47 protein-coding genes, 2 tRNA genes and 1 riboswitch (1 of these 50 running past the window's edge) are annotated in these 57671 nt (G+C 66.4%); of the genes, 29 read left to right on the top strand and 20 right to left on the bottom strand.

Annotated elements, in window-relative coordinates; genetic code table 11:
- From V6M49_RS07735 to V6M49_RS07725, 3 genes are all read right to left on the bottom strand, one after another.
- Positions 1–611: the 5' portion of a carbohydrate ABC transporter permease gene (locus tag V6M49_RS07735; RefSeq protein ID WP_252598294.1), read on the bottom strand. It extends 376 nt beyond the left edge of the window; the window shows 611 of its 987 coding nt (coding positions 1–611); its start codon is at positions 609–611; its stop codon lies off the left edge, out of view.
- 33 nt (positions 612–644) lie between these two features.
- Complete coding sequence (locus V6M49_RS07730) at positions 645–2009, bottom strand: ABC transporter substrate-binding protein (RefSeq protein ID WP_332760762.1); 1365 nt, start codon at positions 2007–2009, stop codon at positions 645–647.
- A gap of 204 nt (positions 2010–2213) precedes the next feature.
- Positions 2214–3812 carry an aminopeptidase P family protein gene (locus tag V6M49_RS07725; RefSeq protein ID WP_332760754.1) on the bottom strand — a complete coding sequence of 533 codons (1599 nt, stop codon included), beginning with the start codon at positions 3810–3812 and terminating at the stop codon, positions 2214–2216.
- A 71-nt stretch (positions 3813–3883) separates the two neighbouring features.
- Here V6M49_RS07725 and V6M49_RS07720 point away from each other — a divergent pair, with 71 nt between their 5' ends.
- Positions 3884–4738, top strand: a complete 855-nt coding sequence (locus V6M49_RS07720; protein WP_332760753.1) for a PHP domain-containing protein — start codon at positions 3884–3886, stop codon at positions 4736–4738.
- 123 nt (positions 4739–4861) lie between these two features.
- On the top strand, positions 4862–5239 hold the full coding sequence (locus V6M49_RS07715) for a hypothetical protein (protein WP_332760752.1): 378 nt from the start codon (positions 4862–4864) through the stop codon (positions 5237–5239).
- A 61-nt stretch (positions 5240–5300) separates the two neighbouring features.
- Here V6M49_RS07715 and V6M49_RS07710 read toward each other — a convergent pair whose 3' ends face one another.
- From V6M49_RS07710 to thiE, 4 genes are all read right to left on the bottom strand, one after another.
- Positions 5301–6167 (bottom strand): DNA-methyltransferase, encoded by an 867-nt coding sequence (locus V6M49_RS07710; RefSeq protein ID WP_332760751.1) that lies wholly within the window; start codon positions 6165–6167, stop codon positions 5301–5303.
- A gap of 8 nt (positions 6168–6175) precedes the next feature.
- A complete protein-coding gene (locus V6M49_RS07705; protein ID WP_332760750.1) occupies positions 6176–7870 on the bottom strand; it encodes a DEAD/DEAH box helicase in 1695 nt (564 codons plus the stop codon).
- A 292-nt stretch (positions 7871–8162) separates the two neighbouring features.
- Complete coding sequence (locus tag V6M49_RS07700; RefSeq protein ID WP_332760749.1) at positions 8163–9662, bottom strand: RNB domain-containing ribonuclease; 1500 nt, start codon at positions 9660–9662, stop codon at positions 8163–8165.
- A 64-nt stretch (positions 9663–9726) separates the two neighbouring features.
- Positions 9727–10503: a thiamine phosphate synthase gene (gene thiE, locus V6M49_RS07695; protein WP_141141082.1), complete on the bottom strand. Its 777-nt coding sequence runs from the start codon at positions 10501–10503 to the stop codon at positions 9727–9729.
- Positions 10504–10530: 27 nt separating this feature from the next.
- A riboswitch (TPP riboswitch) is annotated at positions 10531–10651 on the top strand.
- Between thiE and thiO the strand changes: the two genes are divergently transcribed.
- The 4 genes from thiO (at position 10642) to V6M49_RS07675 (ending at position 13440) form a co-directional block, all read left to right on the top strand.
- Positions 10642–11988, top strand: coding sequence for a glycine oxidase ThiO (gene thiO / locus V6M49_RS07690; RefSeq protein WP_332760748.1), 1347 nt, complete (start codon positions 10642–10644; stop codon positions 11986–11988). It overlaps the preceding riboswitch by 10 nt.
- On the top strand, positions 11985–12221 hold the full coding sequence (thiS, locus tag V6M49_RS07685; RefSeq protein WP_104062152.1) for a sulfur carrier protein ThiS: 237 nt from the start codon (positions 11985–11987) through the stop codon (positions 12219–12221). Before thiO ends, thiS begins: the two co-directional genes overlap by 4 nt.
- Positions 12222–12225: 4 nt before the next feature.
- Positions 12226–13041: a thiazole synthase gene (locus V6M49_RS07680; RefSeq protein ID WP_141141080.1), complete on the top strand. Its 816-nt coding sequence runs from the start codon at positions 12226–12228 to the stop codon at positions 13039–13041.
- A gap of 72 nt (positions 13042–13113) precedes the next feature.
- Positions 13114–13440: a 4a-hydroxytetrahydrobiopterin dehydratase gene (locus tag V6M49_RS07675; RefSeq protein ID WP_141141079.1), complete on the top strand. Its 327-nt coding sequence runs from the start codon at positions 13114–13116 to the stop codon at positions 13438–13440.
- A gap of 76 nt (positions 13441–13516) precedes the next feature.
- Here the strand turns inward: V6M49_RS07675 and V6M49_RS07670 are convergent, their stop codons facing one another.
- Genes V6M49_RS07670 through V6M49_RS07660 form a run of 3 tightly spaced genes read right to left on the bottom strand, consistent with a single transcriptional unit; the run spans position 13517 to position 14815 of the window.
- Positions 13517–13819, bottom strand: coding sequence for a hypothetical protein (locus tag V6M49_RS07670; RefSeq protein ID WP_104062155.1), 303 nt, complete (start codon positions 13817–13819; stop codon positions 13517–13519).
- A 55-nt stretch (positions 13820–13874) separates the two neighbouring features.
- Positions 13875–14099: a DUF3107 domain-containing protein gene (locus V6M49_RS07665; RefSeq protein ID WP_056343932.1), complete on the bottom strand. Its 225-nt coding sequence runs from the start codon at positions 14097–14099 to the stop codon at positions 13875–13877.
- 50 nt (positions 14100–14149) lie between these two features.
- Positions 14150–14815 (bottom strand): TetR/AcrR family transcriptional regulator, encoded by a 666-nt coding sequence (locus tag V6M49_RS07660; RefSeq protein WP_056343929.1) that lies wholly within the window; start codon positions 14813–14815, stop codon positions 14150–14152.
- Between the two features lie 84 nt (positions 14816–14899).
- Between V6M49_RS07660 and moeB the strand changes: the two genes are divergently transcribed.
- Complete coding sequence (gene moeB, locus V6M49_RS07655) at positions 14900–16099, top strand: molybdopterin-synthase adenylyltransferase MoeB (RefSeq protein WP_332760747.1); 1200 nt, start codon at positions 14900–14902, stop codon at positions 16097–16099.
- Positions 16100–16172: 73 nt separating this feature from the next.
- On the opposite strand, the gene V6M49_RS07650 is transcribed toward moeB, so the two are convergent.
- Complete coding sequence (locus tag V6M49_RS07650; protein ID WP_141141076.1) at positions 16173–17486, bottom strand: glutamyl-tRNA reductase; 1314 nt, start codon at positions 17484–17486, stop codon at positions 16173–16175.
- Positions 17487–17644: 158 nt separating this feature from the next.
- Between V6M49_RS07650 and hemE the strand changes: the two genes are divergently transcribed.
- The 10 genes from hemE (at position 17645) to hemL (ending at position 28573) form a co-directional block, all read left to right on the top strand.
- Entirely contained in the window at positions 17645–18763 is a 1119-nt protein-coding gene (gene hemE / locus V6M49_RS07645; protein ID WP_332760746.1) for a uroporphyrinogen decarboxylase, read from the top strand.
- A 4-nt stretch (positions 18764–18767) separates the two neighbouring features.
- Positions 18768–20210: a protoporphyrinogen oxidase gene (gene hemG, locus V6M49_RS07640; protein WP_332760745.1), complete on the top strand. Its 1443-nt coding sequence runs from the start codon at positions 18768–18770 to the stop codon at positions 20208–20210.
- Between the two features lie 101 nt (positions 20211–20311).
- On the top strand, positions 20312–21094 hold the full coding sequence (locus tag V6M49_RS07635) for a hypothetical protein (protein WP_168223563.1): 783 nt from the start codon (positions 20312–20314) through the stop codon (positions 21092–21094).
- Positions 21095–21214: 120 nt separating this feature from the next.
- Positions 21215–21916 (top strand): hydrogen peroxide-dependent heme synthase, encoded by a 702-nt coding sequence (gene hemQ, locus V6M49_RS07630; protein WP_141141072.1) that lies wholly within the window; start codon positions 21215–21217, stop codon positions 21914–21916.
- Complete coding sequence (locus V6M49_RS07625; protein ID WP_332760744.1) at positions 21913–23178, top strand: ferrochelatase; 1266 nt, start codon at positions 21913–21915, stop codon at positions 23176–23178. The genes hemQ and V6M49_RS07625 overlap by 4 nt, the downstream gene beginning before the upstream one ends.
- Positions 23175–24158 (top strand): hydroxymethylbilane synthase, encoded by a 984-nt coding sequence (hemC, locus tag V6M49_RS07620; RefSeq protein WP_332760743.1) that lies wholly within the window; start codon positions 23175–23177, stop codon positions 24156–24158. Before V6M49_RS07625 ends, hemC begins: the two co-directional genes overlap by 4 nt.
- A complete protein-coding gene (locus tag V6M49_RS07615; RefSeq protein ID WP_332760742.1) occupies positions 24145–25020 on the top strand; it encodes a uroporphyrinogen-III synthase in 876 nt (291 codons plus the stop codon). The genes hemC and V6M49_RS07615 overlap by 14 nt, the downstream gene beginning before the upstream one ends.
- The gene (hemB, locus tag V6M49_RS07610; RefSeq protein ID WP_141141068.1) at positions 25017–25997 is read left to right on the top strand and encodes a porphobilinogen synthase; all 981 of its coding nucleotides are present in this window, start codon (positions 25017–25019) and stop codon (positions 25995–25997) included. The genes V6M49_RS07615 and hemB overlap by 4 nt, the downstream gene beginning before the upstream one ends.
- A gap of 43 nt (positions 25998–26040) precedes the next feature.
- Entirely contained in the window at positions 26041–27159 is a 1119-nt protein-coding gene (locus V6M49_RS07605) for an LLM class flavin-dependent oxidoreductase (protein WP_141141067.1), read from the top strand.
- A gap of 94 nt (positions 27160–27253) precedes the next feature.
- The gene (gene hemL, locus V6M49_RS07600; protein WP_332760741.1) at positions 27254–28573 is read left to right on the top strand and encodes a glutamate-1-semialdehyde 2,1-aminomutase; all 1320 of its coding nucleotides are present in this window, start codon (positions 27254–27256) and stop codon (positions 28571–28573) included.
- Positions 28574–28697: 124 nt separating this feature from the next.
- On the opposite strand, the gene V6M49_RS07595 is transcribed toward hemL, so the two are convergent.
- The 4 genes from V6M49_RS07595 to V6M49_RS07580 all read right to left on the bottom strand — a co-directional run bounded on the left by V6M49_RS07595 (position 28698) and on the right by V6M49_RS07580 (position 32163).
- A complete protein-coding gene (locus V6M49_RS07595; RefSeq protein ID WP_332760740.1) occupies positions 28698–29435 on the bottom strand; it encodes an amino acid ABC transporter ATP-binding protein in 738 nt (245 codons plus the stop codon).
- Complete coding sequence (locus V6M49_RS07590) at positions 29432–30196, bottom strand: amino acid ABC transporter permease (RefSeq protein ID WP_141141064.1); 765 nt, start codon at positions 30194–30196, stop codon at positions 29432–29434. Before V6M49_RS07590 ends, V6M49_RS07595 begins: the two co-directional genes overlap by 4 nt.
- A gap of 17 nt (positions 30197–30213) precedes the next feature.
- Positions 30214–31149, bottom strand: coding sequence for an ABC transporter substrate-binding protein (locus V6M49_RS07585; RefSeq protein ID WP_141141063.1), 936 nt, complete (start codon positions 31147–31149; stop codon positions 30214–30216).
- Positions 31150–31455: 306 nt separating this feature from the next.
- Complete coding sequence (locus tag V6M49_RS07580) at positions 31456–32163, bottom strand: 3'-5' exonuclease (RefSeq protein ID WP_056343881.1); 708 nt, start codon at positions 32161–32163, stop codon at positions 31456–31458.
- Between the two features lie 63 nt (positions 32164–32226).
- Between V6M49_RS07580 and V6M49_RS07575 the strand changes: the two genes are divergently transcribed.
- From V6M49_RS07575 to V6M49_RS07565, 3 genes are all read left to right on the top strand, one after another.
- Positions 32227–32643, top strand: coding sequence for an MGMT family protein (locus V6M49_RS07575; RefSeq protein ID WP_104062168.1), 417 nt, complete (start codon positions 32227–32229; stop codon positions 32641–32643).
- A gap of 89 nt (positions 32644–32732) precedes the next feature.
- Positions 32733–36110, top strand: coding sequence for an ATP-dependent helicase (locus V6M49_RS07570; protein ID WP_332760761.1), 3378 nt, complete (start codon positions 32733–32735; stop codon positions 36108–36110).
- Positions 36107–39679, top strand: coding sequence for an ATP-dependent helicase (locus V6M49_RS07565; protein ID WP_332760739.1), 3573 nt, complete (start codon positions 36107–36109; stop codon positions 39677–39679). The genes V6M49_RS07570 and V6M49_RS07565 overlap by 4 nt, the downstream gene beginning before the upstream one ends.
- A 38-nt stretch (positions 39680–39717) precedes the next feature.
- Here the strand turns inward: V6M49_RS07565 and V6M49_RS07560 are convergent, their stop codons facing one another.
- Entirely contained in the window at positions 39718–40962 is a 1245-nt protein-coding gene (locus V6M49_RS07560) for a macrolide 2'-phosphotransferase (RefSeq protein WP_332760738.1), read from the bottom strand.
- Between the two features lie 168 nt (positions 40963–41130).
- Between V6M49_RS07560 and nudC the strand changes: the two genes are divergently transcribed.
- The 4 genes from nudC (at position 41131) to V6M49_RS07540 (ending at position 45721) form a co-directional block, all read left to right on the top strand.
- Positions 41131–42153 carry an NAD(+) diphosphatase gene (gene nudC, locus V6M49_RS07555; RefSeq protein ID WP_141141061.1) on the top strand — a complete coding sequence of 341 codons (1023 nt, stop codon included), beginning with the start codon at positions 41131–41133 and terminating at the stop codon, positions 42151–42153.
- A gap of 68 nt (positions 42154–42221) precedes the next feature.
- Positions 42222–44357: an ATP-dependent DNA helicase UvrD2 gene (locus V6M49_RS07550; RefSeq protein WP_332760737.1), complete on the top strand. Its 2136-nt coding sequence runs from the start codon at positions 42222–42224 to the stop codon at positions 44355–44357.
- The gene (locus V6M49_RS07545) at positions 44354–44965 is read left to right on the top strand and encodes a M48 family metallopeptidase (RefSeq protein ID WP_332760736.1); all 612 of its coding nucleotides are present in this window, start codon (positions 44354–44356) and stop codon (positions 44963–44965) included. Before V6M49_RS07550 ends, V6M49_RS07545 begins: the two co-directional genes overlap by 4 nt.
- 132 nt (positions 44966–45097) lie before the next feature.
- A complete protein-coding gene (locus tag V6M49_RS07540; RefSeq protein ID WP_141141058.1) occupies positions 45098–45721 on the top strand; it encodes a dihydrofolate reductase family protein in 624 nt (207 codons plus the stop codon).
- A gap of 39 nt (positions 45722–45760) precedes the next feature.
- On the opposite strand, the gene V6M49_RS07535 is transcribed toward V6M49_RS07540, so the two are convergent.
- On the bottom strand, positions 45761–47182 hold the full coding sequence (locus V6M49_RS07535; protein ID WP_332760735.1) for a zinc-dependent metalloprotease: 1422 nt from the start codon (positions 47180–47182) through the stop codon (positions 45761–45763).
- Positions 47183–47313: 131 nt separating this feature from the next.
- Here V6M49_RS07535 and V6M49_RS07530 point away from each other — a divergent pair, with 131 nt between their 5' ends.
- The 5 genes from V6M49_RS07530 (at position 47314) to V6M49_RS07510 (ending at position 53093) form a co-directional block, all read left to right on the top strand.
- Positions 47314–48507, top strand: a complete 1194-nt coding sequence (locus V6M49_RS07530) for a YlbL family protein (RefSeq protein ID WP_442959704.1) — start codon at positions 47314–47316, stop codon at positions 48505–48507.
- Between the two features lie 157 nt (positions 48508–48664).
- Positions 48665–51652, top strand: a complete 2988-nt coding sequence (locus V6M49_RS07525) for a UPF0182 family membrane protein (RefSeq protein WP_442959705.1) — start codon at positions 48665–48667, stop codon at positions 51650–51652.
- An 80-nt stretch (positions 51653–51732) separates the two neighbouring features.
- Positions 51733–51806, top strand: a tRNA-Met gene (locus tag V6M49_RS07520).
- Between the two features lie 147 nt (positions 51807–51953).
- Positions 51954–52030, top strand: a tRNA-Met gene (locus V6M49_RS07515).
- 130 nt (positions 52031–52160) lie between these two features.
- Positions 52161–53093: a cytochrome b/b6 domain-containing protein gene (locus V6M49_RS07510; RefSeq protein ID WP_332760733.1), complete on the top strand. Its 933-nt coding sequence runs from the start codon at positions 52161–52163 to the stop codon at positions 53091–53093.
- Here V6M49_RS07510 and V6M49_RS07505 read toward each other — a convergent pair.
- The 3 genes from V6M49_RS07505 to V6M49_RS07495 form a co-directional block, all read right to left on the bottom strand.
- Positions 53083–54558, bottom strand: coding sequence for a cryptochrome/photolyase family protein (locus V6M49_RS07505; protein WP_332760732.1), 1476 nt, complete (start codon positions 54556–54558; stop codon positions 53083–53085). The genes V6M49_RS07510 and V6M49_RS07505 overlap by 11 nt on opposite strands.
- Before the next feature lie 130 nt (positions 54559–54688).
- Entirely contained in the window at positions 54689–55474 is a 786-nt protein-coding gene (locus tag V6M49_RS07500) for a PspA/IM30 family protein (protein WP_056343844.1), read from the bottom strand.
- 109 nt (positions 55475–55583) lie between these two features.
- Positions 55584–57632, bottom strand: coding sequence for a TPM domain-containing protein (locus V6M49_RS07495; protein ID WP_332760731.1), 2049 nt, complete (start codon positions 57630–57632; stop codon positions 55584–55586).
- Positions 57633–57671: the final 39 nt, after the last annotated feature.

The raw sequence follows: 57671 nt of genomic DNA, 5'->3' as shown, positions 1-57671 counted from the left end.
ATGAACGGCCAGGCCGCCCATATCTCCACCCACACCAGCGTCCAGTACGCGTTTGGGCCGTTAAGCCACAGCCCGCCGTCCATTCCCATGTTGGTCAGCGTCACGTTCACGATGCCGTCCGGCTGCAGCATGGTCCGCCACACGCTGGCCACCACAAACGACGGCAGGACATAGGGGATCAGGAAGATGGAACGCACGACGGCACGGCCCCGGTAGGCGTTCTGGGTGACGACGGCGGCGGCCACACCAAGCGGAATGGTCACCACCGTGGAGATCACCGCGAAGGAAACAGACAGCCAGATGGAGCGGAGCAACTCACTGCTGAGCGCCGCTTCAATGTAGTTCTGGATGCCGATGAATTCGGCACTGACCCATTGGCGAAGGGTGTACTGGTCCAGATCGATCAGCGACATCCAGATGCCCATGGCCAGGGGGACGAGGATGACGATCGTCATCAGCAGCCCGCCGGGAATCAGGAGCCACAGGGGCCGGTTCTTCTCGCTCAGCCCCTTGCGGCGCTTCCCGGGGGGTGTGGTTTCGCCGGGTTCGGCGGCCGCCCCGGCCGCGGGACTGCTGTCCGACGGCCGGGGCTCGGTAACGCTGCTAGCCATTTTTCGTAACCTTCCGCAGTTGGTGGGTCGGTCCTACTTCTTGGCCCGGTCCAGTGCAGTCTGCGATTTCGCCTGTTCGTCCTTGAGCCGCTGGGACAGGTTGGATTCGCTGACTGCGCCGGAGGAAAGATCCGGAATGGACTGGACAACCACGTTGGTCAGCGACAGCTGGACATCGCCCCATGCACCGCTGAAGGGCGTTGCCACGGACTTGGCACCCGATTCGAGGGCAGGTGCAATCACTTCGTTGGTTGCGAGCTCCTTCGCGGCTTCCTGGTTGGCGGGCAGTTGGCCGAATACCTTGAAGTAGTTGAGCTGGACGTCCTTGTCGGTGATCATCTTGATGAACGCGAAGGCGAGGTCCTTCTGCTTCGAGTAGTCGGCGACCACGAGGTTGTCACCGGAGAGGATGCTGGCGGCAGGCTTACCGCCCGAAGGGTTGGAGGTCTCGCCCGGGGGAACCGTGGGCATCAGGGCGTACTTGTACTTGCCCTTGACGGCCGAGGCGTCCAGTGCGGGGATGGACAGCGGCGACGTCATGGGGAAGTACGCTGCCTTGCCGGCTGCGAAGGCGGCCAGGGCCTGCGGATTGGCCCACCCAACAGCGGAGGGGTCAACCACCTTGTCCTTGGTCACCCAGCCGAAGTAGGTCTCGTAGGCCTTCTTGGTGATGGGGTCATCGAGACGGACCTTGCTGCCGTCGATGATGGGGTTGCCGGCCTGGATGGACATGCCCCAGATGTACTTCCAGGGGTCGAAGTTGTCCTTGTAGGCCACGGCAACACCGTACTGGTCACCCTTGGTGAGCTTCTTTGCCTGCTCGGTGAATTCATCCCAGGTGGTGGCGGGCTTGTCGATGCCTGCAGCTGCCAGCAGTTCAGTGTTGTAGGCCATCACGAACGGCCGGCTCACGAACGGAATGCCGATTTGGTTGCCCTCGTCCGGCCCGGAAATGCCGAGCGCCGCGGGAACGAACTTGTCCTTGCCGCCGAGCTGGTTCCATTCGTTGTCACCGAGTTTCACAAACGCCCCGGTGGAGTAAGCCGTGGGGGTGAACGTGGTGCCGAGTCCGTAAACGTCAGGTCCTTGGCCCGAGACGACGGACGTCTGGATCCGGGTCATCTCGTCATTGGCGCTGGCGAACGTCTCCCACTGGATCTCGGCTCCGGTTTCCGCCTTGAACTTGGCGCTCATTTCCTTGAACCAGGCCTGCTGTTCCTGGGGGTACTGCGCGGTGACGTTCATCAGGACGCTGAGTTTTTTTCCGGTGCCGTCCACCTTGCCGCCCGAGGCGCCGGAGGTGGTACCGCCTGTGCCGCCCGATCCGCCGCATGCGGCAAGCATCAGGACGGAAAGGGCCGCTGCGGCAATAGTGCCGAGGCGACGCGGTTTGGACATACCCATGAGACTTCTCCTTTGAAGACATACATTGCGGCAGAGACCCGAGACTAAAACTCAGTCTACGATTTTCATTCTCTGCGGCTAGCGTATTCATCAACGCCAACTTTTGGCAAGCGATTGCCAAAAACTGTTATGAGAGTTTCACCAAGGGGTATGGTCGTCCAGCGCATCGCTGCCGGGATGCGCTGGACGCAAAGACTCCTAGCGGAAGTCTCCGCTTGCCAAGCCGCCGTCCAGCTCCTGGTAGATGCCTGCCATCCAGGACTCGACGTCGTCAGCCTTGCGCGGCAGCGCGGCGCTGAGGTTCACCGGACCATCGGCCGTCATGAGGATGTCGTCCTCGATCCGCACCCCGATGCCGCGGTACTCCGCCGGGATGGCCAGGTCCTCGTTCTTGAAGTACAGGCCGGGTTCGATGGTGAAGACCATGCCCTCCGTCAGGATGCCGTCGAGGTACAGTTCGCGCTTTGCCTGGGCGCAGTCGTGGACATCCAGGCCAAGGTGGTGGCTGGTGCCGTGCGGCATCCAGCGGCGGTGCTGCTGGCCTTCCGTGCTGACGGCCTCCTCGACACTTACCGGGAGCAGCCCCCACTCGGCTAGACGTTCCGCCAACACATTGGTGGCCGCGGTGTGGATGTCCCGGAACTTGGCACCTGGCTGGGCAGCGGCGAATCCGGCGTCGGCAGCGTCCAGGACTGCCTCGTAGACCTTGCGCTGGACTGCGGTGAACGTGCCGTTGACAGGCAGGGTCCGGGTGACGTCGGCGGTGTAGAGCGAGTCCGCTTCAACGCCGGCGTCCAGCAGCAGCAGTTCGCCGGCGTTGATCCTGCCGGTGTTCCGCGTCCAGTGCAGGACTGTGGCGTTGTTGCCGGCGGCGGCGATGGTGTCGTAGCCCAGCTCATTGCCTGCCTCGCGGGCACGGGCAAAGAACGCGCCTTCCACCACGCGCTCGCCGCGTGCATGGGTCAGGGCGCGGGGCAGGGCCTTGACTACCTCCACGAAGCCCTCGACAGTCGCAGCTACTGCAGTCATCATCTGTTCGATTTCCCACTCATCCTTCAAGAGGCGGAGTTCAGACAGGGCTTCGGAAAGCTTTTCATCCAGTGCATCCAGGACACCCAGGTCCAGGTTGTCCGGGTCTTTGGCAGTGTTGTACCGGGCAGTATCCACCAGGGCGTCGATGTTCTCGTCCACCTTGCGCACCAGCCGGATGGAGATGCCGCCGATCTCCGGGGCACCCACATTCTTGGTGATCGCGGATTCAAGTCCATCGATGTGGGCGGTGGCCAGGCCCAGGCGCGCTTCGAACTCGGCCAGGGTGGGCCGTGCACCGATCCAGAACTCGCCGGAACGGGAGTCAGCGTAGAACTGTTCTGTATCCCGGCCGGCCAGCGGACGGAAGTACAGCGTGGCACGGTGGTGACTGCCGCCGTCGCCCTTTCCTTCACCGGCCGGTTCCAGAATGAGCACGGCGTCCGGCTCATGATCCAGGCCCAGCCCGGTGAGATGCGCGAAGCCGGAATGCGGACGGAACCGGTAGTCGCAGTCGTTGGAGCGGACCTTCAGCGGACCGGCGGGGATGACCAGGCGTTCGCCTTTGAACTTCTCTGAGATGGCCTTGCGCCGGGCCGCGGCGTAGTTGGCCACGGCGTCGAGCGCCGGCACGTGCTGCCCGGACGGCGCCCAGTTACTGGCCATAAAGGCCTTGAAAGCAGCGGAACTGGGCCGCTGAGAGCGGTTGTTGACGCGCTCGTCGAGGGGCTGGGAGACAGAGGTCGGGGTGTTTTCGGCATCGTTCACGGCACCATCGTCTCACCAGCACCGAGCCGGGGGCCAATACCGGCGCGGACGCGGTCAACTAGGCTGGGCAAGTGAGGATTGACCTGCATGCCCACTCGAACGTTTCGGACGGCACCGAAACCCCCGCCGACGTGATGGCTTCGGCTGCCCGGGCGGGCCTGGACGTGGTGGCGCTGACCGATCACGACTCCACGGACGGCTGGGCCGAAGCATCCTTTGCGGCGCTGGAAAACGGGGTGGCCCTGGTCCCCGGCATGGAGGTCTCCTGCCGGACCGCGCAAGGCATCAGTGTGCATCTGCTGAGTTACCTGCACGATCCCGCCCACCCTGGGCTGCTTGAAGAGATCACCAAGGCCAAGGACGCGCGGCTCACTCGGGCCGAACGCATGGTGACCCTGCTGGCCGAAGACTACCCGCTGACGTGGGACGACGTCATCCACCATGTGGCTCCCGGGGCGACCATGGGGCGCCCGCATATTGCTGATGCCCTGGTGGCGGCCGGTGTGGTGGCAGACCGCTCGGAGGCGTTCACGTCCATCCTGACGTCCCATTCGCGCTACTTTGTCCAGCACTACGCACCCGACCCCGCCACCGCCGTCGAACTGGTCCGTGCCGCTGGTGGTGTTCCCGTGTTCGCGCATCCTGTGGCGTCTGGCCGGGGCCGGATCGTGGGGGAGCGCACCTACCTCGACATGATCGACGCCGGCCTGGTCGGCCTGGAGATCGACCACCGCGACAACCCCGAGGAGGGGCGGGAATTCCTCAGGGGCCTGGCAGCCAAGCACGGGCTGCTGATCACCGGCTCGTCGGATTACCACGGAGCGGGCAAACCGAACCTGCTGGGAGAAAACCTGACCACCGCGGACGTGTTGGCGCGGATCGAGGAACTCGGCAGCGGAACCGCTGTGGTGCGTGCGGCGCAGTAGCTTACTACGGCGTATTGACTAACCGTCGACGCTGAGTACCCTAGCGCTTACTGGGGAGCGGTGAACGCCGCGCCATTGAAGGTCTCGTCCAACGCAGTGCCCAACGAGTGACGGAGAGAATTCATGTTCAAGAAATCCCTGGCCGCGGCTGGCCTTGCTGCCGCCTTTGTGTTTGTTCCCACGGCAGCCAACGCGCTGGACTGTGTTAACGTCAGCCGGCCGCCCGCTGCCTGTGGCGCCGACTGTACCGAGGGACCTGTTATTAACGGAAACTGGGCTTGGCTCCCGAGTGTCTTCCCCGGAGCTGCTGAAGTCTGGGCATTTGTCCCGCCGGGATCGCTCAGGGAGCTTGACCCAACGGCGCCCATCGGCCAGAAGGGTAACTTCCAGAACGGCGAGGGCTATGCCCTGTTGGTCAACGCCATCTGCGATTCCCACGGATCGGTGCTCATGCATCGGCAGACCGACCATGGCATCCAGTTGGGCGAGGGCTGCCCCTGACACTTATAGGTCGCAGCAGGCGTCGTTGTGGACGCTCAAACGACACCTGCTGCTACTCGGACTAGGGGAACGAGGTGAACTCGGCCTTGGCACCCAACCTCTTGGCCATCACATCGATGGCCGGCTGGTTCTGGTCCACACACACGAACTTCCGGTCCAGTTTGGCCGCCACGGCGCCCAGGGTTCCGGAACCGGCGAAGAAGTCCAGGCACCAGTCACCGGGTCGGCTTGACGCCGACACCACACGGCGGATGAGGCCCTCGGGCTTCTGCGTGGGGTAGCCGGTTTTTTCCTTGCCTGTTGGGGAGACGATGGTGTGCCACCAGACGTCGGTGGGCAGCTTCCCGAGCTCCCGCTTCGCCGGTGTCACCAGGCCCGGCGCCATGTACGGCTCGCGGTCCACCTCGGCGTTGTCGAAGTGGTATTTCGCCGGGTTCTTGACGTACACGAGGATGTTGTCGTGCTTGGTGGGCCAGCGGTACTTGGCGCGGGCACCGTAGTCGTAGGCCCAGATGATCTCGTTGAGGAAGCATTCCCGGCCGAAGATCGCGTCAAGCATCACCTTGGCGTAATGGACCTCCCGGTAATCCAGGTGGAGGTACAGCGTGCCGTCGTCAGCCAGCAGCCGCCAGGCCTCCACGAGCCGGGGTTCCAGGAATGACCAGTAGTCACTGAAGGCGTCATCGTACCGGTGCAGGGCGCCCTTGATGGTGTCGTAGGAACGCCCCTTGAAGCCCACGCGGTCGCCGTCACCGTCGGTGTTCAGCACCATCCGGGTTTCCTGGCGCTTCTGGACCCTGCCGGTGTTGAACGGCGGGTCAACGTATATCAAGGTGAAGGCGCCGTCCGGCAGCGAGGGGAGGAACTCCGCGTTGTCCGCGTGAACCACCAGGTTGCTGCCGTCCGGCGCCCAGACGGTGTCAGTCATCGAGGCTGTTATGCCTCGGTGCTGCGCTGCTGCGGGCCGTTGTCGGCACCGGCCACCACTTCGCCGTTGCGGCGGCGGGTGCGGGTCCGGCTGCGGCGGGCACGGGGGTCCACTTCGCCTTCGGCCGGGGCCGCAGCAACCGGTTCGGGGGCGGGGCTGGTGCCGGCGGTCGCCGCATCAGAGGTACGACGACGGCGGTCGCCGGAGCGTCCGCCGGGCTCGCTGGTGCGGCGGCTGCTGCTGTCGCGAGCACCGGAGCGGCCGGCGTCGCGGCTGCTGTCGCGCCCGCTGTCACGGCCACCGCTGGGACGGGTGTTCTTCTTGCCGGTCTCGCCCAGGTCCTCGAGGACCTCGGCGTCGACGCCGGCCAGCACACGCTTGTTGCGGGGGAGGCGGCCCTTGGTGCCTTCCGGGATGTCCAGCTCTTCGTACAGGTGCGGCGAGGAGGAGTACGTTTCCACGGGCTCCGGGACGCTGAGTCCCAGCGCCTTGTTGATCAGGCCCCAGCGCGGCATGTCGTCCCAGTCGACGAACGTCACTGCTGTGCCCTTGTTGCCCGCGCGGCCGGTGCGGCCCACCCGGTGCAGGTAGATCTTTTCATCTTCAACGCACTGGTAGTTGATGACGTGCGTGACGTCGTCGACGTCGATGCCGCGGGCGGCGACGTCGGTGGCCACCAGGACGTCCACCTTGTTGTTGCGGAAGGCGCGGAGCGCCTGCTCACGGGCGCCCTGGCCCAGGTCACCGTGGATGGCGGCGGCGGCGAAGCCGCGGTCCACGAGCTCCTCGGCAACCTTCGCGGCGGTGCGCTTGGTTTTGGTGAAGATGATGGTCCGGCCGCGGCCGCGTGCCTGCAGGATGCGGGCAACGACCTCGATCTTGTCCATGCTGTGGGCACGGTAGATGAGCTGGCGGATGTCGCGCTTGGTGAGGCCCTCGTCGTCCGGATCAGCGGCCCGGATGTGGGTGGGCTGCGTCATGTAGCGGCGGGCCATGGCGATGACCGGGCCGGGCATGGTGGCAGAGAACAGCAGGGTCTGGCGGACTGCGGGGGTACCGGCGATGAGGGTTTCCACGTCCGGCAGGAAGCCGAGGTCCAGCATTTCATCGGCCTCGTCGAGGATGACCATCTTGACGTTCTTCAGGACCAGGTGCTTCTGCTTGTAGAGGTCGATGAGGCGGCCGGGAGTACCGACAACTACCTCGACGCCGTTCTGCAGGGCCTCCACCTGGGGCTCGTAGGCACGGCCGCCGTAGATGGTGGTGATGCGGGCGTTCCGCTTGCGGGAAGCGTTCTGGAGATCATTGGCCACCTGGACGGCCAGCTCGCGGGTGGGCACGATGACCAGGGCCTGCGGTGCACCCGGAACGGCGAGCCTGTCGTAGCCGGCGTCGTCCGGACCCACCACGCGCTGCAGCGCGGGAATGCCGAAGCCGAGGGTCTTGCCGGTGCCGGTCTTGGCCTGCCCGATGATGTCGTGGCCCGAAAGCGCCACCGGCAGGGTCATGGCCTGGATGGGGAAGGGGTGGGTGATCCCGGCGTCGGCGAGGGACTCCACGATGTCGGCGCGGACGTTGTAGTCAGCGAAGGATTTCTCCTCGATCTCGTGCGGCTTCTCGTCCGAGATGATGGTTTCTTCTGGTTCGATCGTCTCGATGCCGGAGTCGTCAGTCAGGATCTGGTGGGTATGCAATTCACTCACAGGGGAGTTTCCTTATTCATTTGGGCATTGGCGCTGCCTGCTCAACGGGCCGGCCAACGTGGCCGTTCCGGAGCACGCTCGAAGCGCGCAAGCAAATCCAGTGGAAGCCGATCGCGGGCTATCAAAATGCTGGCACTGGTGACCAACGGGTGCATCTCAAGATCGCGTAGGGGCGGGCTTGTTGAATTCAAATCAAGGAAATCAACGACCGGGCATCCATATCTACTTCTTCAGTCTAGCCGTACGGACCCTGAATCCCGGCTTTGGGCCGATCAGGCGGCGCGCAAAACCTTTAGGCCAGCAGCTCGAAGTGGACCTCGCGGGCAGCGATGTCGGAAGAGATCAGGCGGACCCGCACCTTGGTGCCGGATTCCAGGTCACCGCCGCACCGGGCCGTCACGGCGGGTTCGGCGATCTGGATGATCCCCGAGGGGACGTTTCCATTTTTTGCGGCTCCGTTCCTGGTGCCGTTCCCGCTTTTCCCGTTGCCGTTGTCCTTCTGCGGCTTGGAGCCGGAAATCACGATCGCATCGAATTCCTGGCCCACATGGTTGACCAGGAGCGCGGCCTCCACGGTGTCCAGCGCCATGCGTTCCATCCGAGATGCCAGCTGGTCGGATCCGGCCATGATCTCCGGCAGGGACGGCAGGGCTTCCCGCGCCCAGTCCGGTACCGGCTTGCCGTTGCTCAGGGCTTCGCAGATCACCAGGACAAAACGGTCGATCAGACGCCGGAGCGGTGCCGTGGTGTGGGCATAGGCAGCGCCGATGGCGGACTGGATGGCCTCTTTCGGGACTGTGCCGTCGAACGCCGTGTAGCTGGCGCCGCGGAACAGCATGCCGGCTGAGTGCAGGATGGCCAGTTGCCGGGGCTCGGTCGGGTCAAGGCTGCGGAGGTATTCGCCGTAGCTGATCTTGCCGTCCCACGGCTTGCCCAATGCCTCAGTCTGGATGCGGAAGTGACGCAGGGAGCGCTCGTCCGGGGCGGGCATGGTGCGCAGGATGCCCACTTCTCCCGCCAGCATCAGGTCTGCCGCCGCCATCCCCGTCATCAGGGAGATCTGGGCGTTCCAGTCCTCCACCGGAAGCTGCGGCGCCGCGGCAATCCGGTAGCCGCCGTCGGGCAGCTGCACGATTTCCTGCTCGGGCATGTTCAGGCTGGCGCCGCCGCGCTGCCGCTCCAGTTCAACGCGCTTGAGGCCCACTTCCTTCAGGAGCTGCAGGACAGGGCCGGCCGTCCCGGCGTCGAATTCGGCCTGGACTCCCTTGTAGCTCAGCTTGGCCCGGCTGCGGATGGTGGCCCTCTGGACGCTCACAGTGGAGACCTGCGCGGCGTCGTCCAGCCCGAACTCCCAGACGTAGGCGGAACACAGCTGGCCGGCCAGAAGGCTGCCTGCCCCTTCGCTGATGACTTCCGGGTGCAGCGGGATACGGCCGTCAGGGGCGTAGAACGTCTGGCCGCGGCGCCGGGTCTCGGCGTCCAGTCCGCCGCCGGGGCGGACAAAGGACGGCACGTCAGCGATGGCGTAAAGCACCCGGTAGCCAGCGGCCGCACGCTCGATGAACAGCGCCTGGTCCAGGTCAGTGGACGACGCCGGATCGATAGTGAGGAAGGCCACATCCGTCAGGTCAGCACCCGGCAACTCGTGCGCGGCCACTGCCGCTTCCGCGTCCCGGACCGCCTCCGCCGGGTAGGGCCCCGGCAGTTCCAGCTCGGTCCGCAGGGCGCTCAGCGCCGCCGCGAGGTCGTTCGTTTGCTCGTGGACATTGGGGGCCAACCTATGATGTGACACGAAAATCAGGTTAGCTCGATTTCCACGGATCGTGCACGCCCGCCGCCCGCCACGCGGGGGATTGTCAGGATGCGCCGGCGTCCAGGGCCGCCAGGAGTGCCACGGCCGCCGCTGCGGGGTCCGAGGCTTCGGTGATGGCACGCACCACAACAATCCTGCCGGCGCCGGCCTCCACCACCTGCTCCACGTTGCCGAGATCGATGCCTCCGATAGCAAACCAGGGCAGCGTGGCCTGGGTGCCACCGGCAGCGCGGACGGCTTCGGCCGCGTACCGCACCAGGTCAAGGCCGACGGCGGCCCGGCCCGGTTTCGTCGGAGTGGCCCAGACCGGTCCTACGCAGAAGTAGTCCAGGCCGCCTTGGTCAGTCAGCCCACCGGACAGCCGGATGGCCCCTTCGATCTGCTCGGCGCTGTGCGTGGAAAGGCCGATCACGGCTGGTGCCCCGAGCAGCGTGCGGGCGGAAGCGACCGGCAGATCCTTCTGCCCGATGTGGAAGACGGGGGCGCCGGAGAGCAACGCGATATCGGCACGGTCATTGACTGCCCACAGCTTTCCGTGGCGTTCGGCCGCGGCCTGAAGCACGGCCAGCAGCTCCAACTCCTCGGCTGCCTCGATGGCCTTGTCCCGGAGCTGGATGATGTCCACGCCGCCGGCAAACGCCGCGTCCACAAACTCGCCAAAGTCCCCGCGGTCCCGGCGCGCGTCGGTGCACAGGTACAGCCTGGCGCTGTGCGGGAGGCCGGTGTTTGTGCCGCCGGCGGAGTCTGTTCCGGTCAAGGATTCGGGAGCGGCGGAGGGGGCGGAGGGCGTGCCTGCAGCGGCGAAGGATTGCGCGTTCATGGAAACCAGCCTAAGTCCCCTAAACTGGGCGGGTACTGCGGGAGCCCGATGCAGCCGTCACAAAGCGGCCGGGCTGAGAGGGCGTCAGAGCCGACCGCTTGACCTGATCCGGCTAGTACCGGCGTAGGGAAGGAACATATGCCCCCCGCGATAAGCAGCCCACCTGAGCCCGCACCAGCCAGCCCGGCCACCGCCCTGCACGCCGACGTGGCCGTCATCGGCGGCGGAGTCATCGGCCACGCCATAGCCTGGGAAGTCCGGCGATCCGGCCGTTCCGTCGTGCTGATCGATGAAGCGCCCGGCAACGGCGCCAGCTGGGCAGCCGCCGGCATGCTGGCCCCTGTGAGCGAACTGCACTACCAGGAGGAAGACCTCCTTGAGCTGATGCTGGCATCCTCGGGCCTGTGGCCTGCCTTTGCGGCGGACCTCGCCCTGGCCGGGGCTGGCGATACCGGATATCTGACGACGCCGACCCTCGCCATCGGCGCGGACGCTGCGGACCGCCGGGCGCTGATGGACCTCCGGGCCGTGCAGCAGGCCAGCGGCCTGGTGGTGGAACCCCTGACTGTCCGTGAGGCCAGGACCAGGGAATCCCTGCTCAGCCCGGCCATATCCTGCGCCTTGGACATCCCCGCCGACCACCAGGTGGATCCACGGAAACTCGTGGCGTGCCTCCAGGAAGTCCTGGCCATCCACGAACCGGGAGCAGGAACGGCCGTGGCAGGCGCCCGCGCGGGATTCGCCGTTGACCAACGTGCCACTGCCCTGCTCTGGGAGGACGGCCGCGTCATCGGCGTGAGGCTCGCCCACGGCGGAACTGTCCAAGCCAGGGAGACCATCGTGGCCAACGGATTGCAGGCAGGGACGCTGGAGGGCCTGCCGGTTGGACTGCACCTGCCCCTGCGGCCCGTCTATGGTGACATCCTGCGGCTGGCTGTTCCGCAGCACCTGCGCCCGCTCCTCACCTCCACGGTCCGCGGAATGGTCCATGGTGTGCCGGTCTACATCGTTCCCCGGCAGGACGGCACGGTGGTGATCGGGGCTACGCAGCGGGAAGACGCGCTCGCCGGGACGGGCGACGCCGCTGTCTCGGCGGGCGGCGTCTACCAGTTGCTGCGGGACGCCCAGGTCCTGGTGCCGGCCGTCTCGGAGCTTGAACTCCTGGAATGCACAGCGCGGGCAAGGCCTGCGACCCCGGACAACGCTCCTCTCCTCGGCCGGGTACCGTCTTCCGCACCAAGGACGGGTAACACAGCGGACATTGCCGGGCTGATGGTTGCCACCGGATTCTTCCGCCACGGAGTGCTCCTGGCCCCGGCGGCGGCGGCCATCTGCCGGGACCTGCTGGATGGCCGGACGGACCCGCGATGGGGGGCCCTCAGCCCGGCCCGCTTTTCAGGAACGCACCACGTAGCCGGCATACAGGCCCCGCGCAAGGACATCAGCAGCACGAAGGCCCTCGACCCACAGAAGGAATCAGCATGAACATCACCCTCAACGGCTCGCGCCATTCCGTGGCGGACGACGCCTCCATCACCACCCTCATCAGCCAGATCACTGGCCGTCCCCTCGCGGCCAACGGCCAGTCAACAGACGGGCAGAAACTCGGCGTCGCCGTCGCCCATAACTCCGAAGTAGTACCCCGCAGCCAGTGGTTCGTCACGGCGCTCGCCGAAGGTGACGACGTCGAACTGGTCACAGCAGTCCAGGGAGGCTGACACCATGACAGTAACCAGCAACATCAGCACACAGAACCTGCCAGAGGCCGCCGACAGGCTGGTGATCGACGGCGTCGAGCTCGGCTCCCGCCTCATCATGGGCACCGGTGGCGCCCCCAGCCTCGACGGGCTCGGCGCCGCCCTGCTGGCCTCTGGAACCGAGCTGACCACAGTGGCCATGCGCCGCTATTCGCCGGCTGAATCGGGGTCCCTTTTCCAGCTCCTGGTGGACCACGGGATCCGGATCCTGCCCAACACCGCAGGCTGCTTCACCGCCCGGGAGGCGGTCATGACGGCGGAGCTGGCCCGCGAAGCGCTGGAAACCGACTGGCTCAAGCTGGAAGTCATCGCCGACGAACAGACCCTGCTGCCGGACGCCGTGGAGCTGGTGGACGCCACGGAACAGCTTGTGAACCGGGGCTTCAAAGTGTTCGCCTACACCAACGATGACCCGGTCCTGGCGCTGCGGCTGGAAAACCTGGGTGCCACCGCGGTCATGCCCCTCGGAGCGCCCATCGGCACCGGCCTGGGAATCCTGAATCCACACAACATCGAGCTGATCGTCTCGCGCGCCTCGGTGCCCGTGGTGCTGGACGCCGGCATCGGAACGGCGTCCGACGCCGCCCTGGCCATGGAGCTTGGCTGTGACGCCGTGCTGCTGGCCACCGCGGTCACGCGGGCGCAGAACCCGGCACTCATGGGGGAGGCCTTCAAACACGCCGTCATCGCCGGTAGGCTGGCGAAAGCGGCCGGCAGGATTCCGCGCCGCGAGCACGCCCTGGCGTCATCGGCCATGGAAGGCCGGGCAGAGTTTCTCTAGGCCGCTTTCTCCAGGCCCGGCGCCCTCGGCCAAACGCCGGGGCGGCTCACCGTTCGAGCCGAGGAGGCCGCCATGGCCGGCAAGCACGACACACTCACACGCGAGCGGATCGAGGCCGTCCTCGCCACGCTGCCCGACTGGCAGTACCGGCAGGGCGGGCTCGTTGCTGTCTATAAGACGCCGACGGCGGCCGCCGCACTGGAGCTGATTGCCGCCGTCGGACGCCTGGCGGAAGAACAGAACCACCACCCGGACCTTGACTGGCGCTACAACAGGGTGCATCTGCGCTACACGTCCCATGACGCCGGAGGCGAGGTCACTGAGCGGGATGCCGCTGCTGCCGCGGCCGTGAGTGCTGCTGCCGTTCGGCTCGGCGCCACAGCCCAGCCCGTGGGTTAAGCCGCCGGGTTAAAGGACCGTGACCACGCACCCTGCTGGGGTGGTGGTCACGGGTTCTTAAGGAAAAAGGTGCGGCCTAAAGCTTGAGCGCCTGCGTCAGCCGCCGCGTATCGTGGCTTTCGCGCGTCCGGCCCAGGTAGATGACCGTCCCGATGGCAGCGACGGTGCCGAGCGCCATGGGCAGGACCCAGGGAATCCACGTCAGGCCCGGCTGGTAGCCAAAACCTGCGGCGATGAAAATGATCCAGCTGACCGCGCCCACCACCACGGCAACCCCTGCGGGCAACCCTGTGCCGTACCGCGTATGGCGCTTGTCATTGGCCCAGACAACAAAGCCTGCGGCCGCAGTGACCAGGACAACGATGGTCAGCGAAAGCATGGAATCTCCTCGGAAAGCAGCGGCCAGCCGCCATAGGGGGCTGGCCGCGGACGTGCTAGAACTGGCCGAAACCGACCTTGCGTGCCTCTTCGGCGCCGATTTCCACGTAGCCCAGGGCGTTGCCGGGAACGATGATGATGCGTCCCTTGTCGTCCTTGAGGCGGAGTTCGGTGCCCTTGGTGATGGCTTCTTCAACGACCGTAGCTACAGCGTCAGCATCCTGAGCCGATTCCAATACGATTTCGCGGCCAATGTTCTGAATGCCGATCTTAATTTCCAAAAGGGGGCCTCCCAGCCAATCAAAGTTTCTTGGGTTCTCTTATTTGTAGTCTAGGACTCTTTGGGGAAGCGCGAGATTCCGCGCCAAGCTAAACGGTAAATGAGGTCGCTGGCCACATCGAGGTCCAGGTTCCCGTCCGTTTCCAGCCAGTAACGCGCGCTGACCTGGGCCATTCCGGCCAGGCCACGGCCCAGAAGCTGCGCCTCCAGGTGGGGCAGCTTGGTGTCCTCGGCAATCACGCGGGCAACAGCGTCCGCGAACGTCTTGTTGAATGTCTCGAGGCGTGAACTGACATCGGGATCGTTAATGAGGTCCGATTCGAAGACCAGGCGGTGGGCTTGGTCGTCGCTGGCGATGAAGCGGTAGTAGGCGCGCATCACCGCCTGGACACGTTCGTCATTGTCGGTAGTGGAGCTCAACGCACCAAGCATCAGGTCCGTCAGCGACGCGAGATGGCTGTCCAGCAGGGCAAGATACAGCTCCCGTTTGGACGGGAAGTGCTGGTACAGCACCGGTTTGCTGACATGGGCCGTTTCGGCGATTTCATCCATGGCGGCGCCATGGTAGCCGTTGGCGACGAAAACCTCCTGCGCCGCAGCGAGGAGCTGCGCCCGGCGCTCATCCCGGGGAAGCCGGGCGGACCTCTGGCCCGCGGTCCGTTGAGGTGCTGCCGGTTCGCCGCCGGACGCCCGGTCAGCCCGTGCTTCATGGACCACAGTTGCCCTACTTTCGCTTGCCGTTACCTACACAATACTGCGCGGTAATATGACCGGGCGGCATCTCGGGGCATACATTGAAGTATGGCTTCGACTTTGACCGCAAATGATTCCTCTGTCTCGCTTAACCCGCTGGTGGAGCCCGCCGGCGAACTGACGCCGGCCGAGGTGGAACGCTACTCGAGGCACCTCATCATTCCCGAAATCGGAGCGGTGGGGCAGCGGCGGCTGAAGAACGCCAGGGTACTTGTTATCGGTGCCGGGGGACTGGGCTCGCCCGCCCTGCTCTACTTGGCGGCAGCGGGCGTGGGGACCCTGGGAATCATCGACGACGACTCCGTTGACCTCAGCAACCTGCAACGCCAGGTGATCCACGGCGTCGCCGACGTAGGACGGCCCAAGATCGAATCCGCGCGGGACGCCATCGCGGCCCTGAACCCGCTGGTGGACGTTCGGCTGCACAACGTCCGGCTGGATGCCTCCAACGCACTGGAGCTGTTCGCGGACTACGATCTGATCCTGGACGGGGCGGACAACTTCGCCACCCGCTACCTGGTCAACGACGCCGCCGCCATCCTCGGCAAGCCCTATGTGTGGGGATCGATCTTCCGTTTCGACGGCCAGGTCAGCGTGTTCTGGGAAAAGCACGGACCCACCTACCGGGACCTATACCCCGAGGCCCCGCCCGCCGGATCCGTGCCCTCCTGCGGCGAGGGCGGCGTCTTCGGCATGCTCTGTGCGGCTGTGGGTTCACTTATGGTGACCGAGGCAGTGAAGCTGATCACCGGCGTCGGACGTTCACTCCTGGGCAGGGTGGCACTGTTTGATGCGCTGGGCGGCAGCTGGCGCGAGATCCGGGTGTCCAAGGACCCGGCGGCCGAGCCCATTACGGAACTGACGGACTACGAAGCCTTCTGCGGCATCACCCCCGCCGCCTTCGCCGACACGGAGCACACAGTGACGGCAACCCAGCTGGCCACCATGCTGGCGTCCCGGAAGGCAGGCCTGAAGGACTTCGAGCTGGTGGACGTCAGGGAAACCGGCGAACACGACATCGTGAGCATCGACGGCTCGGTGCTGATCCCGCAGGGCAGGATCCTTGCGGGGGAGGCCTGGGCGGAACTTCCGCAGGACAAGGACATTGTGTTCCACTGCAAGGCGGGCACGCGGTCAGCCAACGTTCTGGAGGCTGCGCGGAAGGCAGGCTACCAGCGGGTCAGCCATCTCGACGGCGGAATCCTGGCCTGGGTGCGCGACGTGGAACCGCAGAAGCCGGTCTACTGACCGGTTGCCCTATCACTTTTGGTCGCCAAATCTCTCGGTTGAGAGCCAAAACTGATAGAGCAACGGGGGCGGGTCAGGCGGTTTCGAGGCCCCGGTGGTCCACGGGGCACTCCGCCTGCGCTGCGGTGGCCGGCTGCTCCACGGTGATGCCGTAGAGGGTTTCGAGCGCGGACACGTAGTCGTCCTGCTGGCCGTTGGCGGCGAGCTCACGGGCACGGACAGTGGGCACGTGCAGCAGCTGCTTGACCATCCGGCGGAGGGCGAACTCCACTTCCTCGGCGGCGGCGGTGCAGCCGTGGCGGGCACGGACGCGTTCCATTTCCGCATCCAGGACGTTCATGGTGTGCCGGCGGAGCGCCACGATGGCGGAATCCACTGAGCGGGCTTCCCGTTCCTGTTCGAAGGCCTGGGCCGCGCCGGACACAATGCCGCTGGCCTGGGTGAGGGACTCGGCCTGTTCCTGGGGTGCCGCCAAACGCACGGATTCGAGCGTGAGCAGCTCAACGCCGTCGAGCTGGCCGACTTCCGGGTCAAAATCATGGGTGAGGGCGAGGTCGATCGCGATCAGCGGCTGGGGCGAGTCCGCGCGGATCTCGGCGAGTTCGCCGGCTTCGACCCGGGTGTCGGAGCCGCTGCAGCCGATCATAACGTCGGCTGCAGCTACGGCTACCGGCAGGGATTCGCTGTCCAGCGCTGTTCCGCCGCGCGTGGCGACGAACGCTTCGGCGCGTCCCGACGAGGAGAACACGGAGATGTCGGTGCAGCCCCGTTCGCGGAGCAGAGCCATGGTGGCGCCGGCGTAGGCTCCGGTGCCGAACACCACCACTTTCTTCGCTGACCAGTCGGGGCTTTCGGAAAGATCGGTGGCCAGATCCAGTGCCACTGAAACGATGGACAGGCCCCGGGAACCGAGGGCGGTCTGTGCTCCGACATCCTTGGCCGTCTTGGAGGCGGCCTGGAAGAGGCGGACCAGGCCGGAGCTGGCCGTGCCCTCGTGCTGGGCAGTGATGAGTGCGCGGCGGACCTGGCCGGCAATTTCACGTTCACCCACGACGGCGGAGTCCAGTCCGGCGCTCACGGCGAACAGGTGCTGGCTGACTTCGGGGCCGGTGCGTGTGCTGAAGGAGCGGGACACGAGCTGTTCGTTGAGTCCGCTGAGTCCGCTGATCTCGGACACGAGAGCCGCACGTGCGGCCTCAACATCGTCAGCGTGGGGCGCTTCGCCGTAGATTTCGTAGCGGTTGCAGGTGGCAAGCACAATCGCACCCGTCACTGCCGGCGATCCGGAGAGTGCGGATGTTGCGATACCGGAGGCACCGTTGCTCAGTTGAGCAACGGTCTCAAGGTCGATGTCGGCGTGTGTAGCCACCAATGAAAAAAGAACCACAGCAGACCAATCATAGCTTTTTCGTGGCCCGGTAGAACAACCCGGCAAACAGCCACGGGCTGTGGAGGGCCGCATTTCCTGCCACGGCGCGGCCGGGGCGGCTCTCCGTGACAGGCTGTCGTTATCTTTTAGGGCCGATTTTGGGCACAATCAAAGGCATGACTTCCAGCTCCGCCGTGTCCAATGCCGCGTCTAGTGTCCCGTCTAACGACGGCGCCCTTGCTGCCGGCCATCCGCTGATGGACGGCCGAACCGCAGATTCGCCGCTCATCACCGCTTACCGTGGCGGCAAGCCGTCGCGGCGGCCGGTGTGGTTCATGCGGCAGGCCGGGCGCTCCCTGCCGGAATACCTGAAGGTGCGCGAAGGCGTGGCCATGCTGGATTCCTGCCTGCGGCCCGAGCTCGCAGCCGAAATCACGCTGCAGCCCGTCCGGCGCCATGACGTGGACGCTGCCATTTTCTTCTCCGACATCGTCATTCCGCTCAAGCTCGCCGGCGTCGGCGTGGACATTGTGCCGGGCGTGGGCCCCGTGCTGGACAAACCGGTGCGCACGGCTGCAGACGTTGCCGCCCTGCCCCAGCTGACCTGGGAAGCGCTGGAACCGATTCGCGAAGCCGTGCGGCTGACCGTCGCCGAGTTGGGCAAAACCCCGCTGATCGGCTTTGCCGGTGCCCCGTTCACCCTCGCCGCCTACATGGTGGAGGGCAAACCCTCCCGTGACCACCTGGGCCCGCGCACCATGATGCACGCGGACCCGGAAGCATGGACGGCGCTGGCCAACTGGGCCGCCGACGCCTCGGGGATGTTCCTCCGCGCCCAGCTGGAAGCCGGCGCCTCGGCCGGGCAGCTGTTTGATTCCTGGGCAGGGTCACTGGGCCTGGCCGACTACACCAAGTTCGTGGCACCGGCCTCGGCCCGGGCGCTGGACCATGTCCGCCACCTCGGCGCGCCGCTGATCCACTTTGGTACCGGAACCTCCGAACTGCTAGTTGCCATGCGCGACGTCGGCGTGGACGTAGTGGGCGTGGATTACCGCCTTCCGCTGGATGAGGCCAACCGGCGCCTGGGCGGAACGGTGCCGCTGCAGGGCAACATCGACCCCGCGCTGCTGTCCGCGCCGTGGGAGGTCCTGGAAGCCCATGTCCGTGCGGTCATTGCGGCCGGCGCTTCTGCGCCCGGCCATGTGCTCAACCTTGGACACGGGGTGCCGCCGGAAACCGACCCCACGGTCCTGACCCGTGTTGTAGAACTCATCCACTCCATTTCCCCGGAGTAGGACCGTGGGCACTTCCGTGACACCGGCCCAGACCGCCGTCGTCCTGGGCGGCGGCATCTCCGGCCTGCTGGCCGCACGCGAGCTGGCAGCTGCCGGACGCACCGTCACCGTTCTGGAAGCCACAGCATCCTGGGGCGGCTGCGTGGGCAGCCACGTGGTGGCCGGCCTCACCCTGGACAGCGGGGCAGAGTCCTTCGCCACACGCTCCTCAGCCGTGGCTGACCTTGCGGATGAACTTGGACTTGGTAGCAAGGTTGTGGCGCCCCGCCCGGGCGGTGCCTGGGTGCAGCTTCCGGACGGCCCGCGCGAACTGCCCAAGACCGGAGTCCTGGGAATTCCCGCCAACCCCTGGGACCCGGAGGTTAGGCGGTCGTTGGGGTTTGTGGGCTCCCTGCGGGCGTCCTTTGATAAGTACCTGCCGGCTTCACTCGGTGCGTCGGCGGACGTCACCAGCGTCGCGGCCCTGGTGCGGGCCCGGATGGGCCGCCGCGTGTTGGAGCGCCTCGTGGCCCCGGTGGTTGGCGGCGTGCACTCCGCGGACCCCGGTCTCCTGGACGTGGACATGGTGGCACCCGGCCTCCGGGCCGGAATCCGAGAGCACGGTTCCCTCGCGGCCGCGGTGGCCGCCCAGCGGCGCGGCTCCGCCCAGCCGTCCGTCGCGAAGGCGGGTTCCGCCGTCGCCGGCCTCGACGGCGGGATGCACACCCTGGTTTCGGCCCTGCTCAGCGATCTCCGCGGCCGCGGTGTCACCCTGATGAGTGGAACGGCCGCGGACGCCGTCGAACGGACGCCGGACGGGTGGCGCGTCACCGCCGGTGACGCAGCGTACGACGGCGGCCTGCTGGTGGTGGCGCTGCCCGGCCCGGCCGCAGTGGGGCTGCTTCAGGCGGCCGTGCCCGCCCTCGCCGGCAGGAGCCCCGAAAGCGGTCCGGATGTCCGGCTCGTCACCGTAGTAGTGGACCTGCCCGAACTGGACCGCAGGCCGCGGGGCACCGGGATCCTGGTAGCCCCCCAGACGCCGGGTATCCAGGCAAAAGCCCTCACGCATGCCACCGCGAAATGGGATTGGCTGGCGGCTGCGGCCGGTCCCGGGACCCACGTGTTGCGGCTCTCCTACGGCCGCATGGAAGCCGCGGAACCCGCGACCCCGGAAACCGGCGGCTCCGCCCCTGCCCTTGACACGGAATTACTGGCTGCTGCCTTGCGCGACGCTTCGGCGCTGCTGGACGTCCCGGTGCAGGGGACGGACGTCGTCGGTTGGGATGTTGTCAGGTGGCAAGGGGCCCTGCCGTTCGCGGCCGTGGGACACAAAGCCCGGGTGGCCGAGGTCAGGAAGCTCTGCGCGGCAGAGGCCGGCCTCGGCATTGTGGGCGGATGGGTGGCCGGCAACGGACTCGCCGCCGTGGTGGCCGATACCCGAAAAGAAATTCGAAGCCTGCTCAGCTGACCATCGCTCCTGTTCAGTGGAATATGGGCCTGGAAAGGACCACTCCGGGGTGCAGTTTCCGGTTTTCAATCCACCCCCTCATGTGGCTAGGGTCGATAACTATGGTTATTTACAGGTCCGAATCTTCCCTTTCCCGGACCAGTATCCATGGGGGACTCCGGCGTGGCGCTGCAGCGGCTGCCGTCGGAGCGGTACTGGTCCTGTCCGCCGGCGTTCCGGCATCCCAGGCGGCTGACGGCAGCGCCGAACCCACAGAGTCCGCCGCGGTTGCTGCCGACTCGGACCTCGCCGGGGTCGATGGCCTGCTGAGCGGCCTCTTGGGCGGTTCCGGTGGACGTTCCACAGCCTCACCCGAACCGACTCCCGCCCCCTCAGGATCTTCCACTCCGACGGTCACACCGTCTCCGGCCCCCACGTCCACGGCCCCCACGTCAACCGCGCCGACGTCAACTGCGCCGACGTCGTCCGCTCCGTCGACATCTGCCAGCCCAGCGCCGCAGGGCACCACTCCGCAGGGCACGGCTCCCCAAGGTGCCGTCCCGCCGTCGAGCGCTCCGGCGCCGCTCAGCACGTCCCCGGATGCCGCAGGTTCAGCGGCAGGCACGCAGCCGAACGGCCAGCCCGGTGCCCCCGCCGACGTGACGCAGGATGCCGGACAGGAAGCCGATCCTGCTGTTGACCAGCCCACGGACACCCACAGCACCAACGCCACGCCTGTTTCGGGACCGGGGCGCCACGGAAACGCGCCTGCCAGCCGGGACAACATGGCGTCCGCCACGGCAGCAGCCGCGGCCGCCGAACCCGCGAAGGTCTGGCTTGGTGTGGGACTGGTGGGGTCCGCCGGAGCCGCTGGCCTCCTTTTTGCCCGGATCCGCCAGATCTGACCTTAGTGCCGGTTTGGCTCACAACCCATGCTTCGCCGAACGTGTGACATTGAGCACTTCTACGTCTTGTAGAAGTCGCTGGTTTCGACTTGGCGGTAGGGAAGGGGCAAACTGGTAACCATGAGCCACACTTCTGCCGAATCTGTCACTAAAACCGAAGAATCAGCCGAGCAGTTCTTCACTCTCTGGACTGTTTTCAAGCGGTCCGAGGAACTGGTGCGCAGCGCTGATGCTGCCGCCGATTTCGATGCCCTGTTGGTCCGCCTGGCCGAGGCCGGCGTCACGCACCGCGGCAGCTACGACGTCTCCGCGATGCGCGCCGACGCCGACGTCATGGTGTGGCTCCACGGCCCGAAGCCCGAAGCGCTGCAGCAGGCCATCCGCGACATCCGCCGCAGCACGCTTTTCGCCGGAACCGAGATTGTCTGGTCCGCCATGGGCGTGCACCGGGAAGCCGAGTTCGCCAAGAACCACACCCCCGCTTACTCACGCGGTGTGGCCCCGGCCGAATGGCTCTGCGTCTACCCGTTCGTGCGCTCCTATGAGTGGTACATCCTGCCCGAGGAAGAACGCGGCAAGATGCTGCGCGACCACGGCATGCTGGGCCGGGAGTTCCCGCAGGTCATCTCCAACACGGTATCCTCCTTCGCCCTGGGCGACTGGGAATGGATCCTGGGACTGGAAGCCCCCGAACTGGTGGACCTCGTGGACCTCATGCGCCGCCTCCGCGCCACCGAAGCACGCAACCACGTACGGGAGGAAATCCCGTTCTACACCGGCCGCCGCATCACCGCAGCCGAGGTCGCTGAGGTCCTCGCATGACCCAGCCCGATCCTGCGGCGGGCGCCGTGCTCACCGGAATCAACCAGGTCACCGAAGCCGGCCGGATGGCGCCCAAAAACTATGACGGCGTCCTGCTGGCCGCCTTTGGCGGGCCCGAGGGCCAGGATGACGTTATCCCGTTCCTGCGCAATGTCACCCGCGGCCGCGGCATCCCGGACGAGCGGCTCGAAGAGGTTTCCCACCACTACCGGGCCAACGGCGGCGTCAGCCCCATCAATCAGCAGAACCGCGAGCTCAAGGCAGCCCTGGAAGCGGAGCTCAGCGCCCGCGGCATTGAGCTTCCCGTGCTGTGGGGCAACCGCAACTGGGACCCCTACATTCCGCAGACCCTGCAGGACGCGTACGACGCCGGCCACCGGAAACTGTTGATGGTCACCACGAGTGCCTACTCCTGTTACTCCAGCTGCCGCCAGTACCGCGAGGACATCGGCATCGCCCTGACGGAGACAGGACTGGACGGCCGGCTTGAGGTGGACAAGGTCCGCCAGTACTTCGACCACCCCGGCTTTGTGGAGCCCTTCATTGAAGGCACCGCAGCCGGGCTGGCGGATGTGCGGGCGCAGCTTGCGGCCGCCGGAACACCGGATGCCCCCGTGCACATCCTTTTTGCCACCCACTCCATCCCCACCCGGGATGCCGAGGCCGCCGGACGGTCCGCGGACGAACCGCGCGAGTTCGACGAAGGTTCCGCCTACGTGGCCCAGCACCTGGCCACCGGCGCCGCAGTCATCAGCCGCGTGCAGGCCGAGTCAGGCCTGACCGCACCCTGGTCGCTCGTCTACCAGTCCCGCTCGGGCGCGCCGCACGTGCCCTGGCTGGAACCGGACATCAACGACGCCATTGCCGACCTGGCTGGCGAGGGCATCAAAGGCATCGTCATCGTCCCGCTGGGCTTCGTCAGCGACCACATGGAAGTTGTCTGGGACCTGGACACCGAAGCCCTGGAAACCTGCCGCAACCTCGGCCTGGCTGCCACGCGTGTCCCTACCCCGGGCACCCACCGGAAGTTTGTGAACGGCCTGGTGGACCTCATCTGCGAACGGACGCTCGCCAACAACATCAGTGACCGGCCCGCCGTGACGGGACTGGGCCCCTGGTACGACGTCTGCCGGCCGGGATGCTGCGCGAACTTCCGCGGCGAAAAGCCCACCATCGCCGGAGCCGACACCACGGTCGGCACCGGACACGACGCATACCCGGCCGCACCTGCGGGCGCTCCCGGGAGAGAAGGAACCCCGTGACCGTACGGATCGGAACCAGGGCCAGCAAGCTCGCCCTGACCCAGACCCAGCAGACGGCGGACCAGCTGGCCGCCGTCGGAGGCTTCCCCGTGGAGCTGGTGCACATCACCACCGAGGGCGACGTCAGGACAGGGTCCCTGTCCCAGATGGGCGGCACCGGGGTGTTTGTCGCCGCCCTGCGCGATGCCCTCCTGCAGGACACCTGCGATGTCGCTGTGCACTCGCTCAAGGACCTTCCCACGGGCGCCGCGCCGGGCCTCACCATCGCCGCAACGCCCAAGCGTGCGGACGTGCGGGACGTCCTGTGCGCCCGCGACGGCCTAAAGCTGGCTGATCTGCCGCAGGGCGCCAAGGTGGGCACCGGCTCTCCGCGCCGAGCTGCCCAGTTGCGTGCCGCCCGCCCTGACCTGGAAGTGCAGGACATCCGCGGCAATGTGGATACCCGCCTGGGTCGCGTGCCCGGCCTGCCCGGAAACGCCGCCGGCGCGCCGGGTGACCTGGACGCCGTCGTATTGGCCGCCGCAGGCCTGGAACGCATCGGCCGCCTGGACGCCGTCAGCGAATTTTTCGAGATGGACGTGATGCTGCCGGCGCCCGGACAGGGTTCGCTGGCCATCGAATGCCGGACGGCTGACGCCCCGCGCAAGGCAGGTTCCACCGAGGGGTCGCAGGGCGTTTTGGCGCAGGCCCTGGCCGCGCTCAACGATGAGGACACCCGCCTCGCCGTGACCGCCGAGCGTGCCGTGCTGGCCCGCCTCGAGGCCGGCTGCGCCGCCCCCGTGGGTGCCTTCGCGTACCGCAAGGGCAGCATGCTGTACCTCGAGGCGGCGGTGTGCGCCGTGGACGGCACCAAGACTGTGCGCGAAAAGAAGGCAACCGACGGTCTCACCGAGGTTGGTGCCACGCTGCTCGGCATCGAGGTGGCCGAGCTCCTGCTGGCTGCCGGCGCCGCGGAGATCGCGGACCTTGCCGCCTCCTGATGACCTGGCGGGCGCTCTGGGTGGCCGGCGCGTCCTGATCACCCGGAGCGCCGACCGTGCCGGGCCGCTGGCCGCGCTGCTCGGCGGCCTGGGGGCCGAACCGTTGCTTTTGCCGCTCATCGACTTTGAACGGGCCGCGGACCAGCCGGCGCTCGATGCCGCGCTGGATGATCTGGTGGCCGGGGGCTTCGACTGGCTGGTGGTCAGCAGCATCACCACGGTGCGTGTGCTCGTGGAAAAGGCCATTGAGCGCGGCACCACGCCGGCCGCACTGGTGCCGGCGGGAACGCGGGTGGCCACCATCGGACCGTCCTCCCGGCGGATCCTCGAGGCCGCGGGCATTCCTGTTGCGCTGGCCCCGGTGGATATCCAGTCTGCCGAAGGGCTCGTGGAACTGTGGACCGCCGCGCCGGCGCGCGTGCTGCTGCCACAGGCAGACATCGCGGCCCCTGAACTGCGCGATGGCCTGGCAGCCAAGGGCGCCGACGTCACCGCAGTTGTGGCCTACCACACCGTGGACTACCCGGCCCGGCAAGAACTCCGCCTGGAGGCGGATCTGCCGTCCGCCGTCGGAATCTCCCACGCTGTCGCTCCCCGTGAGCTCAGCCAGTCGCAGACCCGCAGGGAGCTCGACGCCGGGATGCTTGACGCCGTCGTGGCCGCCTCGCCAAGCGCCGCGCGGCGCATTGCAGCGACTCTCCTGCCGCTGGGCCGCTGCCGTTTCATCGCCATCGGACGCCCGACGGCGGCGGAAGCTGCCGCCCTCGGCATCCCGGTGGCCGCCACCGCCCAAGTCCCCACCCCGGACGGCATAGTGGCCGCGCTGGGCACCGTATTTGCCAACGAAGGGAACACCCGATGAGCTTTCCGAACCACCGTCCGCGCCGCCTCCGCACCACACCCGCCATGCGCCGGCTCACCGCCGAATACCGCCTGGCTCCGGCGGACCTGATCCTGCCGGCGTTCATCCGCGAAGGCCTCAGCGAACCGTCGCCCATCACCTCCATGCCCGGCGTCGTCCAGCACACCACCGATTCGCTCAAGCGCGCCGCAGCGGAAGCCGTGGAACTGGGCGTCGGCGGCATTATGCTCTTTGGCGTGCCCGCCGTGCGCGATGCCCGCGGCACCGCCTCCCTGGACCCGGACGGCGTGCTCAACAAGGCCATCCGCGACGTCCGCGCCGAGGTGGGCGACGACCTGGTCATCATGGGCGATGTCTGCCTGGACGAATTCACCGACCACGGCCACTGCGGCGTCCTGGATGCCGACGGCTACGTGGACAACGACGCCACGCTCGAGATCTATGGCCAGATGGCAGTGGCCCAGGCTGACGCCGGCGCCCATGTGCTGGGGCCCTCCGGCATGATGGATGGCCAGATCGGGGTTATCCGCCAGGCCCTTGAGGAATCCGGCCACAAAAACACCGTCATCCTGGCCTACGCGGCCAAGTACGCCTCCGCCTTCTACGGTCCCTTCCGGGAGGCCGTGGATTCGCAGCTCAAGGGCGACCGCCGCACCTATCAGATGGACGCCGCCAACCGCCGCGAAGCCCTCCTTGAGGTGGAGCTGGATCTTGAGGAAGGCGCAGACATGGTGATGGTGAAGCCGGCCATGAGCTACCTGGATATCCTGGCCGACGTCGCCGCCATGAGTCCCGTGCCCGTCTCGGCTTACCAGATCTCGGGTGAATACGCGATGATCGAGGCCGCCGCCGCCAATGGCTGGATCGACCGGCGGGGTGCCATCACGGAATCCATCCTCGGCATCAAGCGGGCCGGCGCCAACACCGTGCTGACTTACTGGGCCTCCGAAGTAGCGGGCTGGCTCAAGGAATCCTGACGCGGCAGGGAATGTTTCCGGATGCTCCGTGGTTTGTATGCGTATGCATGAAAACAGCGAGCCTTCCGTAACCACTCCGTCCACCCCGGGCAACCCCACTGCCCCCGTCCCCGCGGACACCATCCTGTTGGGCGTCAGTACCTTCGGCGACGTCGATCTGGCTGCCGACGGCGCACCCAAGCACCACGCCGAGGTGCTGCGCCAGGTGGTGGAACAGGCCAAGGTGGCCGACGCCGTCGGACTGCACTCCTTCGGCGTGGGGGAGCACCACCGCAGGGACTTCGCCGTCAGTGCGCCCGACGTGGTGCTCGCGGCCATCGCCACGGCCACGGAAAACATCCGGCTCGGCAGTGCTGTCACGGTCCTGAGCTCGGACGATCCCATCCGCGTCTTCCAGCGCTTCGCCACACTCGACGCCGTCTCCAACGGCCGCGCCGAAGTGATCCTGGGCAGGGGTTCGTTCACCGAGTCCTTCCCGCTCTTTGGCTACGACCTCAGCGACTACGACGCGCTGTTCGAGGAGAAGCTGGAGATCTACGACCGGGTACGGTCCCAGAACCCGGTGAACTGGGACGGCCGGACCCGGGCGTCGCTTCGGGGCCAGATGGTCTATCCGCACGTGGAAGGCCGCCTGCTTCCCACCTGGATCGGAGTGGGCGGCTCACCCCAATCCGTCGTCCGCACGGCCACCTACGGGTACCCCATGGTCCTGGCGATCATCGGCGGCGAGCCCGAGCGCTTCCGCCCCTATGCCGATCTGTACCGGCGCACACTGGCCGAAGCCGGTAAGGAACCGCAGGCACTCTCCGTGCACTCTCCCGGCTACGTGGCCGAGACCGATGAGCAGGCCCTGGAGCAGTACTACCCGCACTGGCTCGCCGTCCGCAACAAGATCGGCGCGGAGCGCGGCTGGGGACCGGCCGGGCGCGGCGAGTTCGAAGCAGCGGCGGACGAGGACGGCGCCCTGTTCGTTGGTTCCCCGGAGACCGTGGCGAAGAAGATCGCCCGGCTCAAGGGCACCCTGGGTGCGGACCGCTTCGAGATGAAGTACAGCAGCGGCACGCTGCCCCACGAGCAGATGATGCGCTCCATCGAGCTGTTCGGTTCCAAGGTGGCGCCCCGCGTTGCAGACATGCTTGCAGAGGTGCGCTCGGACCGCTGAGCCAGGCGGCCACTTGATCCGGCAGCTACTGTATCCGGCGCCCGCACCATGGGTGGCGCCGGATGCCACCGCACGTGATGGAAGAATAGGGGGCATGACTCGTTCCGAAGACCTCTTCGCCCGTGCCCAGACCCTGATGCCCGGCGGCGTCAACTCACCCGTCCGTGCCTTCGGCTCGGTGGGCGGAACCCCGCGGTTCATGGTGTCGGCCCAGGGCCCATACCTGACCGATGCCGACGGCAAAGAGTACGTCGACCTGGTCTGCTCCTGGGGCCCGGCCCTTCTGGGGCACGCCCACCCGGCCGTCCTGGAGGCGGTCCACGCGGCTGTGGACCGCGGCCTCTCCTTCGGCGCGTCCACCCCGGACGAGGCCAACCTGGCAGCCATCGTCCAGGAGCGCGTGCCGGCCGCCGAACGCGTCCGGATGGTCTCCACCGGCACCGAGGCCACCATGACGGCCGTCCGGCTGGCCCGCGGCTTCACCGGCCGGAACCTCATCATCAAGTTTGCCGGCTGCTACCACGGCCACCTCGACGGGCTGCTTGCCGCCGCAGGATCGGGTGTTGCCACCCTGGCGCTGCCGGGCTCGGCCGGCGTCACCGCAGCCACTGCCGCCGAAACGCTGGTCCTTCCCTACAACGACCTCGCTGCCGTCGAAGCCGCCTTTGCTGCGCACGGGCCGAACATCGCAGCCGTCATCACCGAAGCCGCCCCGGCCAACATGGGCGTGGTGACTCCGGGGGAGGGCTTCAACCTGGGGCTGTCCCGCATCACCCGCGAGCACGGCGCCCTGCTGATCCTGGACGAAGTGCTCACAGGCTTCCGCACCGGCTACTCCGGCTACTGGGGGCTCACCGGCGGTGCTGCTGACGCGACGGAGCCGTGGACCCCCGACCTGCTCACGTTCGGCAAGGTCATCGGCGGCGGAATGCCGACGGCGGCCCTCGGCGGGCGTGCGGACGTTATGGACTACCTCGCGCCACTCGGCCCGGTGTACCAGGCCGGGACACTCTCCGGGAACCCCGTGGCCATGGCAGCCGGCGTAGCCACGCTGACGCACGCCACCCGCGACGTGTACTCCTTTATTGACGCCCGCTCGCTGGAGCTCTCCTCGGCGCTGTCCGCTGCCCTGGACAGTGCCGGCGTGGACCACTCCGTCCAGTTCGCCGGAAACCTCTTCTCCGTGGCATTCGGCACGTCCGCCAACGGCGTCCACAACTACGCTGACGCCCAGGCCCAGGAAACCTTCCGGTACGCGCCGTTCTTCCACTCCATGCTGGAATCCGGCGTCTACCTGCCGCCGTCGCTCTTCGAGGCCTGGTTCCTGTCCGCCGCCCACGACGACATCGCGATGAACCGGATCTTTGACGCCCTCCCGGCCGCCGCGAAGGCTGCAGCTGCCGCGACAGCCTAGCGCCGCCGTCGGACGCCCTTCCGCGCCGACAACGGCTGAAGCAAGAAAATCCCCGCCTCTCGGACAAATCCCCGCACCATGCGGGTGGGAAAAGTCCGGGAGACGGGGATTTCTTTTGGTGCGCCTACAGCACGTCCGAAAGGAAGCCCTTCAGGCGGTCCGTTGCGGGCGCCGTGAAGATCTGCTCCGGCGGACCCGATTCGACCACGACGCCGGCATCCATAAACGTGACGGTGTCTGAGACGTTGCGGGAGAAGCCCATTTCGTGGGTCACCACCACCATGGTCATGCCGCCCTTGGCGAGGTCGGCCATCAGCGCCAGGACGCCCTTCACGAGCTCCGGGTCGAGTGCGGAGGTGGCCTCGTCAAAGAACATCACCTCGGGCTTCATGGCCAACGCACGGGCGATCGCGACACGCTGCTGCTGGCCGCCGGAAAGGTTGGCCGGGCGGGCGTCAGCTTTGTGCTTGAGGCCCACCAGGTCCAGCTGCTCAAGGGCCTCGGCGGTCGCCTGGTCCTTGGAGAGCTTCCGGAGCTTGCGCAGCGCAAGCGAGACGTTGTCCAGCACGGTCTTGTGCGGGAACAGGTTGAACTGCTGGAACACCATGCCGATCCGCTGGCGCAGCTCGTCCGGGTTGTCTTTCAGGACCGACCGGCCATCCAGCAGGATGTCGCCCTGGTCCGGTTCGATCAGTCGGTTCATGACCCGCAGGAGCGTCGACTTGCCGGAGCCGGACGGGCCGATGACCGAAGCCGTAGTGCCCTTCTCCACGTGGAGGTCGATGCCGCGGAGCACATGGTTATGCCCGAACGAAAGGTGCAGGTTCTTGCCGGTCAGGGTGCCGGAAGTAAACTCCGTCATGCCTGTGCCCCCTTGCCGATAGGTGCCGCCAGCTCGTCCGGTTCCTTCTTCTCCGGCCGGCCGGTACGGAGCCGGTTGTCGATGAAGTTCACGAAGTGGGTCAGCGGAACAGTCAGGATCAGATACAGAACGCCGGCGGCCACGAGCGGCGAAAGATTCCCCGTGTTGGCCATCGCATCGTTACCGATCCGGAAAATCTCGCGGTCGGAGGCAGCCAGGCCCAGCACGAATACCAGGGAGGAATCCTTCAGCAGCGAGATGAACTGGTTCACCAAGGCAGGCAGCACGCGGCGGATGCCCTGTGGCACCACCACCAGGCGCATGGACTTGCCGTAGCTGAACCCCAAAGCGCGCGAGGCCTCCAGCTGGCCCTTCTCCACGCTCTGGATACCGGAACGGAAGATCTCGCCGATGTAGGCGCCGGCGATCAACGTCAGAGCCAGGATCCCGAGCGGATAGGGGTTCCGGTTACCGGTGAGTTCCCGAGCGATGGGGCTGAGCCCGATACCGATCACCAGGATGACCAAAATGGCGGGCAGGCCGCGGAACAGGTCGGTGTAGATCCGAGCTGCCCAGCGGGCCACGGGATTCCGGGAAATGCCCATCAGCGCGAGCAGTAGCCCCAACAAGGAGCCGAGGACGCCCGAGGCCAAGGCCAGGATCAGGGTGTTGGGCAAGCCCACCGTGAGAAGGGAAGGAACGACTTTCGCCATTTCCTCCCAGTTGAGGAACGTTTCACCCAGCTGGTCCAGGAGATCCATAAGCGGTTAAGCCCAGATCAGCTCTGGGGAGCCGGAGCAGCTTTGCTTCCCGGCTTCCAGTCGGCGGGGGTCTCGCGGTCCGGATACCATTCCTTGGTCAGCTTGGACCAGGTGCCGTCAGCAATTACGGCATCAAGGCCGGAGTTCAAAGCGTCGATCAGGGCCTTGTTGTCCTTGTTCACGGCGTAAGCAGTGAAGTTCTGGGTGTTCACAACAGACTCGGCGATGACAGTTCCGTCGCCGTCCTTCACCTGGCCGGTGGCCTGCTGCGAGGGTGCCACCCAGGCATCGATCTGGCCGTTGCGCACGTTGGCGTACACGGTGGCGTAGTCCGGGAAACGGACCGGCTCGAGCTTCAGGGTGTTGGTGACGTAGTCGTCCTGGACAGTGCCCTGGACAACGCCGATGCGGACATTGGCATCCAGGTCTGCGAAGCCCTTGACGTCGCTGTCGGTCTTGGCAACGACAGCCATAAAGCCGAAGTCGTAGCCGTTGGTGAAGCCCACGTTGGCGCGGCGGGCGTCTGTTGTGGAGATCGAGGACGATCCCACATCGAACTGCTTGGTCTGTACCTGGGAGAGCAGCGCCGAGAAGTCGGTGGCTACGAACTCGACCTCGAGGCCAAGCTTGCCGGCAACGGCGCGCAGGAGCTCGTTGTCGTAGCCGGTGAACTTGCCGGCGGGGTCGATGAAGATATTCGGCGGGGCGTCGGAGAGCGTGCCAACTTCAAGCTTGCCGTCGGTGTTGAGGCCCAGCTTGGTCTTGTCGATCTGGTCCAACGGCGTGACGTCGGCGGTGGTGTACTTGTCCAGCGTCTGCTGGTCACTGCCGGCGAGGGCATCGGTGGGCGTGCCGCTCGGCTGGGCAGTCCCGCTACCGCAGGCGGCCAGCGAGACTGCCAGCGCAACCGCGACCGGAACACTGGTCAGCCACTTCATGGCTTTGGTCTTCATGAGAAAGTCACTTTCATCAGGGTCTTAAGATCAACCGGGCCGAAGGATGCGCGTCAGGCGCCAGGAGCCTTGCTCCCAAATGCCGGCCGGCCGGGGCGGGATTACCGCTGAACTTAATCATCTCATTTCCGGCTTTCAGCGCCTTCGGGCGAATAAGACCTTGCTTCAATGCGCCTCCTGCCGAATTAGCGGCTGAAGTTGACTCTTCCTGAACATCTGATGAATGAAAGCTTCCCGCGCGGCCGAATCTGCGGGTTCCCGCAGTCGCAGTCAGCGGTTCCTGGCTAAATGTGAGTTAGCTCTCAACTAGAAGTCGCCGCTGGCGTCTTCCGGAGGTAGGACAGGCCATTCGCCTTCGATCACGGCGGCGGGCTTGGTCTTGCGCAGATAGTTCTGGAAGTCTGCCGCTTGGCTGACAGCCCAGTCCTTTTGCAGTTCGTGAAGCTGGCTGGCCGGCATCTTGAGCTTGGGGAACTTGATTGCCATGGCATCCAGCATCCGGAGTGTGGCCAAAGCATCCGCGGCCGACGTATGGGCGTTGTCCAACGTGATGCCGTATTCCTCACACAGGGCCGTCAACGTGCGCTTACCCTTGCGGTAGCGGTCCACCTGTTTGTTCATGATGAACGGGTCCAGGACGGGGAACCGGCTCAACTGCCGGACGCCGTAGCGGGCGGATTCAGCGGCCAGGACGGTGAAGTCGTAGCTGGCATTGAAGGCAATGACCGGAATGCCGGCGTCGAACAGGTCCTGCAGGACCGTTGCGAGCTCCCCGGTGACTTCATGGGCCGGCCGTCCCTCACGCCGGGCCTGCTCCGTGGTGATGCCGTGGATATCGCTGGCCTCGGTAGGGATTTCGACACCGGGATCGGCCAGCCATTCGTGTTCGGTGATGACGTCCCCCTTGTGGTCCACCACGGTGACCGACGCCGTGACGATCCGCGCGGCACGCGAATTCCGTCCGGTGGTTTCGAGATCGAAGGCTGCGCGGGGGAGGGTGTTCCAGGAGGTCATGCTTCAACGCTACCGGCCAGCACCGACAGGATCTGCCAACGCCACTGCCGGTAACCTTGAGGTATGCGGACTGAGTACATTGAGGCGGTGCTCGCGCTGGTCGAGCTGGTTCCACCCGGCACCGCACTGGCCTACGGTGATGTGGCCGAGCTGCTGGGGTCCGGCGGTCCGCGGCAGGTGGGCCACGCCATGAGCCACTACGGCAGCCAGGTCGCGTGGTGGCGCATCCTCAAAGCGAACGGCCATGGTCCGGAAGGCCACGAGGCCGAAGCCCTCCGCCACTACCTGCAGGAGGGGACGCCCCTGCTCGGCAACCACGATGCTTTCCGGCGCACCGGCGAAGGCAAATGGCGGGTGGACCTGATGGCAGCACGCTGGGCCCCCGGCGAGGATGACTTCGACCGGATCGACGCCATTGCGGAGCAGCTGGAGCGGCGGCTGCATAGATTGTCGGTGGCTGATGATGAAATGTCTGTGTGACCGTAACAATCCCCGCTGCTGACCCCGCCGAGTCCACACGCACCTCAGCCAGGCCCGCGTCCGCGGCCGGACGATCCGGCGAAACGGGCCTGCGCCTCCTTCCGCCGCGGCAGCTGCACGCCGACGTGCCGGTGCTGTCCGCGGACCAGCGCGACGCCGTCGACGTGCCCCACGGCTCAGGGCCCGTCCTGGTTCCCGGCGCACCGGGAACCGGAAAATCAACGGTCCTGATCGAAGCCGCCGTCCGCAGGGCCCTGCAGGACGGTGTGGACCCGGAGCGGATCCTTATCCTGGCACCCGGACGCCTCGCCGCCGACTCACTCCGCGACCGCTTCACCGCACGGCTGGACAGGAGCCTGAGCACCACACCGGCCCGGACCTGGGCAGCCTATGCGTTTGACCTGATCCGCCGGGCCAAGGCTGAGGGAATCCTTCCGCTTCCGCGCGCGCCGCGCCTCCTCTCAGGCCCGGAACAGGACCTCATCATCCGCGAACTCCTGGACGGCCACCGGATGCCAGGCCTGGAACTTCCGTGGCCCGCGGACCTGGAAGCGGCACTGGAGACGCGGGGTTTCCGGCACGAGGTACGCCAACTCTTCGACCGGATCATCGAATCCGGCCGGACCGCCGGCGACCTGGAGGAGCTGGGCCACCAGTGCGGCCGGCCCGACTGGATCGCCGCGGCGGCTCTGTACGCCGAGTACCGGGACGTCCTGGACCTGCGCATGCCCGAGGCTTTCGACCCCGCCGGCATCATCACCACGGCACGGCAGATCTTCCAGGATGAGCCTCACTTCCTGGCCGCAGAACGGGACCGCCTCCAGCTGGTGCTGGTGGACGATGTGCAGGAGGCGAACCCTGCCGTGTTCGAACTGCTCGCCGATATCGCCGCCGGTAAGGACTGCTATGTCGCCTACTCCCCGGACACCGTTGTGCAGGGCTTCCGCGGGGCCAGACCCGACCTCGTTGCGGAGCTGCCGCGCCTGCTTTCTGCGAAAGCCGGCGTCATCGAGCGGCCGCTGTGGCACACCCATCGGCACGCCCCCGCCATTGCCGAGGCCTGGCTCGGCGTCGCGGGCCGGATCTCGCAGCGTGCGGGCGGCCAACTGGCCAGGCGGCTCGAGCAGCCCGAACCCCCGGCCGGAACCGCTCACGGGCCCAACGCCGTCGTCGAACCCCAAACTCAGCCCGCCGGCACGGTGGAAGCACACCTGGTGCCGTCCCCGGTCCACGAACTCCGGTACGTTGCCCAGCGCATCCTGGACCAGCACGTCAACCATGGCCGCGACCTGGCAGAGATCGCCGTGATTGTACGTAACGGCGGACAGCTCAGTGAGCTGCAGCGCTACCTCACGGGCCAGGGGATCCCGGTGCGCGTTCCGGTAGCCGAGTCCGCGGTCCGAGATGAAGTGGCCGTACGCCCGCTGTTGGACGCCTACGCCATTGCGCTGGATCCTGAACTGCTGACTCCGGAAGCCGCCGTCGCCCTGCTGACGTCGCGCATCGGGGGCGCTACGTCCATTGAACTACGCCGGCTACGCCAGTCGCTCAGGCGGGAAGAGCTGCAGGGCGGCGGCGGACGGACCAGCGACGCCCTGCTGGTTGAAGCATTATCGGAACCCGGCGCCCTGGGGACGCTGGGCCTGGAAGGCCGTTCCGCGCGGCGGACCGCACGCATGATCCAGGCAGGGCGGAGCGCCGCCGCCGAGCCCGGCGCCAATGCCGAGACCGTGCTCTGGGCCCTGTGGCATTCCACCGGACTGGCCAATGCGTGGACCGAATCCGCCCTCATCGGCGGTTCCCACGGAGCCCGCGCCGACCGGGACCTTGATGCCATGATGGCGCTCTTCCATACAGCCGAGCGCTACGTGGACCAGATGCCGGGCGCCGGGCCGGAGCAGTTCCTTGAGTACCTCCTGAACCAGGAGCTGCCGATGGATACCCTGGCCGCGCGGGCCCAGGTGGACGACGCCGTCGAGCTGATGACCCCGGCCAGTGCTGCCGGGCGGCAATGGCCGGTGGTCATTGTGGCGGGGCTGCAGGAAGGCGTCTGGCCCAATACCCGGCTCCGCGGTGAGCTGCTGGGCAGCAGCCTCTACGCTGACGCCGTCGAGCATGGGGTCAGCTATGCATTACAGCTGGACCCGCTGAGCCGGCTGCGGGAAATCCGCTACGACGAACTCCGGAGCTTCTCCACGGCCGTTTCCAGGGCCTGCGAGATGCTGATCTGCACCGCTGTTTCGTCTGAGGACGACCAGCCGTCGTCCTTCCTCGACTATGTGGCGCCGCTTGAGCCGGGAGCCGAGGGCAGGGGGTTCACGCCGGTGGAACGGCCCATGACGCTGCGTGCCCTGGTGGCCGAGCTGCGGCAATACGCGCAGCTGGATGGAAAGTATGAGCCCGAAGCTGCCGAGGCCGCCAGGGTCCTGGCCGGACTTGCCGCCGCGGAACCGGCGGTCCCGGGAGCGCATCCGGACAGCTGGTGGGGTTTGCCCCCTTTGACGACATCTGAACCGGTTGTCCCGCCAGGAGGGACCGTTTACGTCTCGCCCTCGAAGGTGGAATCCGTGCAGAAATCACCGCTCGACTGGTTTGTGCAGGCGGCCGGCGGAGAGGCCGCCACCGACTTCGCCCGGAGCCTGGGCACCCTGGTACACGCCATCGCGCAGGACCTGCCGGAAGCCTCCGGGGGCGAGTACGTCGCCGAACTCATCCGCCGGTGGCCAACCCTGGGGATGAAGGACAACTGGGAAGGCAAACTCGACTTCCAGCGTGCCGAAACAATGGTGCGCAAGCTCGCCCAGTACGTCCTGGTGATGCGGAGCGAGGGCCGGAGCCTGCTGGGCGTCGAGGAAGACTTTGAGGTCCGGCTGCCCGACATTCCGCCGGCGGACACCGGGCAGGACGATGCCGAGTCCGTCGGAGACTTGGCCGGCGGGACCGACCTTCCCCGCGCCGCCGTGCTCCGCGGCCAGGTTGACCGGCTGGAGATCGACGCCGAAGGAAGGCTGGTCATAGTGGACCTCAAGACGGGCAAAAGACAGCCTGGCAAGACCGAGCTGTCCCGCCATCCCCAGCTGGGGGCCTACCAAGCGGCGGTCCTGGCCGGCGGTTTCACGGAGGTACACGGACTGCCCGGTGCAGCAGAATTCAGCGCAGCAGAATCCGGTGCACCAGTGCCGGACTCACCAGTGCCGGACTCACCAGCGCCGGGCTCACTCGTGCCGGGCGGCGCCGTGCTGGCGCAGCTCGGAACAACTACCAGGAGTCCCGGCGTCCAGCAACAGGAACCCTTGGAGGCCCAGGATAACTGGGCCCTGGACATGGTCACCGATGCGGCTGCGGTAATGTCCGGCAGCAGCTTCGAAGCCAGGCATGACCCGGCAAAGAGCAGCCACGGGGGGCACGGCTGCAGGCTCCCTGAAGTCTGTCCACTCTGTGTCCGCGGAAAGCAGGTCACCGAATGAGCCAGCCCCAGGTTCCAGAGCCCCTGTTCAGCCCCGAGCAGCTGTCCATGCTGCTGGGTGAAAGGAACACGCCGACCCCCGAACAGTCGGCCATCATTTCCTCACCCCTGGCTCCCCGGCTGGTGATCGCGGGCGCGGGTTCCGGCAAGACGGCCACCATGGCCGACCGCGTCGTCTGGCTCGTTGCCAACGGCTGGGTCAGGCCTGAGGAAGTCCTGGGCGTAACCTTCACCAGGAAGGCAGCAGGCGAGCTGGCCACGCGGATCCGTGCCAAGCTGGCGGCACTGCAGCGCGTCGCAGCCCAGGACACACGGCACGAAGTGTTCCCCGAGGGGCTGCTCAGCAGCGACGCCCTGGAGCCCAAGGTGTCCACCTACCACTCATTTGCCAGCGGCATCGTTTCCGACTACGGGCTGAGGCTGGGCGTGGAACGCGACGTTGTGCTGCTCGGCGGAGCCCAAGCCTGGCAGCTCGCCAGCGAAGTAGTGGAAGCGTTCGACGGCGAGTACAGCCACTTCAAGGCAGCCAAGTCCACACTGGTCAAGGCAGTCATCCAGCTCGCGGGGGAGTGCGCAGAGCACCTGCAGGAACCGGCCGACGTCGAGGCCTGGCTTCTGGCGCGACTCGCTGAGTTTGAAGAACGTCCCTACGTGGCCGGGGCGAACAAGAACGCACCCCAGGCAGCCGGTGAACTGGCCGCGATGCTGCGCACCAGGGCAAGCGTGGCTGACATGGTGGGCCGCTACGCCGCCGCCAAGAAGTCCCGCGGGGCATTGGACTTCGGCGACCTGGTGGCACTCGCGGCCCGTGTGGCCACGGAAATCCCCCTTGCTGCGGACATGGAACGCCAGCGCTACAAAGTGGTGCTCCTCGACGAGTTCCAGGACACGTCGTATGCCCAGCTGGTCCTGTTTTCGCGGCTTTTCGGCGGGGGCCACGCGGTCACCGCCGTGGGGGACCCCAACCAGTCGATATACGGCTTCCGGGGTGCTTCGGCAGGTCAGCTCTTCCACTTTGTCCGTGAATTCCCTGTCCGCGTGGACGGGGACGACGGGCCGGGACGCTTCACGCTGGCCCCTACGTCGTACCTCACAACGGCGTGGCGCAACGGCCGGGCCATCCTGTCCGCCGCCAACATCATGTCAGAGGCCTTAGGGCGCGCCGAGGCACAGAAGGCCCCTGCCGGCAGCGCCGCTGTGGGCGCGGCCGCGGAAAGCATCACCGAAGCGGGCACCGCCGCGGAAGTCACTATCCCGGTGGGCACGGCTACGGCGGCGGCGAATGTGCCGCCGCTACAGCCCAGTCCCTTCGCGGTGGAGGGACGGGTGGTACTGGGCCGCTTCGGCACAGACCTCGACGAAGCCGCCGCCCTTGCCGGGGACGTCATAAAGTACCGGGTCACGGACTTTGAACGTGAGGCCGACGGCACACCGGTGCCGCCGGCACTGGCTGTCCTGTGCCGGCGGCGCGCCCAGATGGAAACCATCCGGCGGGAGTTCGAGGCGCGGGGGATAGCCTACGAAATCGTGGGGCTCGGCGGACTGCTCGACACTCCCGAAATCGTTGATCTGGTGGCCACGCTCCGGGTGCTTGCCGATCCCGGACGCTCGGACTCCCTGATGCGCCTCCTGGCCGGTGCACGCTGGCGGATCGGGCCGGCAGACCTGATGGCCTTCCGCGACTGGTCCAGCCACCTCGCACGCCGTCGTGGCCGCCCCGCAGGCGCGGCCACGCCGGAGGACGGGCCCGCTGACGCGTCCGACGAGGCCGTCATCGAAAGCGACCTGACGGACGGTGCCAGCCTCGTTGAAGCGCTGGACTGGCTGCCACGCGACGACTGGACCTCTTCCCACGGTCGGTCGCTGACCGAAGTGGCCCGCGACCGCCTCGGCAGGCTTTCGGCGGAGCTCAGGCAGCTGCGCGGCTACCTCGGGGACGACCTCACCACTCTGCTCGGCGAAGTGGAACGCGCCATGTTGCTCGACATCGAAGTGGCAGCACGCCCGGGGACCAGCATCCACCAGGCCCGCCGAAACCTGGACGCATTCCAGGACGCGGCGGCCGGCTTCCTGCGGACCTCGCACCGGGTGGACATCCTCGCCTTCCTTGCCTGGCTGGAAGCTGCCGCTGCCGAGGAAAATGGCCTCGAAGCTCCGCCGTCGGATATCAACCGCGAGGCTGTGCAACTGCTGACCGTCCATGCGTCAAAGGGCCTGGAATGGGACGTCGTCTTTGTGCCGGGCCTCAACGCCGGCGCCTTCCCCAGCAACAAGGACTCGCGCTGGAGCAGCGGCGCGGCGGCCCTGCCGTGGCCGCTGCGGGGCGATCGTTCGGACCTGCCCCAATGGGATACCGACCAGCCGGACCAGAGGGGCTGGCTGGACGCCGAGAAGGACTTCAAATCAGCCGTCCAGGTCCATGGTGAGGGCGAGGAACGCCGCCTGGCATATGTGGCCTACACCAGGGCAAAGCACGTCCTCTGGGTCTCGAGCGCGGCATGGGTGGGCTCCAGGGCAGGCCGTGCCGAGATGTCACCTTTCCTCGCTGAACTGGAACAGCTTGTCGGCTCCGGCCCCAACACGGCCCCGGTGGACGCCGCGAAAATCTGTCCCGCCATAGTGCACCCGGCGTCAGTGGACGAAGCCTCCCTGCCTGAAAAGAGCCCGTTGACTACCGAAACGGAGGTGGCCGGATGGCCCTATGACCCCCTCGAAGGTCCCGTGGATGCGCGGACCGGGGAGCGCCTGCGGGTTGTTCCCGGCAGGCGGCTGGCCATGGAGGGCGCCGCGGCACGCGTCCGGGCCGCGTTGGAGCCCTTGGATCCCGAGGACTCTGTGACGGTCCTTGAGCCTGCATCCGCCAATGAGTCCGGGCCAAGGCTTCGGGGCCCTGCGGCGGGCTGGGCCAGGGAAGCTGCGTTGCTGCTGGAACGGCGGTCCAGGCGCGCCTCCGGGCAGGACGTTCATTTGCCCGGCCACATCTCGGCGTCCACGCTGGTGGATCTTGGCGAGGACCCGGCGGGAGTTGTGGGCCGGCTGCGAAGGCCTGTTCCGCGTGAGCCCGGCATGTCGGCGCGAAAGGGGACGGCATTCCACGCCTGGGTTGAAGAGTACTTCGGCGCAGCCGGGATGCTCGACCTTGGCGAGGCCCCCGGCTCCGATGACCACATTGACGCCGCCTACGACCTCGACACCATGGTGGCCACCTTCAAAGCCTCGGAATGGGCCGACAGGTCACCGGCTTTTGTCGAAGTTCCGGTGGAAACGCGGGTGGGCGACGTGGTGGTCCGCGGCCGCATCGACGCCGTCTTCCAGGACGCGGACGGGAGTTGGGACCTCGTGGACTGGAAAACCGGCCGTCGGCCGTCTGCCGTGCAGTTGCGGGCCAAATCGGTGCAGCTGGCCGCGTACCGGCTGGCTTGGGCCCGGCTCAAGGGCGTGGCAGTGGAGGACGTCAGGGCCGCCTTCTTCTACGTTGCGGACAACCAAGTCGTGCGTCCGCACGATCTGGGCTCCGCTGAGGAGCTCGAACAGATTGTGGCCGCCGCCCTCGATGTCAGTGCTTCCTGAGGTCAGCGCAGGCTGACCTCAGGAAGCGTTTCCGGGTGTCAGTGCTTCCTGACGTCGAGGATGCTGATGGCCGCGGTGGACGTGTCCTCGGCGGACGGGCGCACTGACGGCTTGTCCGCCGGTGACTCGTCTGCAGAGTCGTCGTCCGCCGGTGCTTCGTCGGCCGGGAGGTGCTCAGCCGGGATAGGGCTGACTTCCACTGCGGGCACCACCGGAACAGGCTCCACCGACGGGACGGGCACGGGGACGACGGTCACCGCCGGAGCAGCGGCCACACCCGCCGCGTGGGACTGGGCTGCCGGGGACTGGGCGGCGTCGTCGGCCGGGGCAGCCGGGGCTGGCAGCGGCTCGACGCTGATGGCCTGGCCGCCGTGCTCTTCGACGTCGGCCGCGAGGGTTTCCAGCATGCCTTCGGCTTCGGCAACCATACCCGCGTCGCCGGCAGCGATGCCCTTGACCAGGTATTGCGCCAACGCGAACTCGGCAGACAGGGCAGCTCGCCGGAGCAGGTGCTGGTCCGGGGAGTCGCGGCGGCAGCCGGTGTAGCTGGCAAGAACTGCGTCCACGAAATCCTGTTCGTTCGAGGCAACCAGCCAGGCGAAGTCGTCGGCGGGATCCCCGATCCGCAGGTCCGTCCAGCCCGTAACGGCCGTGACGCGGCTGCTTTCCACGAGCAGGTTGTCCTCATGGAGGTCCCCGTGGACAACGCAAGGGTTGAACCGCCACAGTGAGACGTCTTCAAGGGCATGTTCCCAGCGGAGCAACAGCGACGCCGGGATTTTTCCGGTTGTGGCCGCCTGGTCGAGCTCGTTGAGCCGGCGCTGGCGGAATTCGTTGGGCGTGTAGCTGGGCAGGTCGGCATTGCTGACCAGGGAGTGCGGAAGATCATGGATGGCCGCCAGCGCCGTCCCGATTTCCCGGGCGAGCGCGGCCGGACCTGCGGTGAGTTCTTCCACACTCTGCGTGCTCCCGGCCAGATGGGAGTACACAAAGGTGCTGAGGTTACCAAGCCGGACGCTGCCGGCCACAGTGGGCATCAGGAAGGGCAGCTCGGCGCGGATGGCCGGTACGAATGCCCGGAGGACGAGGAACTCCGTCTCGAGCCTGGCACTTGCTTCCGCATGCCGCGGGGACCTGACCCGCCACTGTTTGTCTTCGGAATCCAGCAGCAGCGCGGAGTCAAAATCCGCGGGATCGTCCGCAGCGGAGCTAACGGCGGTTGGGGTCAGCCCGGGGACTGCCGCGGTTGCTACGGCTGCCAGTTCGATCGGTTTTCTTCTCACCGTTCCACGGTAGATTGAGTGGCGTCCAAGACAACGATGTGCGGCGGCGAGTCTCCAGATATGCTGCAAAAGTCGGCTTCCGCGCCCGGTCCGGACGTCCACGCCACCTGTCCCGCCGAATGTCCCCGCCGAATGTAAATTGTCAGTCCGAGTCAGTACGGTGGACACATGAGTCATGCGGAGTCCGCTATACCGGCCTACCAGCCGCAGGCAGCCCAGCTGCCGGCCAACCACCTGTTCGATACCGTACTGCCGGTTCTCCCGGCCGCCGTGGACCGCGGCTCCGCAGACCGTGTCCGGCCAGGCATGGTTGAGGAATTGGTGGACAGCGAACACACCCGGGCGGTGGTCCTTGCCGGGCGGCAGGCCCTGGTGCGGGGCAACCAGCTTCTACTGCCCGCAGCGGCCCAGTTGCTGGCTGACCTGCGGGACCGTGGCTCAGCCCCGGAACAGGTCATCTATCTTGGCGCCGCGCTGGACAGCTCGGATCTTGCCGCCGGCACCGAAGTGGTCCTTGTTGTCCTTCCTGAACCTGCCGAGCCCGGCACTGCCGGAATCCCGGCCGGCGCGCAGTGGTCCGGCTTCCGCGACATCGCCGCCGTCCTGAACCCCACTGATACGGCGTTGTTCGTTGAAGCCAGCGCCATCGCCAACTGGCACGCCGGCCATACGCATTGCCCCCGGTGCGGGGCCCGCACTGCCGTGGAGGCCGGCGGCTGGGTCCGCCGCTGCCCCCAGGACAGCTCGGAACACTACCCCCGGACGGATCCGGCCATCATCGTCACGGTGGTGGGGCCGGACGGACGGCTGCTGCTCGGTGGCGGCGGGCCGGTTGACGCGAAGAATTACTCCACGCTGGCCGGATTCGTTGAACCAGGCGAATCCCTGGAACAAGCTGTCGTCAGGGAAATCCACGAGGAAGTGGGCGTCCGGGTCACGGGCTGCCAGTACTTGGGCTCGCAGTCATGGCCGTTCCCGGCCTCCCTTATGCTTGGATTTACCGCCATCACCGAAGACGCCGTGGCAAAGCCCGACGGCGTGGAGGTAACCCGTGCGCGCTGGTTCAGCCGGGAGGAACTCCAGGACGCCGTGCTCACCGGCGAAATCACCATCTCCAGCCGGCTGTCCATTGCACGCTCGCTGATTGAGCACTGGTATGGCGGCCGGATCATGGACCGCACGGACACCTGACACCCGGAACAGGCATCACCATTGGCCAGACGCCAGCACGTGGCAGTCGCGACAACAGAGCAGCAGAAGTGACCACAGAGAATTTTGACAGTGCAGAGTCCCTTGAGGAACGAATCCTTGGGGGACTTGACGCTGAACAGCGCGAGGTCGCCAGCACGCTGAACGGGCCGCTGTGCGTCCTTGCCGGTGCCGGCACCGGCAAGACCAGGGCCATTACGCACCGGATTGCCTATGGCGTGCACTCAGGGGTGTACAGTCCCCAGCGGCTCCTCGCCGTGACGTTCACGGCGCGGGCCGCCGCGGAAATGCGCAGCAGGCTGCGGGATCTCGGCGTGGGCAATGTCCAGGCGCGCACCTTCCACGCCGCCGCCTTGCGGCAGCTGCAGTTTTTCTGGCCGCAGGCGGTCGGCGGCACGCTGCCCAACCTGCTGGACCACAAGGCCCAGATGATCGCCGAAGCGTCCCGCCGCCTGCGGCTCAGCACTGACCGCGCGTCCATCCGGGACCTCGCCTCCGAAATTGAGTGGGCCAAGGTCTCCATGCTGACCCCGGCCAACTACCTGGAGAACGCACAGGGCAGGGGAACGCCCGGCGGGTTCGACCTCACCGCCGTCGCCCGGGTCTTCCAGTCCTATGAGGATGTCAAGACGGACCGCAACGTCATTGATTTTGAGGACGTACTCCTGATCACGGTGGGGATCCTGCAGGAAGACCAGAAAGTCGCGGCCACCGTTCGTGAGCAGTACCGGCATTTTGTGGTGGACGAGTACCAGGACGTTTCGCCGCTGCAGCAGCGCCTCCTGGAGCTGTGGCTGGGCGGGCGGGACGAGCTGTGCGTTGTGGGCGATGCGAGCCAGACGATCTACTCGTTTACCGGCGCTTCGCCCAAACACCTGCTGGGATTCAAGGCCCAGTACCCTGAGGCCAATGTGGTGAAACTGATCCGGGATTACCGTTCCACGCCGCAGGTGGTCAAGCTGGCCAACGATCTCCTGGCCGCACGGCGTGGCGGCGGACCGGTGGCCGATGCTGCCTGGGCGGCTCCGCTGCAGCTGGTGGCGCAGCGGCCGGCGGGGCCTGTCCCACAGTTCACCGAGTGCTCCGACGATGAAGCCGAAGCCGCCACTGTCGCCATCAAGATCCAGGAGCTGCTCGACGCCGGCACTCCCGCAAGCCAGGTGGCTGTCCTTTTCCGCACCAACGGGCAGTCCCAGGCCTACGAACAGGCGCTCGCGGCGGCCGGCATCAGTTACCAGCTGCGCGGTGGTGAGCGGTTCTTTGCCCGCAAGGAAGTGCGCGACGCCATCCTTCAGCTGCGCGCGGCAACCAGGGCCGTCGCTGAAACGGCGACGCCGGAACCGCTCGGCCAGTTGGTCCGCGATATCGTGGCCTCGCTCGGCTACACGGACGCCCCGCCCCACAACGGCGGCGCGCTGCGCGAACGCTGGGAGTCCCTGGCAGCGCTGGTGGCGCTCGCGGACGAGCTGGTCCACGTCCGCGGCGAGCAGTTCAGTCTCAGTGACTTTGTTAATGAACTCCAGGAACGGTCGCTGGCGCAGCACGCTCCCACTGTCCAGGGCGTGACGCTTGCATCGCTGCACGCCGCGAAGGGCCTCGAATGGGACGCCGTGTTCCTGGTGGGCCTCTGCGAAGGCCTGATGCCCATCTCCTTCGCGGACACACCCGAATCCGTGGATGAGGAGCGCCGCCTGCTCTACGTGGGCATCACCCGCGCCCGCGAGCACCTGTCCCTGTCCTGGTCCACGGCACGGACACCGGGCGGCCGGGCCAACCGCAAACCCTCACGCTTCCTCGACGGGCTCCGGCCCAACTCGGTGGCCAGTTCCAGCGCCCGCGGTAAAGGGCCGGCGCCCCGCCGGAAATCGACGGCCCCCGCCACCTGCAGGGTCTGCGGGAGCATGCTGGCCAGCGGCGCCGAACGCAAGGTGGGCCGCTGCAACGGCTGTCCTCCCAGCTACGAAGAACAGACCTTCGATGCCCTTCGGCAATGGCGGAAGGAAATTGCACTGGCCGCCGAAGTGCCGGCATTTGTCGTCTTCACGGATGCCACGCTGACGGCCATCGCAGAGGCCAAACCGTCCACGCTGGAGGAACTGGCGGCACTGGCCGGCGTCGGTCCGTCCAAACTGGAACGCTACGGCGAAGACGTGCTGCGGGTGCTCGTCGAAAGCACCACCCTGTGACCCGCCGGCCGGCAGGACAGGACACCCTCCCCGTCACCACAGCGGACGGATCACCGGTTGAGGTGCGGCGGTCGGCCCGCCGGACCAGGACCGTGGCTGCCTTCTGGGAGAACGGGACGGCAGTGGTGGCCATTCCGGCCCGGTTCACCGCCGCGCAGGAGTCTGAATGGGTGCACCGCATGCTGGAGAAGCTGCACCGCCAGGGGGAGCGGCGCTCCCGCAAAGGAAGCAAACAGCCGGCTACTGATACTGCCCTGGCCGTCCACGCCGCAGCCCTTTCGGCCCGGTACTTCGGCGGCAGGGCAGTCCCGACGTCGGTCCGCTGGGTCAGCAACCAGAACTCGCGCTGGGGCTCCGCAACACCGTCGGAAGGATCCATCCGGCTCTCCGACAAGCTCCGGCCCATGCCGCCGTGGGTCATCGACTATGTCCTGCTGCATGAGCTCGCGCACCTGCTGGTGGCCGGGCACAATGCCGCGTTCTGGAAGCTGTTGGAGGCTTACCCCGAGACGATGCGGGCCAAGGCGTTCCTGGAAGGCGTCTCGTTCGCCACCTCCCGGGGCCTGACCGCGGGCAGCAATGATTCAGACCCGGGTGACGCCGACTAGAGAGTCTCTCCTAACCGTCGCCTGATGCTCGGGTCGAGCCGGGGAAATGGTTGCTTCGCAGGGGGATCATGTGTCAGCCTCGAAGTGATCCCGTCGCCGGGGCGACGACGGGCAACACGGAAAGAGCATGGCATGGGACTCATCCATATCGACCTGTTCACCACCCTCGACGGCGTCGCGCAGGCGCCCGGCGGGCCGGACGAGGATGCTGACGGCGGCTTCGCGTTTGGCGGCTGGCAGGCGCCCCTCCTAGATGAAGTCGTCGGCGAGCAGGTCGACTCCGGGATGGTGGGGATGGACGCGCTGCTGCTTGGGCGACGGACCTACGACATCTTCGCCGCGTACTGGCCGCACGCGGACGGGGGAATTGCGCGGCTGTTCAACCGCCTCCCGAAATACGTGGCCTCGCGCCAGTCGCCGGCCCTCGAGTGGGCCGACTCAACACTCCTGGGTCCTGATGTCGTCGCTGCCGTGCGCGAACTGCGCGACCGGCACGCGAACATCCACGTCATTGGCAGTCTCGACTTCGTGCAGACCCTGTTCGCCGAGCGGCTCTTTGACCGGCTCACGCTCTGGGTGTATCCGATCCTCCTCGGCGGTGGAAAGAAGGTTTTCGCCGGCGGGGTGGTTCCGACGAACCTCAGACTCATCGAGCCGGTCGTCGCCTCACCGAAGGGAGCAGTGCTGCAGCGCTACGCGCTCGCCGATGGCACCCCTGGGGTCGGCGATATGTCTGCCAGCGACCAGGAAAGTTAGGCTGAAGCTGCATTCCACGACATTGCGCCGCAACACACCCTAGCCCTTGGGCTGCTCACCGTCGCCGGTGGGCTGGTCGCCGTCTTCACCGCCTTCGGAATCATCCTGCGGCGCGTTGTCGAAGCCGCCGCTGAGCAGCCTCTGCAGGGCGTCGTCCACTTCGCTGTCGCTGGCCTCGGCCAGCTGGCGGCGGCCACTGAACCCCTGCGGGTCATCGAGGTCCTCGGCGGTGGGGAGGAGGTCCGGGTGCTGCCAGATGGCATCGCGTCCGGCAATGCCCCGTTCGTCCTTCAGCGTGGCCCACAGCGTGGCCGCCTCGCGCAGGCGGCGGGGGCGCAGTTCGAGTCCCACCAGGGAAGAGAAAGCGTGTTCCGCCGGACCGCCGGTGGCACGGCGTCGCCGGACTGTTTCCCGGAGCGCACCGGCGGAGGGCAGCAGTTTCTCTGTGGCCGAAGCGGTGAGCTCGTCCACCCAGCCTTCAACGAGGGCCAGGGCCGTCTCAAGTTTTTCAAGCGCCTGCTCCTGGGCAGGGGTCCGCTGCGGCATAAAGACACCCTGGGACAGCGCTTCCTGGATGCCTTCAGGGTTGCTGGGGTCCAGGTCGCGGGCCAGCTCTTCAATCCTGGAAGTGTCGATATGGATGCCGCGGGCGTAGGCCTCGATGGCGCCGAGCAGGTGGCCGCGCAGCCAGGGTACCTGGACAAACAACCGCGCATGGGCTGCCTCGCGGACAGCCAGGAACAGCCGGATGTCGTTCTCCGGCAGGCCCAGGCCCTCGCCGAACTTGGACACGTTGGCCGGCAGGAGCGCCATTTCCAGGTCAGCCAGGGGAACACCGATGTCCGTGGAGCTGACAACCTCGGCGGACAGGGCACCGATCGCCTGCCCCAGCTGCATCCCAAAGATCGCGCCGCCCATGTTCTGCAGCATGGAAGAGGCCCCGCCCATCATGGACTTCATCTCTTCGGGCATCTGTTCGGTCATGGCGCTGGAGAGCGCGTTGGCGATGCTGTTGGCTACGGGCTCGGTCAGCCGCTTCCATGTTCCAAGGGTGGCTTCCACCCACTCGGCACGCGACCACGCACGGCCGATCAGGCCGGTGGCAGGAATGTCGGTCACGGGATCAAGCCACAGTTCGGCCAGCCGCAGGGCCTCGTCGACTTCCCGGGTCTGCAGGGACGTGACGGACGGGTCGGCGCTGCTGGCGGCAACCCGGCGGGCGTTCTCGTGCGCGAGCTGCCAGTTGACGGGCCCTTCGGAAGGGGCGCTCATCATGGCCTGGACCTGGGAGAACATCTGGGCCAGGAGATTGGGGTCGTCCGGCAGGCCGGCTGCCTTTGCGAGTTCGGCGGGGTCGAAGTTCTCCATGCCCTTGCCGCCCATCAGGTTCTGCAGCATCTCGGTCAACGGATCCTTCGGCGTATCGTCGCCGTTGGACGGATTGAGTGGGTTGGAGGTCATGATCCCGCCGATCGTCGGTGTGACTGTTCACTTCACGGTACCCCGGGCAGGGGCGGCTGTCTGCCGGACAGGCGTCACGTTCGCTGTAGGCAAAGAGCTGGCCGGGGGCGGCACCGCGTAGTGTTGATTCAGTGACTACAACCCGCGGCGATCATCCGCATGAGGACCACGCTCCAGAGCTCGACGCCGGCACCACAGCGGGTGCCGCAGCGCCCGGAACGGATGTAGCCGGCCCCCCGCCAACAGGGCAGAATGCCCCCCACAGCTCCCCGCCCGGGGACCGGCGGGTGTCCGTGATGATGCTTTCCGGCGTCCTGGCGCTGGGACTGGGGATCGCGGCCGTCACCGTACCGGTGCCGTATGTTGTGGAATCGCCCGGACCAACCTTCAACACCCTCGGGCAGAGCCAGGGCAGCCCTGTCATCAGCGTGACAGGCCACGAAACCTATCCCGCCAAGGGAAATCTGGACCTGACCACAGTTTATGTCGACGGCGGCCCCAACGGCCCGGTGAGCGTCCTGGGTGCCTTCACCGCCTGGCTGGACGGCTCCAAGTCCGTTCATCCGGTGGAGATGCTTTACCCCAGCGGCACCACAAAGGAGGAGGCTGACGAGCAGAGCTCCGTGGCCATGACGTCGTCGCAGGAGAATGCGGTGGCGTCAGCACTCAAGGAGCTCGACATTCCCTTCGGCCAGCAGCTCCAGGCCGCGGGGCTCCCCGATGGTTCGCCGTCCGCCGGAAAGGTTGAAAACGGCGACATCTTCGAATCGATCAACGGCAAACCCATCACATCGCTCGCCGTGGTTCAGGAGGAACTGGCCGCCGGCCAGGGAGCGCCGGCCACCCTGGTGGTGCAGCGCGCAGGGGAATCCGTCACACAGACCATCACCCCCATGAACAACGGTGCGGGCCGCTACATTCTCGGAGTCATGCTCAAGTACCTGTTCACGTTTCCGTTCGACGTGAAGATTTCACTGGACAAGGTTGGCGGACCCAGTGCCGGGCTGATGTTTTCGCTGGGCATTATCGACACGGTGACACCGGGGGACTTGACCGGCGGCAAACATGTCGCCGGAACGGGGACCATCACCCCCGACGGCGCCGTTGGCCCCATCGGGGGCATCCGGCAGAAGATGCTGGGCGCGCGTGCCGGGGGAGCCACCATATTCCTCGCCCCGGCAGAAAACTGCAACGAAGTTGTGGGCCATATGCCGGACGGACTGCAGGTGCTCAAAGTGGAGAACATCGCAGACGCGCGTCACGCCGTCGAACTCGCCGGATCCGGGCAGGACACGGGCGCTTTGCCGGTCTGCGCCAACAACTAGACTGAGGCCAGGAACTAAGCTTTACCGCCACTCGTGGCAGATATGACGGACGTTGCCACACGCTTGACCGGTGCCGGACGTCAACCGCACGCACGCTTCTCATGTAAACCTGACGACCAGCTATGAGGTACCGAGTTTGTCCCGTCCTACCAGCCCCATCCCGCCCGGAAGACCCCCCTCGCGACGCGGGGCCCTAACGCCCACGCTGATTGTTGTTGCCATCGCAGTGGTGGGCTTCATCTTCTTCGCCAACGTGTGGACTGACGTCCTCTGGTACCGGCAGCTCGGCTACTTCGAAGTGTTTGTGACAGAAAACCTCTCGCGGATCGGGATCTTCTTCGCCGGCTTCGCACTTATGTTCCTGGCGGTCTTTTTTGCCATCCGGGTTGCCTACCACGCGCGGCCCGTGTACGCGCCGGACTCGGAGATGCGCGACAACCTGAACCGCTACCAGGCCCAGCTTGAACCGGTGCGCCGCGTCGTAATGGTGGGCCTGCCCATCCTGTTCGGGCTGTTCGCGGGCAGCGCCGCGGCCAGCCAATGGCAGAAAGTGTTGTTGTTCTTCAACCAGGAACCGTTCGGCCAGAGCGATCCTGAGTTCGGCCTGGACATCAGCTTCTACCTCATGACTCTTCCGTTCCTGGGATTCGTCACTGGCTTCCTGATCAGCGTGGTTGTGGTGGCCGGCATCGCCGGAATCCTCACTCACTACCTCTACGGCAGCATCCGGCTGATGGAGCGCGGCGTGTTCACCAGCCGCGCGGCACAGATCCACCTCGCGGTAACCGGCGCAGCCTTCCTGATCCTGCTCGGTGCAAACTTCTGGCTGGACCGCTACGCCGCCCTTCAGGGCAACGGCGGGCGCTGGGCCGGTGCTCTGTATACGGACGTGAACGCCGTGATCCCCACCAAGGCGATCCTCGCCGTGGCGGCGGGGCTAGTAGCCATACTCTTTATCGTCGCGGCAGTTATCGGCCGTTGGCGTCTGCCGGTCATCGGCACGGCCATGCTGATCATCACCTCAATCCTGGCCGGCGGCGTTTACCCGTGGGTCATCCAGCAGTTCCAGGTCCGGCCTTCCGAGCAGACGTTGGAGAAGGAGTTCATCCAGCGCAACATCGAGATGACCCGGGCAGCCTATGGCCTGGACCAGATTCAGGTGGACCGCTATGACGCGACGAACACTGCCAGCACTGGGGCGTTGGCTCCGGACGCGCAGACCACCGCCAACATCAGGCTCCTGGACCCCAACCTGATCTCCGACGCGTTCTCCCAGCTGGAGCAGTACCGCCCGTACTACCAGTTCCCGGATGCACTGAATGTCGACCGCTACGAGGTGGACGGCAAGATCCAGGACACCGTCATCGCCGTGCGCGAGCTGAACCCGACGAACGTTGCCACCAACCAGCAAGGTTGGCTCAACCAGCACGTCGTGTACACCCACGGCTACGGCGTGGTGGCGGCCAAGGGAAACAAATTCACCGTCGACGGCAAACCGGAGTTCCTCCAGTCGGGCATCCCGTCCACCGGTGTCCTTGGCGATGACTCCACCTACGAGCCACGGATCTACTTCGGCGAAGACTCCCCGGAGTACTCCATTGTCGGGGCGCCTGCGGGATCACCGCACCGCGAACAGGACAGGCCTTCCGGCAAGGAAGGGGACGGGGAAACCCAGTACACCTTCACCGGCAACGGCGGGCCCAACGTGGGCAGCTTCTTCAACAAGGTCCTTTACTCCATCAAGTTCCAGTCCTCGGACCTCCTGCTCTCCGACGGCGTCAACGCAGAGTCGCAGATCCTTTACGACCGCAGCCCGCGTGACCGCGTGGAAAAGGTTGCCCCGTACCTGACCGTTGACGGCAACGCCTACCCGGCCGTTGTTGACGGCCGCGTCAAATGGATCGTGGACGGTTACACCACCAGCCAGTACTACCCGTACTCGCAGCAGGAGCAGCTCTCGGCTGCCACCGCGGACTCCCAGACCACGTCAGGCCGGACAGTTGCCCTGCCGAACAGCTCGGTGAACTACATCAGGAACTCCGTCAAAGCCACGGTCGACGCGTATGACGGCTCGGTGACCCTCTATGCGTGGGACGACCAGGACCCCGTGCTGAAGGCCTGGCAGAAGGTTTTCCCCACATCCGTGAAGCCGTACTCCGAGATGTCCGGCGATGTCATGAGCCACGTCCGTTACCCGGAAGACCTGTTCAAGGTGCAGCGCGAGCTCCTGGGCCGCTACCACGTCACGGAACCAGTGAGCTTCTACAAGAGCGACGAAGTATGGAGCGTGCCGAACGATCCCACGGTGGATACGGAAGTCAAGCAGCCGCCGTTCTACATGTCACTGCAGATGCCTGACCAGGACAAGCCGGCCTTCCAGCTCACCTCGTCCTTCATCCCGCAGATCGTCAACGGCACTGCCCGGAACGTGCTCTACGGATTCCTGGCGGCCGACTCTGACGCCGGAAACGAGAAGGGCGTCAAGGCGGACAGCTACGGCAAGTTGAGGCTCCTGCAGATTCCGCCGGAAACACAGGTTCCCGGGCCAGGCCAGGCCCAGAACAAGTTCAACTCCGATCCCACGGTGTCGCAGGCTTTGAACCTTCTGAGGCAGGGTGCTTCAGAGGTGCTCAACGGTAACCTGCTTACTCTGCCTGTGGGCGGCGGCATCCTGTACGTCCAGCCGGTTTACCTCAAGTCGACCGGCGAGACGTCCTACCCCACCCTGCAGCGTGTGCTGGTGGCCTTCGGTGACAAGGTCGGCTTTGCGCCGACCCTCGACGGGGCCCTGAAGCAACTCTTCGGCGGCGACTCAGGCGCTGCCGCGGGTGACTCCGACAACACCGGCCAGACGCCTCCCGCTCCGGGGACTACGCCGCCCGTAAGCGCAGGTGCCCAGGCTGACCTGAAGGCGGCGCTGGATGAGGCGAACGCCGCCATCAAGGCCGGCCAGGCAGCCTTGGCAGCTGGCGACTTTGCAGCCTATGGGGAAGAGCAGAAGAAACTCGCGGCGGCTCTGCAGAAGGCGATTGACGCCGAGGGCAAGATCCCGGCGCCAGCCCCTGAAGCCACGCCATCGCCCGGGGCGACACCGTCGCCGGAAGCTACGCCGACGGCGACGCCCTCGCCGGCGGCCAGCAACTAAGGGGTTTGACCCAGCGAGACGCACATCACGCCACCAGGATTTGGCCTCCCGTTCACCGGACGGTAGTGTTGATCTTGCGACGCGGGGTGGAGCAGTTCGGTAGCTCGCTGGGCTCATAACCCAGAGGTCACAGGTTCAAATCCTGTCCCCGCAACTGGCGAAAAGTCCGGATTCTGGAAACAGAATCCGGACTTTTTGGTTTAAGCGGACCCGCCCCAGGCAGGCAACCTCGGCGTCGTGGGGACCCTCAATCACGATTGGTTTTTACCTACTCCAAAGTACGGTAGTGTTGATCTTGCGACGCGGGGTGGAGCAGTTCGGTAGCTCGCTGGGCTCATAACCCAGAGGTCACAGGTTCAAATCCTGTCCCCGCAACCATGTAGAAGACCCCGACCGGCATAACGCCGGCCGGGGTCTTCTTTTGCCCGATTACACCTTGTTCCTAGTATTCTCGTTCGCAAAGCCATTTGAGCACCTGGTCAGTCATTCTCGAGAGGAATGTTGTTCGATGTCCACACCCACGAAGAAGCCCGGCTCCTCGACGAGCAAGCGGTCAAGACTCTACTGGGGTGTTCCTGCCGCGCTCGTAGTGCTGGTGCTCGTGGTGCTGCTGGCCAGGTGGATGACCGGCCTTCCTGCGGTGGCCTCGTTCCTGGCTGACTATCCGGGCCATTCGGAACTGCCTGACGGAGCGCCTGTGGGATTCCCGGCGTGGCTGGCCTGGCAGCACTTCCTGAACGGCTTCTTCCTGCTGCTCATCATCAGGACCGGCTGGCAGGTGCGGACCACCACGCGGCCCAGCGGCCACTGGACGCGCAACAACAAGGGCCTGATCAAGACCAGGAATGCGCCCACCAAGATCACCTTGGAGCTTTGGCTGCACCTGACGCTGGACGCTCTCTGGGTCCTCAACGGCCTGGTGTTCGCCATCCTGCTGTTCGCCACCGGCCAATGGATGCGGATCGTGCCCACGAGCTGGGACGTTATCCCCAATGCCCTCTCCGCAGCGCTTCAGTACGCCTCGTTGAACTGGCCCACCGAGAACGGCTGGGTCAACTACAACGCGCTGCAGCTGCTGACATATTTCGCCACCGTCTTCATCGCCGCACCGCTTGCCTTCATCTCCGGTATTCGGACGTCCTCCGCCTGGCCCAAGAAGGCCACCGCTCTCAATAAGGCCTACCCCATTGAGCTCGCGCGTGCCATCCACTTCCCGGTCATGATCTATTTCGTGGCGTTCATCGCGGTGCATGTCTTCCTGGTGCTCGCCACCGGTGCATTGCGGAACCTGAACCACATGTACGGCGGCAGCGACGACGCCGGCTGGTTCGGCTTCTGGGTCTTCGTCGCCTCGGTGGCAGCCATGGTGGCAGCCTGGTTCCTGGCGCGTCCCCTCTTCCTCCGCCCCATCGCCTCCCTGATGGGCAAAGTCAGCCGCTAATTTCCGGGCCGGTGACGTTGTCCTGGCCTTGCCGGTCCTCCCGAAGCCTCTGGTAGGTGGCCAGCGCACGCTCCCTGGACTCGGGGAGTCCCACCACGGGCGCGGGGTAGCCGTGGATACCGGGCTGCTTCCACGGTTCGTGGATGGCTCTGCGGTCCATGTGGGCGAGTTCCGGAATGAACTCGCGAAGGTACCGGCCGTCGGCGTCGAACTTCTTGCTCTGCGTGACGGGATTGAAGATCCGGAAGTACGGGGACGCGTCGGCGCCCGAGCCTGCAACCCATTGCCAGTTGGCGGGGTTGCTGGCTGCATCGGCATCCACCAGGGTGTCCCAGAACCACGCCTCGCCCAGACGCCAGTCGGCCAGGAGATTCTTGACGAGGAATGACGCCGCCGCCATCCGGACCCGGTTATGCATCCAGCCCGTCTGCCAGAGCTGCCGCATCCCGGCATCCACCAGCGGATAGCCGGTCCGGCCCTGTTCCCACGCCTCCAGTTCCACGGCGGTGGGCTGCTGCCATTCGAAACGGTCGAAGTCGGGCCGGTAGTTTCGGGTAGCCAGCTGGGGATTGGCGTACAGCAGTTGCCAGCAGAACTCCCGCCAGCCCAGCTCGGACCGGAAGATCCCGACGTCGGGCGTCGCCTCGCGGGGGAAGTGGCGGCGGAGCTCGTGCCAGACCCGGAACGGGCTGATTTCACCAAAACGGAGGTGCGGGGACAGCCTGGAAGTGCCTTCCACACCGGGAATGTCCCGCCCAGTGCCGTAGTCCTGTGCGGGCCCGTCCAGGAAGTCCTCAAGCCTGCTGTGCGCTCCGGCTTCCCCGGGCTCCCAGGTCTCAGCCAGTCCGCCGCTCCAGTCCGGGGACACGGGCAGCAGCGACCACTCCGTCAGCGCGTCGCTGCAGGCTTGCTTCATCGAGCCGGCGACGGCGGGGGAGGGCAGGCGGGCCGGCGCGTCCAGCGGCGGGCGGGGCTCGCCGGACGCTGTGCAGGCCCGCCAGTAGGGCGTGAACACCTTGTAGGGGCCGCCGCTGCCGGTGGTGATGGTCCACGGCTCGAACAGCAGGTTGGCCTGGAAGCTGGCCGATTGGATGCCGTTCTCCGCCGCCCAGGCCTTGATGTCCGCGTCCAGGGACCGCTCGGGACCGCCGTAGCGGCGGTTCCACAGCAGGTGCTTTGCGCCGGTCTCCGCGGCCAGATCCCGGATCACACGGCTGGCAGGTCCGCGCCTGAGGATGAGTGCGGAACCGGCCTCAGCAAGCGCCCCCGCCAACGAAGTCAGCGAGTGGTGCAGCCACCAGCGGGCCGCGCCTCCCAGGGGACGGATTCCCGGGGATTCCTCGTCGAGAATGTAGACCACTGTCAGCGGCAGGCCGAGTTCGACGGCGTGGGACAGGGCGGGGTTATCGTCCAGTCGAAGGTCATCACGGAGCCAGACGATGGAGGATACAACGGGGGAGACCATGGCTTCCACGCTACACACCGGCGACAGCAGCCGCACGGCCGTTTGCAGGTTTCTGTCCGGACATGCCAAGGGCCGGGGTTCGTGATGAACCCCGGCCCCGGTTGGCCCACTCAGCGGCGGACGCGGCTGGCTACAGCTTGTCGAAGTCGGCTTCGTCGACTGTGGACTCGGACCGGGTGCCGGAAGCGCCGATGGCCGGCTTGGCCCCGCCGGACTTCAGGGCTGCCAGGCGTGCTTCGATTTCCACCTGCTCGCCGAGGTCTTCCAGCTGGTTGAACTGGGCGTCCAGGCTCGACGCGGCAAGCTCCTGCTGTCCGCGGACCTTGGCCTCTTCGCGGCGGATTTTCTCTTCGAAGCGGCCAACTTCGCTCGTGGGATCCATGAAGTCGATGCTCTTAATGGCATCATGCACCTGGGACTGTGCCGCGGCCGTCTTGGAGCGCGCAACCAGCTCGTTGCGCTTGCTGGTGAGTTCGTTGAGCTTGCCCTTCATCTGGTCCAGGCCCGACTTGAGCTTGTCCACTACCTCGGTCTGCGAGGCGATGCTCGGCTCAGCACCCTTGGCTTCGCTTTCCGCGGACATCTGGCGCTGCAACGCTACCTTCGCGAGGTTGTCGAACTTCTCGGCGTCAACGCTGTCGCCGGCGCTGCGGTATTCGTCAGCCTTGCGTGACGCGGCGAGGGCCTTGTTGCCCCAGTCCTGGGCGTTCTTGATGTCCTCGCGGTAGTCATCCTGGAGCATACGCAGGTTGCCGATGGTCTGGGCTACGGCGGACTCAGCCTCCGCAATGTTGTTGGTGTAGTCCCGGACCATCTGGTCCAGCATCTTCTGCGGATCCTCAGCGTTGTCCAGCAAGGTGTTGATGTTTGCCTTTGCCAGCTGTGCGATCCGGCCGAAAATGGACTGCTTAACCATGGTGTTACCTTTCGTCCTGCTCAATGGTGGCCACTGAGATCAGTGAACAGTTGTTGTAGCGCTTCTTTCGCCGGCAGGTTCGTTCCTGTTGGCGCCTAGCTTTGTCGGATCAGAAACTTCCCGAGTCTCCGCCGCCGAAATCTCCTCCGCCGAAGTCCCCTCCGCCGGAGTCACCGCCCCAGCCGCCACCATCGCTGTGGCCTCCGCCCCAGCCTCCGCCGCTGCCGCCGTTGAGGATGGAGTTGATGAGGATACCGCCAAGGATGGCGCCACCGAGGCCGCCACCGCCTCCGCCGCGCCCGCCGAACATGCCACCGCCGCCGAAGCCCTGGTTGGCGTAGCCACCAAAGTTGTCGACGTCTGCCTGGGCCAGCTGCGCTGCCTGGGCCGCGAGGGCGTGGGCCTGCTGGGCGTATGTGAGGGCAGTAACCGGATCGTTGCGGGAGATGGACAGCGCGTAGTCGAGGTTGCGCTGGGACTCGGCGAGCCGCGTGCGGGCCTCGGTGCCTACGCCGCCGCGGCGGGCGGTGATGTAGTCCGACGTGGCACTGATCTGCGCCTGCGCCGACATGATGGTCTGCTGCAGCGACGCCTGGGCACGGCGGGCCTGGTCCTGCTGGTTCCGGATGCCGGTGAGGGACTGGTCCAGGGCCTGGTGCGCTGTTTCAACGCGCTGCAGGGTGGCGATGGGATCGATCTTTCCGCCCTGGATTTCGGCCTTGACCTGGCCCAGAGCGGCTTCAACACCGGCTACCGGGCCGGCCAGTTCGGGGTGTTCGCCGGACTGGATCATGGCCTTCGCCTGCGCGAGGTCCTGGGAGGTTTCAACGACGGCCGCCTCCAGCCCATTGCGGGCCTCGTCCAGGCTGGTGGACACCTTAGCGATGGCGTCCAGCAGCACGTTGGTCTGGTGCAGGCTCTCTTCAGACGCCCGCACGGCGACCGCGGCGAGGCTGCCCTCGCCTGCGGTGAGCTTCTCCTGGGCGGTAGCCGTGGCGTTCTGCACAAAAGCCAGCCGTTCCTTGGCCTGGGTGATGTTGTCGGCGACCTGCACCAGCGCGCTGTCCGCGTACTTGGCGCGCAAGGCCGTCAGTGACTGTTCGGCGCTGGCGATCTTGGCATCGGCTTCGTGGGCTCCGGCACTGATGGCTGCCAGTGCCTGCGGGGCGTTCTTCTCGAGCTCCCGGAGCGAGTCGAAGTCGGCCTTCTGCTCCTGGAGCGAGCCGAGCGCTGCCTCTGACCGGCGGATGATCTCGCCGAGCCAGCTGCGCTGCTGTTCTTCCGTGTCCGGGATGTGGTCGTCAAGCTGCTGCTGGAGCTTGAAGGATTCCGACATGTGGGCCTTGGCCTCGGCCAGGGCCTTGGTGAAGTTCCCCACCGCGGCATCGCCGTACTGGGCCTCCGCGAACCCGAGTTCCTGCTCGCTGGACTTGATCGCATCATCGGCTTCGATGATCAACGAGCCGCTCTTGCGCCGGAGTTCCTCGATGCTGAGCGAGGCCAGCGGATCGAGCTCGGCGCCCTGGGGGCCGTAGCTGGCGCTGGACGCCTGGGCTGCCTTCTTCCGTTTGTTACGGAAGTAGAGATATGCGCCGGCTCCACCGGCGGCAACTACGCCCGTGCCAACGAGGACAGCTGCGCCGGCGCCATCACCCGAGGGGACATTGCCGCTGCCGCCGCCTGCCGCATCCCCGATGGCTCCAGCGGTGTCAATGGCAGCCTGGGCGAAGTCCCTCTTGCCGCCAGCCAGGTTGGCTGTGACGGCGTTCTGGCTGATGGCGCCCTGTTTGGACTTGATGGGGCTGGCAGAGTTCAGGACGAAGCTGAATTTGCCGTCATCCTTGGCTATCGCCAGGACGGCGTCGGACCTGCCCATGCCCTTGTTCGTCGCAACGGCCGCGGCCCAGTCAGCTGGAACGGTTGGGTTGGTGAACGTGTCCACGGTCACCACATAGAGGTTGTACTTGTGGTCCTTCAGGAGCTTCTGGATGGCTTCCTGGACCTCGCCACTGCGTCCGCCGAGAACCTTGGCGTTGTCCACAATGTTGGTTCCGGGTGGGATGGTCACCGGGTCTTCAGCCCAGGCCGCGCCGGCAGGAACCGCGAGCAGCCCGGTCAGGCCGATCACGGCGAGGATACGTTTGAACTTTGACCGCATGTGCAACCCTTCAGCACGCCTGACACCGATTCGGGACGA

It is taken from the genome of Pseudarthrobacter sp. (assembly GCF_036675385.1).
Classification (GTDB): domain Bacteria; phylum Actinomycetota; class Actinomycetes; order Actinomycetales; family Micrococcaceae; genus Arthrobacter.
The sequence above is the reverse complement of the archived record's forward strand: the minus strand, read 5'-3'. Positions and strand labels throughout refer to the sequence as shown.

Excerpts from the sequence above, each read along its gene's own strand:
- V6M49_RS07730 (WP_332760762.1), bottom strand. The coding sequence starts at position 2,009 with ATGTCCAAACCGCGTCGCCTCGGCACTATTGCCGCAGCGGCCCTTTCC.
- V6M49_RS07715 (WP_332760752.1), top strand. The coding sequence starts at position 4,862 with ATGTTCAAGAAATCCCTGGCCGCGGCTGGCCTTGCTGCCGCCTTTGTG.
- V6M49_RS07710 (WP_332760751.1), bottom strand. The coding sequence starts at position 6,167 with ATGACTGACACCGTCTGGGCGCCGGACGGCAGCAACCTGGTGGTTCAC.
- thiE (WP_141141082.1), bottom strand. The coding sequence starts at position 10,503 with ATGAACGCGCAATCCTTCGCCGCTGCAGGCACGCCCTCCGCCCCCTCC.
- thiO (WP_332760748.1), top strand. The coding sequence starts at position 10,642 with ATGCCCCCCGCGATAAGCAGCCCACCTGAGCCCGCACCAGCCAGCCCG.
- thiS (WP_104062152.1), top strand. The coding sequence starts at position 11,985 with ATGAACATCACCCTCAACGGCTCGCGCCATTCCGTGGCGGACGACGCC.
- V6M49_RS07680 (WP_141141080.1), top strand. The coding sequence starts at position 12,226 with ATGACAGTAACCAGCAACATCAGCACACAGAACCTGCCAGAGGCCGCC.
- V6M49_RS07675 (WP_141141079.1), top strand. The coding sequence starts at position 13,114 with ATGGCCGGCAAGCACGACACACTCACACGCGAGCGGATCGAGGCCGTC.
- V6M49_RS07670 (WP_104062155.1), bottom strand. The coding sequence starts at position 13,819 with ATGCTTTCGCTGACCATCGTTGTCCTGGTCACTGCGGCCGCAGGCTTT.
- moeB (WP_332760747.1), top strand. The coding sequence starts at position 14,900 with ATGGCTTCGACTTTGACCGCAAATGATTCCTCTGTCTCGCTTAACCCG.
- hemE (WP_332760746.1), top strand. The coding sequence starts at position 17,645 with ATGACTTCCAGCTCCGCCGTGTCCAATGCCGCGTCTAGTGTCCCGTCT.
- V6M49_RS07635 (WP_168223563.1), top strand. The coding sequence starts at position 20,312 with ATGGTTATTTACAGGTCCGAATCTTCCCTTTCCCGGACCAGTATCCAT.
- hemQ (WP_141141072.1), top strand. The coding sequence starts at position 21,215 with ATGAGCCACACTTCTGCCGAATCTGTCACTAAAACCGAAGAATCAGCC.
- V6M49_RS07625 (WP_332760744.1), top strand. The coding sequence starts at position 21,913 with ATGACCCAGCCCGATCCTGCGGCGGGCGCCGTGCTCACCGGAATCAAC.
- hemB (WP_141141068.1), top strand. The coding sequence starts at position 25,017 with ATGAGCTTTCCGAACCACCGTCCGCGCCGCCTCCGCACCACACCCGCC.
- V6M49_RS07605 (WP_141141067.1), top strand. The coding sequence starts at position 26,041 with ATGCATGAAAACAGCGAGCCTTCCGTAACCACTCCGTCCACCCCGGGC.
- hemL (WP_332760741.1), top strand. The coding sequence starts at position 27,254 with ATGACTCGTTCCGAAGACCTCTTCGCCCGTGCCCAGACCCTGATGCCC.
- V6M49_RS07595 (WP_332760740.1), bottom strand. The coding sequence starts at position 29,435 with ATGACGGAGTTTACTTCCGGCACCCTGACCGGCAAGAACCTGCACCTT.
- V6M49_RS07590 (WP_141141064.1), bottom strand. The coding sequence starts at position 30,196 with ATGGATCTCCTGGACCAGCTGGGTGAAACGTTCCTCAACTGGGAGGAA.
- V6M49_RS07585 (WP_141141063.1), bottom strand. The coding sequence starts at position 31,149 with ATGAAGACCAAAGCCATGAAGTGGCTGACCAGTGTTCCGGTCGCGGTT.
- V6M49_RS07580 (WP_056343881.1), bottom strand. The coding sequence starts at position 32,163 with ATGACCTCCTGGAACACCCTCCCCCGCGCAGCCTTCGATCTCGAAACC.
- V6M49_RS07575 (WP_104062168.1), top strand. The coding sequence starts at position 32,227 with ATGCGGACTGAGTACATTGAGGCGGTGCTCGCGCTGGTCGAGCTGGTT.
- V6M49_RS07565 (WP_332760739.1), top strand. The coding sequence starts at position 36,107 with ATGAGCCAGCCCCAGGTTCCAGAGCCCCTGTTCAGCCCCGAGCAGCTG.
- nudC (WP_141141061.1), top strand. The coding sequence starts at position 41,131 with ATGAGTCATGCGGAGTCCGCTATACCGGCCTACCAGCCGCAGGCAGCC.
- V6M49_RS07540 (WP_141141058.1), top strand. The coding sequence starts at position 45,098 with ATGGGACTCATCCATATCGACCTGTTCACCACCCTCGACGGCGTCGCG.
- V6M49_RS07535 (WP_332760735.1), bottom strand. The coding sequence starts at position 47,182 with ATGACCTCCAACCCACTCAATCCGTCCAACGGCGACGATACGCCGAAG.
- V6M49_RS07510 (WP_332760733.1), top strand. The coding sequence starts at position 52,161 with ATGTCCACACCCACGAAGAAGCCCGGCTCCTCGACGAGCAAGCGGTCA.
- V6M49_RS07505 (WP_332760732.1), bottom strand. The coding sequence starts at position 54,558 with ATGGTCTCCCCCGTTGTATCCTCCATCGTCTGGCTCCGTGATGACCTT.
- V6M49_RS07500 (WP_056343844.1), bottom strand. The coding sequence starts at position 55,474 with ATGGTTAAGCAGTCCATTTTCGGCCGGATCGCACAGCTGGCAAAGGCA.
- V6M49_RS07495 (WP_332760731.1), bottom strand. The coding sequence starts at position 57,632 with ATGCGGTCAAAGTTCAAACGTATCCTCGCCGTGATCGGCCTGACCGGG.